General features: G+C 58.8%; 52 protein-coding genes and 2 tRNA genes (1 of these 54 running past the window's edge). 21 read left to right on the forward strand and 33 right to left on the reverse strand.

The features are described from left to right. Positions 1-228 (forward strand): hypothetical protein (locus tag EJ576_RS29885; protein ID WP_218570337.1); only part of this gene is annotated, 228 nt, incomplete at its 5' end. Between the two features lie 28 nt (positions 229-256). Here the strand turns inward: EJ576_RS29885 and msrQ are convergent. The 9 genes from msrQ to mrcB all read right to left on the reverse strand — a co-directional run bounded on the left by msrQ (position 257) and on the right by mrcB (position 10,075). Continuing rightward, complete coding sequence (msrQ, locus tag EJ576_RS16730) at positions 257-877, reverse strand: protein-methionine-sulfoxide reductase heme-binding subunit MsrQ (protein ID WP_126570728.1); 621 nt, start codon at positions 875-877, stop codon at positions 257-259. Beyond that, entirely contained in the window at positions 877-1,890 is a 1,014-nt protein-coding gene (gene msrP / locus EJ576_RS16735) for a protein-methionine-sulfoxide reductase catalytic subunit MsrP (protein ID WP_126570729.1), read from the reverse strand. The genes msrQ and msrP overlap by 1 nt, the downstream gene beginning before the upstream one ends. Positions 1,891-1,953: 63 nt before the next feature. Beyond that, positions 1,954-2,811 carry a CDP-diacylglycerol--serine O-phosphatidyltransferase gene (pssA, locus tag EJ576_RS16740; protein ID WP_016976855.1) on the reverse strand — a complete coding sequence of 286 codons (858 nt, stop codon included), beginning with the start codon at positions 2,809-2,811 and terminating at the stop codon, positions 1,954-1,956. A 145-nt stretch (positions 2,812-2,956) separates the two neighbouring features. Continuing rightward, entirely contained in the window at positions 2,957-3,973 is a 1,017-nt protein-coding gene (gene ilvC / locus EJ576_RS16745; protein WP_003194132.1) for a ketol-acid reductoisomerase, read from the reverse strand. Positions 3,974-4,020: 47 nt separating this feature from the next. Further along, complete coding sequence (ilvN, locus tag EJ576_RS16750) at positions 4,021-4,512, reverse strand: acetolactate synthase small subunit (protein WP_003176102.1); 492 nt, start codon at positions 4,510-4,512, stop codon at positions 4,021-4,023. A gap of 2 nt (positions 4,513-4,514) precedes the next feature. Beyond that, entirely contained in the window at positions 4,515-6,239 is a 1,725-nt protein-coding gene (locus EJ576_RS16755) for an acetolactate synthase 3 large subunit (RefSeq protein WP_126570730.1), read from the reverse strand. A 431-nt stretch (positions 6,240-6,670) separates the two neighbouring features. Beyond that, entirely contained in the window at positions 6,671-7,000 is a 330-nt protein-coding gene (locus EJ576_RS16760) for a YqcC family protein (RefSeq protein ID WP_028617947.1), read from the reverse strand. After that, positions 7,000-7,734: a M48 family metallopeptidase gene (locus EJ576_RS16765; protein WP_028617948.1), complete on the reverse strand. Its 735-nt coding sequence runs from the start codon at positions 7,732-7,734 to the stop codon at positions 7,000-7,002. Before EJ576_RS16765 ends, EJ576_RS16760 begins: the two co-directional genes overlap by 1 nt. 16 nt (positions 7,735-7,750) lie before the next feature. Next, the gene (gene mrcB, locus EJ576_RS16770; protein ID WP_122728125.1) at positions 7,751-10,075 is read right to left on the reverse strand and encodes a penicillin-binding protein 1B; all 2,325 of its coding nucleotides are present in this window, start codon (positions 10,073-10,075) and stop codon (positions 7,751-7,753) included. A gap of 118 nt (positions 10,076-10,193) precedes the next feature. On the opposite strand from mrcB, the gene EJ576_RS16775 reads away from it, so the two are divergent. From EJ576_RS16775 to EJ576_RS16785, 3 genes are all read left to right on the forward strand, one after another. Then, positions 10,194-11,750, forward strand: a complete 1,557-nt coding sequence (locus tag EJ576_RS16775) for a bifunctional aminoglycoside phosphotransferase/ATP-binding protein (protein ID WP_122728123.1) — start codon at positions 10,194-10,196, stop codon at positions 11,748-11,750. 93 nt (positions 11,751-11,843) lie between these two features. Further along, positions 11,844-12,188, forward strand: coding sequence for a pentapeptide repeat-containing protein (locus tag EJ576_RS16780; RefSeq protein WP_016976848.1), 345 nt, complete (start codon positions 11,844-11,846; stop codon positions 12,186-12,188). 191 nt (positions 12,189-12,379) lie between these two features. Next, positions 12,380-12,652 carry a TfoX/Sxy family protein gene (locus EJ576_RS16785; RefSeq protein WP_010206563.1) on the forward strand — a complete coding sequence of 91 codons (273 nt, stop codon included), beginning with the start codon at positions 12,380-12,382 and terminating at the stop codon, positions 12,650-12,652. A gap of 244 nt (positions 12,653-12,896) precedes the next feature. On the opposite strand, the gene EJ576_RS16790 is transcribed toward EJ576_RS16785, so the two are convergent. The 3 genes from EJ576_RS16790 to EJ576_RS16800 are packed head-to-tail and all read right to left on the reverse strand — an operon-like array spanning position 12,897 to position 15,576. Beyond that, complete coding sequence (locus EJ576_RS16790; protein WP_122728119.1) at positions 12,897-13,664, reverse strand: heme ABC transporter ATP-binding protein; 768 nt, start codon at positions 13,662-13,664, stop codon at positions 12,897-12,899. Then, entirely contained in the window at positions 13,664-14,701 is a 1,038-nt protein-coding gene (locus EJ576_RS16795; protein WP_126570731.1) for an iron ABC transporter permease, read from the reverse strand. The genes EJ576_RS16790 and EJ576_RS16795 overlap by 1 nt, the downstream gene beginning before the upstream one ends. Beyond that, a complete protein-coding gene (locus tag EJ576_RS16800) occupies positions 14,698-15,576 on the reverse strand; it encodes a hemin ABC transporter substrate-binding protein (protein ID WP_068933680.1) in 879 nt (292 codons plus the stop codon). Before EJ576_RS16800 ends, EJ576_RS16795 begins: the two co-directional genes overlap by 4 nt. 156 nt (positions 15,577-15,732) lie before the next feature. On the opposite strand from EJ576_RS16800, the gene EJ576_RS16805 reads away from it, so the two are divergent. Continuing rightward, positions 15,733-16,050 carry a Rieske 2Fe-2S domain-containing protein gene (locus tag EJ576_RS16805; RefSeq protein ID WP_126570732.1) on the forward strand — a complete coding sequence of 106 codons (318 nt, stop codon included), beginning with the start codon at positions 15,733-15,735 and terminating at the stop codon, positions 16,048-16,050. Here EJ576_RS16805 and sfsA read toward each other — a convergent pair. Both sfsA and EJ576_RS16815 read right to left on the reverse strand, forming a co-directional pair. Continuing rightward, positions 16,047-16,757, reverse strand: coding sequence for a DNA/RNA nuclease SfsA (gene sfsA / locus EJ576_RS16810; RefSeq protein ID WP_126570733.1), 711 nt, complete (start codon positions 16,755-16,757; stop codon positions 16,047-16,049). The two genes, EJ576_RS16805 and sfsA, sit on opposite strands and share 4 nt — an antisense overlap. After that, the gene (locus tag EJ576_RS16815) at positions 16,757-17,929 is read right to left on the reverse strand and encodes a pyridoxal phosphate-dependent aminotransferase (protein ID WP_028617956.1); all 1,173 of its coding nucleotides are present in this window, start codon (positions 17,927-17,929) and stop codon (positions 16,757-16,759) included. The genes sfsA and EJ576_RS16815 overlap by 1 nt, the downstream gene beginning before the upstream one ends. A gap of 319 nt (positions 17,930-18,248) precedes the next feature. Here EJ576_RS16815 and dksA point away from each other — a divergent pair, with 319 nt between their 5' ends. From dksA to EJ576_RS16890, 15 genes are all read left to right on the forward strand, one after another. Next, positions 18,249-18,689 (forward strand): RNA polymerase-binding protein DksA, encoded by a 441-nt coding sequence (gene dksA / locus EJ576_RS16820; RefSeq protein WP_122728109.1) that lies wholly within the window; start codon positions 18,249-18,251, stop codon positions 18,687-18,689. A gap of 83 nt (positions 18,690-18,772) precedes the next feature. Then, on the forward strand, positions 18,773-19,660 hold the full coding sequence (gene gluQRS, locus EJ576_RS16825; protein ID WP_122728107.1) for a tRNA glutamyl-Q(34) synthetase GluQRS: 888 nt from the start codon (positions 18,773-18,775) through the stop codon (positions 19,658-19,660). 62 nt (positions 19,661-19,722) lie between these two features. Beyond that, on the forward strand, positions 19,723-19,899 hold the full coding sequence (locus EJ576_RS16830; protein WP_003176118.1) for a hypothetical protein: 177 nt from the start codon (positions 19,723-19,725) through the stop codon (positions 19,897-19,899). Continuing rightward, entirely contained in the window at positions 19,883-22,837 is a 2,955-nt protein-coding gene (locus tag EJ576_RS16835; protein WP_164393777.1) for a sensor histidine kinase, read from the forward strand. Before EJ576_RS16830 ends, EJ576_RS16835 begins: the two co-directional genes overlap by 17 nt. A gap of 22 nt (positions 22,838-22,859) precedes the next feature. Then, entirely contained in the window at positions 22,860-24,290 is a 1,431-nt protein-coding gene (locus EJ576_RS16840; RefSeq protein ID WP_122728105.1) for a sigma-54 dependent transcriptional regulator, read from the forward strand. A 459-nt stretch (positions 24,291-24,749) separates the two neighbouring features. Further along, on the forward strand, positions 24,750-24,923 hold the full coding sequence (locus EJ576_RS29685; RefSeq protein ID WP_154670147.1) for a hypothetical protein: 174 nt from the start codon (positions 24,750-24,752) through the stop codon (positions 24,921-24,923). Between the two features lie 75 nt (positions 24,924-24,998). After that, positions 24,999-26,387, forward strand: a complete 1,389-nt coding sequence (locus EJ576_RS16845; RefSeq protein ID WP_028617960.1) for a polynucleotide adenylyltransferase PcnB — start codon at positions 24,999-25,001, stop codon at positions 26,385-26,387. 2 nt (positions 26,388-26,389) lie between these two features. Further along, positions 26,390-26,875 carry a 2-amino-4-hydroxy-6-hydroxymethyldihydropteridine diphosphokinase gene (gene folK / locus EJ576_RS16850; protein ID WP_122728103.1) on the forward strand — a complete coding sequence of 162 codons (486 nt, stop codon included), beginning with the start codon at positions 26,390-26,392 and terminating at the stop codon, positions 26,873-26,875. Positions 26,876-27,241: 366 nt separating this feature from the next. Then, positions 27,242-28,042 carry a 3-methyl-2-oxobutanoate hydroxymethyltransferase gene (panB, locus tag EJ576_RS16860; protein ID WP_126570734.1) on the forward strand — a complete coding sequence of 267 codons (801 nt, stop codon included), beginning with the start codon at positions 27,242-27,244 and terminating at the stop codon, positions 28,040-28,042. Then, positions 28,039-28,890 (forward strand): pantoate--beta-alanine ligase, encoded by an 852-nt coding sequence (panC, locus tag EJ576_RS16865; protein ID WP_122728101.1) that lies wholly within the window; start codon positions 28,039-28,041, stop codon positions 28,888-28,890. Before panB ends, panC begins: the two co-directional genes overlap by 4 nt. 225 nt (positions 28,891-29,115) lie before the next feature. Next, entirely contained in the window at positions 29,116-30,780 is a 1,665-nt protein-coding gene (pgi, locus tag EJ576_RS16870) for a glucose-6-phosphate isomerase (RefSeq protein ID WP_122728099.1), read from the forward strand. Positions 30,781-30,885: 105 nt separating this feature from the next. Then, a complete protein-coding gene (gene acs, locus EJ576_RS16875; protein ID WP_123475634.1) occupies positions 30,886-32,823 on the forward strand; it encodes an acetate--CoA ligase in 1,938 nt (645 codons plus the stop codon). A gap of 16 nt (positions 32,824-32,839) precedes the next feature. Next, on the forward strand, positions 32,840-33,709 hold the full coding sequence (locus tag EJ576_RS16880) for an oxygenase MpaB family protein (RefSeq protein WP_126570735.1): 870 nt from the start codon (positions 32,840-32,842) through the stop codon (positions 33,707-33,709). Between the two features lie 57 nt (positions 33,710-33,766). Then, complete coding sequence (locus tag EJ576_RS16885) at positions 33,767-34,783, forward strand: class I SAM-dependent rRNA methyltransferase (protein ID WP_122728096.1); 1,017 nt, start codon at positions 33,767-33,769, stop codon at positions 34,781-34,783. An 87-nt stretch (positions 34,784-34,870) separates the two neighbouring features. Then, positions 34,871-37,789 (forward strand): DUF748 domain-containing protein, encoded by a 2,919-nt coding sequence (locus tag EJ576_RS16890; protein ID WP_126570736.1) that lies wholly within the window; start codon positions 34,871-34,873, stop codon positions 37,787-37,789. Positions 37,790-38,081: 292 nt separating this feature from the next. On the opposite strand, the gene EJ576_RS16895 is transcribed toward EJ576_RS16890, so the two are convergent. The 16 genes from EJ576_RS16895 to rlmE form a co-directional block, all read right to left on the reverse strand. After that, complete coding sequence (locus tag EJ576_RS16895) at positions 38,082-38,702, reverse strand: BON domain-containing protein (protein ID WP_028617968.1); 621 nt, start codon at positions 38,700-38,702, stop codon at positions 38,082-38,084. A 294-nt stretch (positions 38,703-38,996) separates the two neighbouring features. Beyond that, entirely contained in the window at positions 38,997-41,102 is a 2,106-nt protein-coding gene (gene pnp / locus EJ576_RS16900) for a polyribonucleotide nucleotidyltransferase (protein ID WP_016976826.1), read from the reverse strand. A 195-nt stretch (positions 41,103-41,297) separates the two neighbouring features. Continuing rightward, a complete protein-coding gene (gene rpsO, locus EJ576_RS16905; protein ID WP_003177875.1) occupies positions 41,298-41,567 on the reverse strand; it encodes a 30S ribosomal protein S15 in 270 nt (89 codons plus the stop codon). A 115-nt stretch (positions 41,568-41,682) separates the two neighbouring features. Next, positions 41,683-42,600 carry a tRNA pseudouridine(55) synthase TruB gene (truB, locus tag EJ576_RS16910; protein ID WP_016976825.1) on the reverse strand — a complete coding sequence of 306 codons (918 nt, stop codon included), beginning with the start codon at positions 42,598-42,600 and terminating at the stop codon, positions 41,683-41,685. Positions 42,601-42,603: 3 nt separating this feature from the next. Continuing rightward, positions 42,604-42,999, reverse strand: coding sequence for a 30S ribosome-binding factor RbfA (rbfA, locus tag EJ576_RS16915; protein ID WP_016973761.1), 396 nt, complete (start codon positions 42,997-42,999; stop codon positions 42,604-42,606). Positions 43,000-43,158: 159 nt separating this feature from the next. Further along, the gene (infB, locus tag EJ576_RS16920) at positions 43,159-45,690 is read right to left on the reverse strand and encodes a translation initiation factor IF-2 (RefSeq protein WP_122728090.1); all 2,532 of its coding nucleotides are present in this window, start codon (positions 45,688-45,690) and stop codon (positions 43,159-43,161) included. 27 nt (positions 45,691-45,717) lie between these two features. Continuing rightward, on the reverse strand, positions 45,718-47,199 hold the full coding sequence (gene nusA / locus EJ576_RS16925) for a transcription termination factor NusA (protein WP_025857112.1): 1,482 nt from the start codon (positions 47,197-47,199) through the stop codon (positions 45,718-45,720). 47 nt (positions 47,200-47,246) lie between these two features. Then, positions 47,247-47,705: a ribosome maturation factor RimP gene (rimP, locus tag EJ576_RS16930; RefSeq protein WP_038843818.1), complete on the reverse strand. Its 459-nt coding sequence runs from the start codon at positions 47,703-47,705 to the stop codon at positions 47,247-47,249. A 140-nt stretch (positions 47,706-47,845) separates the two neighbouring features. Continuing rightward, a tRNA-Met gene (locus EJ576_RS16935) sits at positions 47,846-47,922 on the reverse strand. A 96-nt stretch (positions 47,923-48,018) separates the two neighbouring features. Next, positions 48,019-48,104: transfer RNA gene (locus EJ576_RS16940), tRNA-Leu, on the reverse strand. 22 nt (positions 48,105-48,126) lie between these two features. Next, complete coding sequence (gene secG, locus EJ576_RS16945; protein ID WP_003194191.1) at positions 48,127-48,510, reverse strand: preprotein translocase subunit SecG; 384 nt, start codon at positions 48,508-48,510, stop codon at positions 48,127-48,129. A gap of 4 nt (positions 48,511-48,514) precedes the next feature. Then, on the reverse strand, positions 48,515-49,270 hold the full coding sequence (tpiA, locus tag EJ576_RS16950; RefSeq protein WP_003194193.1) for a triose-phosphate isomerase: 756 nt from the start codon (positions 49,268-49,270) through the stop codon (positions 48,515-48,517). A gap of 66 nt (positions 49,271-49,336) precedes the next feature. Then, positions 49,337-50,674, reverse strand: coding sequence for a phosphoglucosamine mutase (gene glmM / locus EJ576_RS16955; protein WP_028617970.1), 1,338 nt, complete (start codon positions 50,672-50,674; stop codon positions 49,337-49,339). A gap of 16 nt (positions 50,675-50,690) precedes the next feature. Further along, a complete protein-coding gene (folP, locus tag EJ576_RS16960) occupies positions 50,691-51,542 on the reverse strand; it encodes a dihydropteroate synthase (RefSeq protein ID WP_126570737.1) in 852 nt (283 codons plus the stop codon). Between the two features lie 8 nt (positions 51,543-51,550). Beyond that, positions 51,551-53,461, reverse strand: coding sequence for an ATP-dependent zinc metalloprotease FtsH (gene ftsH, locus EJ576_RS16965; RefSeq protein WP_033898262.1), 1,911 nt, complete (start codon positions 53,459-53,461; stop codon positions 51,551-51,553). 200 nt (positions 53,462-53,661) lie between these two features. Beyond that, the gene (rlmE, locus tag EJ576_RS16970; RefSeq protein ID WP_016976819.1) at positions 53,662-54,312 is read right to left on the reverse strand and encodes a 23S rRNA (uridine(2552)-2'-O)-methyltransferase RlmE; all 651 of its coding nucleotides are present in this window, start codon (positions 54,310-54,312) and stop codon (positions 53,662-53,664) included. A gap of 106 nt (positions 54,313-54,418) precedes the next feature. Between rlmE and yhbY the strand changes: the two genes are divergently transcribed. Further along, the gene (gene yhbY, locus EJ576_RS16975) at positions 54,419-54,727 is read left to right on the forward strand and encodes a ribosome assembly RNA-binding protein YhbY (protein ID WP_028617972.1); all 309 of its coding nucleotides are present in this window, start codon (positions 54,419-54,421) and stop codon (positions 54,725-54,727) included. Positions 54,728-54,750: 23 nt separating this feature from the next. On the opposite strand, the gene EJ576_RS16980 is transcribed toward yhbY, so the two are convergent. The 3 genes in view from EJ576_RS16980 to carB are tightly spaced (at most 28 nt apart) and all read right to left on the reverse strand, a layout consistent with a single transcriptional unit that may run on beyond the window. Beyond that, a complete protein-coding gene (locus EJ576_RS16980; protein WP_025999772.1) occupies positions 54,751-55,155 on the reverse strand; it encodes a hypothetical protein in 405 nt (134 codons plus the stop codon). 28 nt (positions 55,156-55,183) lie between these two features. Then, entirely contained in the window at positions 55,184-55,660 is a 477-nt protein-coding gene (gene greA / locus EJ576_RS16985; RefSeq protein WP_015885926.1) for a transcription elongation factor GreA, read from the reverse strand. Next, a protein-coding gene (carB, locus tag EJ576_RS16990) for a carbamoyl-phosphate synthase large subunit (RefSeq protein ID WP_126570738.1) crosses the window boundary here: on the reverse strand, positions 55,657-57,671 show its 3' portion. It continues 1,207 nt past the right edge of the window; 2,015 of the gene's 3,222 nt are visible here — the last part of the coding sequence; the start codon falls outside the window, past its right edge; it ends in the stop codon at positions 55,657-55,659. The genes greA and carB overlap by 4 nt, the downstream gene beginning before the upstream one ends.

Genomic DNA, 57,671 nt, shown 5'->3' on the forward strand with positions numbered 1-57,671 from the left:
TTTTCAGAAGCTTTCGAAGATTTCTTCAACAACTTCAACCACTTGCGCTTCCGATCTCTCGTCAGCGGGAGGCGAATTCTACAGCGTTACACGCTGCTGTCAACACCTCTTTTTCAACTTCCTTTTGGCTTCGATGAACTGAAGCAACCTGCCGCCGAAACTTACATAACTCATTGTTTACCAAGGAGTTTTCCGTTTCGACTGCGCCGGAAGTGGGGCGAATTATAGACATCTGGAATCTACCGTCAACCGTTAATTACGCTTTCGTTGAAGAAAGTGATTTTTTCGCAATAAGGCGCGGGATTCGACGCATTACAGACGGGATCCGTAGCACCAGGAGCAGCGCACCTATAGAAGCATAGATAGCCCATTCCTTGAGGTCCGCCCGCACGATCCACAACATGTGAAGCAAGCCAAGTCCCAGAATCACGTACACCAGACGGTGCAGCTTCTTCCAACGACTGCCCAACCGACGCTGACTGTAACGATTCGACGTCACCGCCAATACCAACAGCGACAGGAAACCCAACGCGCCCACAATAATGTAAGGCCGCTTGCGCAACTCAACGCCGAGCTGCGACCAATCCAACCCAAGCACAAACACACAATAAGCAGCCAGATGCAGCACGACATAAGCAAAGCACCACAACCCGAGCTGCCGACGCACCGCTATCCACCCTGCCCAACCACTGAGCTTCTGCAGCGGGGTCATTGCCAGGGTGATCAACAGCAGTATCAGCGTGCCGAGGCCCAGCCTATCAACCAGCACTTTGCCCGGATCCGGCCCCAGGACAGCACTCCAAGCTTCATATAGCCAGAACAACGGCCATACCGCCGCCACTATAAAGACGCCAATACGCCAGATCGGGTAACGCATCAGTAGTTCTTCCGCAGGTCGAGATCGGTATATAGAGACGCCACCTCATCCGAGTAACCATTGAACATCTGCGTCTCGCGCACATTGGGGCTGAAGAGGCCACTCGGTAGACGACGCTCCCGCGCTTGGGTCCAACGCGGGTGATCGACCGTAGGGTTCACATTTGCATAAAAACCATATTCGTCCGCTGCAATGCTCTGCCAGGTGGTTTTCGGCTGCTCGCTGACAAGGCTGATGCGAACAATAGACTTCACACTCTTGAAGCCATATTTCCATGGCACGACCAAACGCAGCGGCGCGCCATTCTGGTTTGGCAGTTCGCGCCCGTACATTCCCACAGCCAGGATCGCCAAAGGGTTCATCGCCTCATCCAGACGCAAGCCCTCTATATAGGGCCAATCGATCAAGCCAAAACTCGACCGCTGGCCCGGCATGCTCTTGGGATCTTGAAGCGTTTCAAAACGAATGTATTTAGCCTTGGAAGTCGGCTCAACCTGCTTGAGCAACGCCGAGATCGGAAAACCGATCCATGGAATAACCATTGACCACGCCTCGACACAGCGCAGACGGTAGATACGCTCTTCCAACTGATACGGATTCATGAAGTCTTCCAGGGCATATCGACCTGGTTTCGCGACTTCGCCATCAATCACCACGCTCCAGGGCTCGGTCTTGAGTGAGCCCGCATTGGTTGCTGGGTCGCCCTTACCTGTACCGAACTCGTAGAAGTTGTTGTAGTGGGTCGCATCCTTGAACGGGGTGATCGCCTCGTCCTTTACCGTGACAGCCTGCCATTTCGTGACCGGCAGTTTCTCGGCAAACCAGCCCGGTGCCCTGCCCGCTTCGACATCGGCATAACGCGAGGCTTCGTCCGCACTCGCCCAACGCGGCAAGCTGCTGGCAGCAACGCCGGCAAGCGCACCACCGAGCAAGCTACGGCGAGAGAGATAGAAGGATTCAGGTGTGACATCCGATTCGTGGCAATCGGACGCTTTGGGCAATTTGATTAACATGGCAACTCCGCAGCATTGGAGGACTGATGCACCAATAGACTGCGGAGTATGGGGGAAATTACATTAAGGCAATGTTTTGTCGCGACGCAGATGCAGCAAGTACTGAACCGGCCCCGAAGCGGCGTAAACCAGGAACGCCAGCAACAGAATACGCGGCGGGTCGCTGAACACCACGGCGAACACCAGCACCACTGCCAGAATCGCCACGAAAGGTACGCGCCCCTTCAGGTCCAGCTCCTTGAAGCTGTTGTACTTGATGTTGCTGACCATCAGCATGCCGGCCGCAGCCACCATCAAGGCCACCAGGAACGACATCTTAGAACCCTGGATGCCGTAATCGCTGAACGCCCAGACGATACCCGCCACCACACCCGCCGCAGCCGGGCTGGCCAGACCGATGAAGTAACGCTTGTCGGCAGTTCCCACCTGGGTATTGAAGCGCGCCAGACGCAAAGCAGCACCCGCGACATAAATGAAGGCAACCATCCAGCCGACCTTGCCCATGTCACCCAGCGCCCAGGCAAATGCCAGCAACGCAGGCGCAACACCAAACGCGACCATGTCCGACAACGAGTCGTACTCGGCACCGAAGGCACTTTGCGTATTGGTCATGCGCGCAACACGACCATCCAGGCCGTCGAGCACCATGGCAACAAAGATGGCGATGGCAGCAAAGCCGAAATACTTGCTGGCACTCGCCGCATCACCTGCCGCCAGCGCGCTTTGGGCGCTCATGGAGTTGATGATGGAGTAGAACCCGGCAAACAGGTTCGCCGTAGTGAACAGGTTGGGCAAAAGATAGATGCCACGATGCCGGACCTTGCGGCCTTCAGCGTCATGCCCTTCTTCGACATGTTCATCGATCGGCAGCAGGCTTTCGGCGTCAGGAGCCTGGTTTGGCTCTTCGGGACGTTCGCTCATGGACTTTACCTTGCAACGGTGTGAAAAAAATTCGACAGATACTTGCGGCGCGTGTTCGCCCGCAAACGATGCAGCTTTATACCAGAACCCGCCCCCCAAACGAAAAAACGCGGCCTAAGCCGCGTTTCCCCTTGATACGTACGACTTAGTTCTTGGCTTTGTCGACGATCTTGTTGGCACCGATCCACGGCATCATGGAGCGCAGTTGCTCGCCGATGACTTCGATACCGTGAGCGGCGTTGTTACGACGCTTGGCGGTCATCGAAGGGTAGCCGGTAGCGCCTTCGCTGATGAACATTTTGGCGTATTCACCGTCCTGAATACGTTTCAGGGCGTTGCGCATGGCCTGACGTGACTCGGCGTTGATCACTTCCGGGCCAGTCACGTACTCGCCGTACTCGGCGTTGTTGGAGATCGAGTAGTTCATGTTGGCGATACCGCCTTCGTACATGAGGTCAACGATCAGTTTCAGTTCGTGCAGGCATTCGAAGTAGGCCATTTCCGGCGCGTAGCCCGCTTCAACCAGGGTTTCGAAACCGGCTTTTACCAGTTCAACGGTACCGCCGCACAGAACGGCTTGTTCGCCGAACAGGTCGGTTTCAGTCTCGTCCTTGAAGGTGGTTTCGATGATGCCGGTACGACCGCCACCGACGCCAGCAGCGTAGGACAGTGCCACGTTCTTGGCGTTGCCCGATGCGTCCTGGTAGATCGCGATCAGGTCAGGGATACCGCCACCTTTGACGAACTCGGAACGCACGGTGTGACCTGGCGCTTTCGGCGCGATCATGATCACGTCGAGGTCAGCGCGTGGCACTACCTGGTTGTAGTGAATCGCGAAACCGTGGGAGAAGGCCAGGGTAGCGCCCTTCTTGATGTTCGGCTCGATTTCGTTCTTGTACAGCGAAGACTGGAACTCGTCCGGGGTCAGGATCATGACCAGGTCAGCAGCAGCAACGGCAGAAGCAACGTCAGTCACTTTCAGGCCGTGGGCCTCAGCCTTGGCAACAGTGGCCGAGCCTTTGCGCAGGCCTACAGTCACGTCAACGCCGGAGTCTTTGAGGTTGCAAGCTTGCGCGTGACCCTGGGAGCCGTAGCCGATGATGGCGACTTTCTTGCCCTGGATGATCGACAGGTCACAATCTTTATCGTAATAAACTTTCATGAGGTTCCTCTATATATCCAGGCCGTAAGGCCATTCGCTAATTTGGGTTAGATGCTGAGTACTTTGTCGCCACGGGCAATCCCGGTGACACCACTGCGTACTGTTTCCAGAATCGAGGCCGTCCCGATCGACTGGATGAAGCTGTCCAGCTTGTCGCTTGTACCGGTCAGTTGAACGGTATAAACGCTGGCGCTCACATCGACGATCTGCCCACGATAAATGTCGGTGGTGCGTTTGATCTCGGCACGTTGGGCACCTGTGGCCTTCACTTTAACCAGCATCAGCTCGCGCTCAATGTGGGCACTTTCCGACAGGTCGACCAGCTTGACCACTTCGATCAGCTTGTTTAGGTTCTTGGTGATCTGTTCGATCACCTCATCGTGGCCCACAGTGGTCAACGTCAGGCGCGACAGGGTCGGGTCTTCGGTCGGGGCCACGGTCAGGCTTTCGATGTTGTAGTTACGTTGCGAAAACAGGCCGACAACACGAGACAGAGCGCCGGGTTCGTTCTCCAGAAGCAGGGAGATAATGTGCCGCATGATTAAGTACGCTCCGTCTTGTTCAGCCACATGTCGCGCATCGAGCCGTCTTTGATCTGCATCGGGTAGACGTGCTCACTGGTATCCACCTTGATATCGATGAACACCAGGCGGTCCTTCATGGCGAACGCCTCTTCCATTCTCGGCTTCAGATCTTTCAAATCGGTGATGCGAATGCCGACGTGGCCATAGGCTTCAACCAACTTGACGAAATCCGGCAGCGATTCCATGTAGGAATGGGAGTGACGGCTGTTGTAGCTCATGTCCTGCCATTGACGAACCATGCCCAGCACGCCGTTGTTCAAGCAGACGATCTTCACCGGAAGGCCGTACTGCAGGCACGTCGACAGTTCCTGGATGTTCATCTGGATGCTGCCCTCACCGGTGACGCACGCGACGTCGGTGTCCGGGAAGCTCAGTTTCACGCCCATGGCCGCAGGGAAACCAAAGCCCATCGTGCCCAGACCACCGGAGTTGATCCAGCGGTTAGGCTTGTCGAACTTGTAGTACTGCGCGGCGAACATCTGGTGCTGGCCCACGTCGGAGGTCACAAAGGCGTCGCCCTTGGTCACTTCGCACAGGGTCTCGATCACGGTTTGTGGCTTGATGATGCTGCCGTCGCCCTTGTCGTAAGGGAAAAGGCCACGGTCACCGCGCCACTCGTCGATCTGCTTCCACCAACTGGCAACGGATTCCTTGTTCGGTGCCTCGCCAATGTCCTTCAGCGCAGCGACCATTTCGGTCAATACGCTTTCCACTGGACCTACGATAGGCACGTCGGCCTTGATGGTCTTGGAGATGGACGCCGGGTCGATGTCGATGTGGATGATCTTGGCATTCGGGCAGAATTTGCTCGCGCCGTTGATCACTCGGTCATCAAAACGTGCGCCCACCGCCAGGATCACATCAGCGTGGTGCATGGCCAGGTTGGCGGTGTAGCTGCCGTGCATGCCGAGCATGCCGACGAACTGACGGTCTGTGCCCGGGAATGCGCCGAGCCCCATCAAGGTGTTGGTCACCGGCAGGTTGAGCAGCTTGGCCAGTTCGGTCAACGGTGCAGAACCGCCGCCCAAAATGACGCCACCACCCGAGTACAACACAGGACGCTTGGCCGCCAGGAGCATTTCTGCCGCCTTGCGGATTTGTCCCGAGTGCCCACGGACGGCCGGGCTGTAGGAACGCAGCTTGGCTTTCTTCGGGAAGATGTATTCGAACTTTTCGGCCGGGTTGGTCATGTCTTTCGGGATATCGACCACAACAGGGCCCGGACGACCGGACTGCGCGAGGTAGAACGCCTTTTTCATGACTTCCGGGATTTCCGACGGATGCTTGATCATGAAGCTGTGTTTCACGATCGGCCGGGAAATACCGATCATGTCGGTTTCCTGGAATGCATCGGTGCCTACCATGGTGCTGGGCACCTGGCCGGAAATGATCACCATCGGGATGGAGTCCATATACGCAGTCGCGATGCCGGTAATGGCATTGGTGGCGCCTGGGCCGGACGTTACCAGTACCACGCCGGCTTTACCGGTGGCACGGGCGTAACCGTCAGCCATATGGGTCGCGGCTTGTTCATGGCGAACCAGGATGTGGGTAACAGCCGGTTCCTTGAACAGTGCGTCGTAGACATGCAGCAGAGCACCACCTGGGTACCCGTAGATATAGTCGACGCCTTCGTCACGCAAAAAGCGGACGAGCATCTCACCACCAGATAAAAGCTCCACGTTGTTCACCTCTAAAACGCCAGAATACCGTCCGTTGAAAACCGACGGGTCTTAATAGGTTTACTTCTCAACAGAGCATGAGCGACGGTGGTCGCCGACTACGTCAGCACTGACTGAGCAAGTATTGGGATCGTCCCAAGTGTTGCGGGCTTTTCCCACCCAGCGCGAGGTAACGCGTTGCGGGTGTAACAGGTCGGCGCGGATGTGCGCCTCATGATCTGCTGAGCGGGCCTGCTTCTGGCAGTCCCGATACAGCGGACTTTGGATTCTTCTGTTTCAGGCCCTTCAAGTCAAGCAATAATTGCGCTTTTTTCCAACTAAGCGCATGAGAACGCAGGAGAAAGGGCTTTGAGGAGGGATAAAACTCGCCTGAATGTCGTCAAGCGGTAGAAATGTGCGCAACACTGCCGGAAAAACCGGCAGTCAGGCAATTAACGAGCGTCGACGATCAATTGGTCGAACTTTTTCAGCGCGTTACGCAAACCAAGGCTCTCTAGCGGGCGATCGGCGTAGACCATTTCGGCCATCTCCAGAATGCCCGAGGCGTTGGGCAAAGGCAGATCCTGTTCAAGAATCTGCTTCATGCGCACCAGGAAGATCCATTGCAGCCACTGGTGAAAGTCCAGGGTGTCCACGGAAAAGGGCTCGACACTGCTGAGCGCCTCGGCACTGGGGGACACATCGTCCCACCAGCCCTGCACGCGCAACTCTCGCTCTATGAGCAACAACTGTTCGGCGATAGCGGGAAACCGTGCATCCATCAGAGGCTGACCTTGGCTTTTTGACGCGCTTGGGCTGCGCCAGCGGCATCGCCTTGTGCGGCACGCGCGTCGCCAATCAACGCCCACAGGCTGGCTTGCAGGTCCGGACGCCCGTTGGCGAGCGACAAGCCGCGACGGGCGAACTGCTCCGCCTGCGGCGCATCACCCTGGGCCATGCGCACCTGGGCCAAGCGATACAGCACTTGCGGCTCACGCGGCGCAACGCGTTGGGCACGCTCAAGACTCGACGACGCGCCATTCAAATCACCGCCCGCCTGCTGTTGCTGGGCAGTGGTCAACAAAGCCAGCACCGGGCCATCCAGTTGCTCGTCAGCCGACAGGCCACCGCTGCTGGACGATGATGGAATACCACTCGGCGTCGACGGCATGTTGTAGGTGCCCTGGTTGATCGGGGCAGTCTGGATCGGCGTGGTATCGATCGGGCCGGAGTTGCTCGGCCCAGGGGTCCATGGCTCGGCGCTGATCGGGGCCGACGTCGCAGCACCACCGCCAGGCACCATCACCACCACGCCCGAATCCTGCGGCATGGCTTGCGGCTTGGCCTGGGCAGGACGATTGGTGACGGTCTGGCGGAACCCGCCATTGGCCGAGATCCGGTCGTTATTGGAGACGGCCGTGCTCGAGTCCACCACGGGAATGGAGCCGCGCTGCACGCTGGAGCAACCGCCGAGCAAAGCCAGAGCTGTAATAGCTGGAAACAACCACTTGTTCACTTGAAACCCTCTTTGCTTAATTCATCCAGCCCTTGACCCAATCCATCACCGATTCCGCATCAGCAGGGGCACTGCCACCACATGCGGCGCCGGGTGGCGGTTCGCTGCCGCGAATATACGGCATCTGTACCGCGCCCGGACAGTTGGCATCGGAGCCCTGTCCCGTGTGCGGATCAATCCAGGCCTGCACGATGTTATCCGGCTGCGGCATATTCAACGGCAGCGGGTCGGCCTTGCGCATGAAACTGGTCCAGACCTGCAGCGCACCGGTAGCACCGGTGAATGGCGTCTTGCCGTTATCGTCACGCCCCAGCCACACCACCGCCAGCACGTCCTGACCAAAACCGGCAAACCAGCTGTCACGCGAATCGTTACTGGTGCCCGTTTTGCCCGCCAAGGTCAGGTTCGCCGGCAGCACGCTGTACACCGAGCGCCCCGTACCTTCACGCATCACACGCTGCATGGCGTTCTGGATCAGGTAGATGGAGCCTGCGTCGAAACGCTGCTGGATTTGGAACGGGTAGCGCTTGAGCGGCTCGCCCTCGGCGGTCAGAACACTGCGGATTCCGCGCATCGGGGTATTGAAACCACCGTTGGCGAGGGTCTGGTACATGGTCGCGACTTCCATCGGGGTCATCGCACCCGCGCCCAGCAGGATCGACGGGAAGGCCGGGAACTCACGGGTGACGCCCAGCCGCGCAATGGTCTTCAGGACGTTCGGTACGCCGACTTCAAGGCCGAGTCGCGAAGTGGATATGTTGTAGGAGTGCGCAATCCCCTGATACAGGAATACGGTACCGTGGGAGCGGCGGTCGAAATTCTGCGGCGTCCACACCTGGCCATCGCCACCTTTGACCGACAGCGGATCATCAGACAACCAACTGGTCAGGGTGTACTTGCTCGGCTTTTCCAAAGCCGTCAGATAGACCGCTGGCTTGACCAGCGAACCGATCGGCCGCACCGCATCCAGCGCACGGTTGAAGCCGGCAAAGCTAGCCTGGCGACTGCCGATCATGGCCTGGACTTCACCGGTTTCCGGGTTGGTCACGACCATGGCCGCTTCGACTTCATCGGAACCTTTACGGCCCGTCAGGCGCTTGAAGGTGTCGTTGACCGACGCTTCGGCCTTCATCTGCAGGATCGGATCGAAACTGGTAAAGATCCGCAGGCCTTCTTCGGTCAAGTCTTCGTCGCGATAGTCTTCACGCAGTTGGCGTTTGACCAGATCGATAAAGCCTGGGAAGGAGCTGTCTGCCAGTTTGCCGCGGGTGGTTACACCCAGTGGCATTTTCTTGGCCGCGGCGACTTGTTCAGCCGTGGCGACACCCTGTTGCTCAAGCACGTCGAGCACCAGGTTGCGTCGCTCCAGCGCACGTTCAGGATTGCGGCGCGGGTTGTAGTAGGAAGGCCCCTTGACCATGCCCACCAGTAACGCGACCTGGTGCAACTTCAATTCGGACAGCGGCTGACCAAAGAAGAACTGGCTGGCCAAACCGAAACCGTGCACGGCGCGCTGGCCATCCTGCCCGACGAAAACCTCGTTGAGGTACGCCTCAAGGATTTCCTGCTTGCTGTAGTGCAGCTCCAGCAGCATCGCCATCATCGCTTCGGTAAGTTTGCGGGTCAGGCTGCGCTCGTTGGTCAGGTAGAAGTTCTTGACCAATTGTTGCGTCAGCGTACTGCCGCCCTGAGTCATCTTGCCGCCGGAGGTGTTCACCCAGACTGCGCGGGCAATCGACTTCGGCGATACACCCCAGTGACTGTAGAAATCGCGATCTTCAACGGCAACCAAGGTTTCCAGCAGATACGGTGGCACCTGATCAAGTTTGATCAGGATGCGATCTTCAAGGTTTTTCGGGTAAATGCCGCCGATCATCAACGGTTCGAGACGAACCACCGGCAACTTTGAACCGTTCAGCGACGACAGTTCTGCTACATAATCGCCAGAGAAGCGCACGCGCACCGGCTGGGCTTTCTCCAGACCTTCGTAGAACTGGAAGCCACGGGTATTCAGGTCGACAGTGTTACCACTGACGGCTGCGGCACCCGGACCGTTGCTCACGGGTTCGCGGCGGTAGCCCAAGGCGTCGAGTTCGGTAAGGAAGTCATCCTTGCTCAACTTCTGGCCGGTGAACAACTCCAACGGGCGCGCGTACACCTTGGCCGGAATGGTCCAGCGCTTGCCAGAGAACTTCTCCTGAACCACGGCGTCGAGGTACACCGCAAAGCCGGCGAGCACGACGAGGCCTACAAGGCCGAGCTTGAGCGCCCAGCCCAGCCAAGGGCGCAGGCCGCGGGAAGGAGGTTTTTTACGGGAACGGGGAGATCGGGTTCGAGTCATGGCGGCGGATTATACGCACTTTATCGATGATCAACATGAGCCGGACAGCGGTTTGCATGACCGCTTGTAGCGGCCATAATGCCCGCCATGTTTTCCCCCAGACTCTGAAGGATCGCCCGTGAGCCAGTCCCTGATCGCTGCCCTGCAAAATCCGGCTTTATACCCTCACCCGGTTGAAGCGTTCCAAGTCATCGAAACCCATATTTCCTGGGTCGTCCTGACCGGCCCGTATGCCTATAAGCTGAAGAAGCCGATGAACTTCGGCTTTCTCGACTTCACCGATCTGGAAAAGCGCGGCCACTTCTGCCGGGAAGAATTGCGCCTCAACCAGCGCCTGACCGAAGATTTGTATCTTGAAGTGTTGCCGATCACCGGAAGTGCCGAAGCGCCGCAGTTGGGCGGCGACGGCCCGGTCGTCGAATACGCGCTGAAAATGCGCCAGTTCCCGCAGAGCCAACTGCTCAGCACCTTGCAAGCCAACGGCGAACTGACCAGCGCGCACATCGATGAGATGGCCAAGCAAATCGCGCACTTCCACCTCACGGCGCCAAAAGTCCCGCAGGAACACCCGGCCGGCACCCCGGATGAGGTCATGGCACCGGTTCGCCAGAACTTCGACCAAATCCGTCCGTTCCTCAGCGACAAGGCTGACCTGGCTCAGTTGGACGCTCTGCAGGCCTGGGCCGAAAGCAGCTTCGAGCGCCTCAAGCCGTTGTTCTCCCAGCGCAAAAAGGACGGTTTCACCCGCGAATGCCACGGTGATATTCACCTGGGCAACGCCACTTTGATCGACGGCCACGTGGTGATCTTCGACTGCATCGAGTTCAACGAGCCGTTCCGCTTCACCGATGTGTATGCCGATACCGGTTTCCTGGCGATGGACCTTGAAGACCGGGGCCTTAAGTCCCTGGCTCGCCGTTTTATCAGCCAGTACCTGGAACTGACCGGCGACTATCAAGGCCTGGAAGTACTGAACTTCTATAAAGCCTATCGCGCTCTGGTCCGCGCCAAGATCGCGCTGTTCAGCATGCCGAGCGAAGCCAGCCCAGTGCAACGCGCCACGACCCTGCGCCAATACCGCAACTACGCCAACCTGGCGGAAAGCTACAGCACCATTCCGTCGCGCTTCCTGGCCATTACCCACGGTGTGTCGGCCGTAGGCAAAAGCCACGTATCCATGCGATTGGTTGAAGCCCTGGGCGCCGTGCGCCTGCGTTCAGACGTGGAGCGCAAGCGCCTGTTCGGCGAGCAACAGGTGGAAAACACGCCACACGCTGGCATCTATGCGGCCGACGCCAGTGTGGCAACTTACGCACGCTTGAATGAAATTGCCGATACCGTGCTGCGCGCCGGTTACCCGGTGGTGCTGGATGCGACCTTCCTTAAACACGAACAACGCAATGCAGCGGCTAAAGTAGCTGAGGCCACAGGAGCGCCCTTCCTGATCCTGGATTGCAATGCGCCGCAAGCCGTTATCGCCAGTTGGTTGGCGCAACGTCAGGCGGACAAAAATGATCCTTCCGACGCGACACTGACGGTTATCGAAGAACAGCAAGCCACTCGCGACCCGCTGACTGCCGAGGAGTTGCTCCTCAGCAAGCGTGTTGAGACCAATGAAAGTGGCACCCTCGATGCGCTGGTGGCGCATATTCGTCAGCGCCTGCCTGGCCTGTAAGAAAAATTTCTTGGTCGTGTCGTCTACTTAGGGGGCACGACCAAGCAATAGTGGCACTATAATGGCGTCATAAATCCAACAGGAGTCGCCGTCATGAGTCACCCCAAGCTTCTTGATACGCCGCTTTACTCGCTCCTGCATAAAGACGATATCCGTGGCTTCAACCAGGAACGCCCTAAAGACGGGGTCATCGACATGCGCGGCGGCGACTTCCGCGGGCTGGATTTGCGTGAGCTGAACACCGCTGGCGTGGACTTCACCGATGCCTATTTTCGCTCCGCCGACCTGCGTGGCCTGGACCTGCGCGATTGCCCACTGGAAGGCGCCAGCCTGGCCCATGCACAGATATCCGGCACCTACTTCCCGCCAGAGCTGACCGCCGATGAGATCCTCATGTCGGTTAATTTCGGCACTCGCCTACGCTACCGCACCCGCTGAAACCCTCTGCTTAAGCCCCGGTTCGCTCAGCCTAGCCGGGGACTTCCTGCCTGCCTGACCTCGCCATTCTTATAAGCTTTAGGCCGTTTCCGACTAAAGAACTACGCTTTTCCTACTGAGCGCTACACTCCTTTGCAGGCTTGCCTGGTCTCGATACCCACCGCACCATTCGGCCGTCGCAAGGAGGCTTGATGAACGATGAGCTGCAACACCTGAAAAACCTCGGCAAGACGTCCGCACAGTGGCTGCATGCGGTGGGCATCCACAGTGCGTCGGACTTGCGCCGCCTGGGAGCGGTCGATGCGTACCGGGCCGTCCGGACGCGTGGCTTTCGCGCCTCCAAAGTCCTGTTGTATGCCATCGAAGGGGCGTTGATGGATGTGCACTGGAATGACATTCCTGCCGAGCGCAAGGAAGCGTTGAACCGTCAATTGGACGCACTATCGGCACGCCAGAAGAATTAGCTCGTCGACTAACCCCAACATTTACAGGCATTGCGAACAAGCGTTTGAGAAAACGCAGAGAACATGCAAAAACAATGGTTGACTCTCAAATGAGAATCGTTATGATTATCACAACTGATCGCGAGATCAGCCGATAACTGAAAGACCATTGGTTCGGACTCTCAGATTATCTCCTCATCAGGCTAATCACGGTTATTTGACCCGGCTCTTGCCGGGTCTTTTTTTGCCTATAAAAAAGCCGATTTCAGCGCGCAATGATCAGTGGATGCCCACGCTCCGGATGGGGCTGCACCAGCACATCCAAACCAAACACAGCCTTCAACGGTTCAGGCTGCATCACCTGCACCGGCGTATCCAATGCGTGTGGCCGTCCCGCCTCCAGCAGCAGAATGCGATCGCAGTAACGCGCCGCCAGGTTCAAATCGTGAAGGATCACCAACACCGCCGCGCCCCGATCAGCAAAGGCGCGAATAGCCTGTAAGGTGGTGTGTTGATGCAAAGGATCCAGCATCGACGTCGGCTCATCCAACAGCAACGTCTGCCCGGCCTCGCCCGGCCATAACTGCGCCAGCACCCGTGCCAGATGCACCCGCTGGCGCTCGCCACCGGACAGCGCCAGGTAGCTGCGGCCGCTCAAGTGGCCGACATCTGCTGCCTGCAACGCCGCCTCAATGATCTCATCATCGCGGGCTCGCCCGGTCTGATGCGGCAGGCGGCCCATGCCGACCACCTCTTCGACACGGAAAGCAAAGTCCAGCGTCGAGCTTTGCGGCAGTACCGCTAGGCGCTGTGCGCGCTGCGCGCCACTCCACTCACTCAACGGGCGCTGATCCAGCCACACGTTGCCTTGGTCGGGGTGCAGCTCACCGCACAATCCACCGAGCAGCGTACTTTTGCCCGCACCGTTGGGGCCCAACACGCCGAGCACTTCGCCCGGTAACAGGTCGAGGGTGACATCCGCCAATACAGTTTTGCGACCGCGACGGATCTGCAGGTCTTCCACACGCAGCATCAGGCACGCCCCCGCAACAACAGGTAAAGAAAAAACGGCGCGCCGATAAATGCAGTGACGATACCGATCGGCAACTCAGCCGGTGCCAGCGCGAGCCGTGCGACCAGATCGGCAAACAACAACAGGCTCGCACCTGCCAGAACCGATGCCGGCAACAACACCCGATGGTCCGGCCCCGCCAGCAAACGCACCAGATGCGGCACCACCAACCCGACAAAACCGATCATGCCCGCGGCGGCCACCGCAGCCCCGACGCCCAGCGCCGTGCAGAAAACCAACTCGCGCTTGAACCCTTCTACATCGATACCGAGATGATTGGCCTCCGACTCACCCAGCAGCAAAGCATTCAACGCTTTGGCCCGGCGCGGCAGCCATAGCGCCACGCCCGCGCTCACCAGCAAAAGCGGCCATAACCGTGAATAGCTGGCACCGTTGAGGCTGCCCAGGTTCCAAAACGTCAGGGTGCGCAAAGTGGCGTCGTCCGCCAGGTAGGTAAACAGGCCCACCGCCGAACTGGCGAGGGCCGTGAGGGCAATGCCGGCGAGCAGCATGGTTGCGACGTTGGTCTGGCCATTACGCCGCCCCAGTCGATAGACCAGTGCAGTTACACCCAACCCACCCAGGAATGCACACAGCGACAGAAGATAGGGGCCGAATGCATCCGGCAAACCGCCGAAAAACGAACCACCGACAATCGCCACCGCTGCCCCCAGCGCAGCTCCGCTTGAAACCCCCACCAAGCCTGGATCAGCCAGAGGATTGCGAAACAACCCCTGCATCGCCACACCCGACAAGGCCAACACACCACCGACAGCCAAGCCCAGCAGCGTGCGCGGCAAACGGATCTGCCCCAGGATCAGCTCAGCCTGCTCCAGCCCTTGGGCCTCAATCGGCACCCCCATCAAGCGCAACGCGGCTTTGAGCGTATCCAGCAACGGTAAGCTGACCGGCCCCAGCGCCAACGAAAGCCAGATCGCCAAGACACACAACAACGCCAGCCCAACAAACAGCGTCTTGGGTTTTACCAGAGTGGTCATGGGGCTGGCTTGGCCTGGGAGGGGTAAAACCCGGCAGATAGGTCTGCGAGGCTTTGCGGTATACGCGGCCCCAGCCCGCCGACCAGCAAGGTCGGATCCACTTCAAACACTCGTCCGCTTTTGGCCGCCGGCGTGGACGCCAGGATCGGATTCTCCTTGAACAGCGCCGCACGCGCCGCATCTCCGGTCAGGGCACGATCCGCAAACACCAGCACATCCGGGCTCAACCCCGCCAACGACTCCACCGAAAACGGTTTGTAGCCAGTATGCGTCGCCAAATTGCGCCCTCCCGCCTGCTGCAACATCCAGTCAGCCGCCGTGTCTTTGCCCGCGATCAGCGGCTTGCCGCCTGCATGACCCAGCAACAGCAATACGCCGGGGGCCTTTTGGGTGGACTGAGCCTTGGCGACCCAGCGCTTCTGCTGATCCAGCGCCTGCTCATATCCGGTAAACAATGCGTTGGCCCTGGCCTCAGCGCCCAGCAACTTGCCCAAGTGCTGGAGGTTACCCTTCAACGTCGGCAAATCAGGCTGCGCCGAGAACATCTCCACCTGCACACCCGCGCTGCGGATCTGCGCCAGTATGGGCGGCGGGCCCATTTCTTCAGTACCCACCAGCACCTGCGGGCGCAAACTCAAGATGCCCTCAGCCGACAACTGCCGCTGGTAACCAATGCTCGGCAACGCCTTGAGGGACTCAGGGTGCTGGCTGGTGGTATCCACGCCCACTAACTTCGACTCACCGCCCAAGGCCGTCACCCATTCCGACAGCGCCCCACCGGCACTCACCCAACGTTGGGGCAGTTCAGAGGCTTGAGCCCCAGGGTTGACCAGCAGTCCGACAACAAGCGCAATAGCGCTGGCACTCAGGCGCATAACAGGGTTTCCTTCCAAGGGCAGGGCCGCTCAAACGCTCATCAATGTGACAGATAACCGCTGCCCCGCATCGTATTGAGCGCCCGGTCGGCCAACGGGCGAAGCCGGCATTTGATAATTATTTGCATTTGAACGTCAAGGCACTTAAGGATTGAAATGAAGTTTCTCTGCTCCTCCGATACCCTCGCGCCAGACAGCAGCCTCGGTTTTGAAATCGATGGTTGCAAATTGTTGGCCGTGCGCCGGGACGGCATTGCCTACTTCTATATCAACCGCTGCCCCCATCGTGGGGTTCCACTGGAATGGCAGCCCGACCGGTTCCTCGACGACAGCGCCAGCCTGATCCAGTGCGCCACCCACGGCGCGCTGTTCCTGATTGAGAACGGCGAGTGCATCGCAGGCCCTTGCGCCGGGCAAAGCCTGACCGCCCTGCCCGGACGCGAAGACGCCCAGGGGTTGTGGGTGGAACTCTAGTCGAGCAGCACGTCCAGACGCCGGTCCACGCAGATCTCCTCGGATGTCACGCGCACGCCATACGCCAGCACTTCCACCCCGACCGCCTTGGCTTCGCGCAGGGCAGCAGCGTAGGCCGCGTCGATCTCCACGGCCGGGCGCACAGCATCAATCCCCGAGAGGTTGACGCAATACAACTGCACCGCTCGCACACCGTCACGCGCCAGATGGGCCAGTTCGCGCAAATGCTTGGCGCCACGCTGGGTCACTGCATCCGGGAAAGCGGCAACCGAAGTGCCGTCAAAACCCAGGGTTACGCTTTTGACTTCGATGTAAGCCGCGCCGTCGGGATATTCCAGGCGGAAGTCGATGCGGCTTTTCTCCTGACCGTAAGGCACTTCACGCTTCAAGGCGGTAAAGCCGTTCAACTCGGTAATGACACCCGCACGTAACGCTTCCTCGACCAACTGATTGGCACGCGCCGTGTTTACACACGCCAAGCGACCCTGGGGCGTCTCGGCGATTTCCCAGGTGCCCGGCAACTTGCGCTTGGGGTCATTGGAGCGACTGAACCAAACCTGCCCACCTTCGACCATGCAATTGAGCATCGAGCCGGTGTTGGGGCAATGAATGGTCAACAACTCGCCGGTAACCGTTTCGATATCGGTGAGAAAACGCTTGTAGCGACGAATCAGCCGCGCTTCTTCTAGGGGAGGATGAAAGCGCATCAGCCTTGCCAGCTCCGCAAGCCACGAGCGATCCGTTCCACCGCCTCCTGTAGCCGATCGAGGTTTTGCGTGTAGGCAAAACGCACATGGTGGCCGGCTTGGTAGCGGCCAAAATCCAGGCCTGGCGTAAACGCCACATGTTCGGTGTCGAGGAAGTGGCGGCAGAATGCGAAGGCATCACCGCCGAACGCGCTGATATCGGCATATAAATAGAACGCGCCCTCCGGCTCGACCGCGATGCCAAACCCAAGCTCGCGCAAGGCGGGCAGCAGGAAGTCGCGACGACGGCCGAACTCAGCGCGGCGCTCTTCCAGAATGCTAAGGGTTTGCGGGGTGAAACAGGCCAATGCCGCATGCTGGGCCATGCTCGGCGCACTGATGTAGAGATTTTGCGCGAGCTTCTCCAATTCACCCACCGCCGCCGGTGGTGCTACCAGCCAACCCAGGCGCCAACCGGTCATGCCGAAATACTTCGAAAAACTATTCAGGACGAACGCGTCGTCGTCGACTTCCAGCACGCTGGCCGCATCGGTGCCATAGGTGAGGCCATGGTAAATCTCGTCCACCACCAAATGACCGTTGCGCGCCTTGATCGCGCCGGAAAGCTCGGCCAATTCGTCGCGTGTGAGGATCGTGCCGGTCGGGTTGGCCGGGGATGCCACCAATGCGCCCACACTGTCCTGATCCCAGTGTTTGGCCACGAGGTCAGCGGTCAACTGATAGCGCACTTCAGGACCGACCGGCACCAGCTGCGCCGCGCCCTCCACCAATCGCAGGAAGTGGCGATTGCAGGGGTAGCCAGGGTCGGCGAGCAGCCAATGCTTGCCCGGGTCCACCAGCAAACTGCTGGCGAGCAACAATGCGCCTGAGCCACCGGGCGTGATTAGGATGCGCTCGGGGTCCACGTTCAGCCCATAGCGCTGCTGGTAGAAACCGCTAATGGCCTCGCGCAACTCGGGCAAGCCACGGGCGGCGGTATAGCGCGTCTTGCCGTTGGCCAACGCTGCCTGGCCGGCCTGGATGATCGGCTCGGCGGTGGTGAAGTCCGGCTCGCCGATTTCCAAGTGGATCACGTCATGGCCGGCGGCTTGCAGCTCATTGGCCCGCGCCAGCAATGCCATGACATGAAAAGGTTCGATGGCGCGACTGCGCGCACTGTAGGGCTGAGCCATTAGCCTTCCTTAACGGTGAGGACAAATTCTGGATTCTACCGAACCCGCGCGGGAAAACATGTTCTATTGCCTGCCCGGCGGCATGTGCCGGCCGGGCAAGTGCCTGCAAAACGACTAAAATAAACATTCGAGGCAATGCATACCCAGCAATGGCGGGCTGTCGCAGTTTGCAAGCGATTTGCCATGGGCCTCGACAACCGGGAGTGGCGCACCCCGAATCTATCTGGTAAGTTCGCCCGCTTGCAGCCGCAGGGCCGGCAGGCGTCGGTGACGTTGCAATCCTGCGCAATGGATTAGAAGAGTGAGAGGCGGTCTATTCATGTCCACCCCAGCAAAGCAACAGCAGCAGAGCCTCAGTGGCTTCACACCTTACGTCGAAGCGAAGGGTGAGGAGTACATGGGCAAGCCCATGCGCCAGCACTTCACCAATATCCTGCAAAAGTGGAAGCAGGACTTGATGAAAGAGGTCGACCGCACCGTTGACCACATGAAGGACGAAGCCGCCAACTTCCCGGACCCGGCCGACCGTGCCAGCCAGGAAGAAGAGTTCGCCCTTGAACTGCGCGCCCGTGATCGCGAACGCAAGCTGATCAAGAAGATCGACAAGACGCTGCAACTGATCGAAGACGAAGAATACGGCTGGTGCGAATCCTGCGGCGTCGAGATTGGTATTCGTCGCCTGGAAGCCCGCCCAACCGCGGACCTCTGCGTAGACTGCAAGACCTTGGCTGAAATCAAGGAAAAACAGGTCGGCAAGTAATCCAGCCGAGCTGAACGAATGGGGCGTGCGAACGCCCCATTTTTGTTGCTGGCGTTTACCGAATTTCCAGTAGTATCCGGCCCATGACAGCCTCTACCTATATCGGGCGCTTTGCCCCCACACCCAGCGGCCATTTGCATTTCGGCTCCCTGGTCGCCGCCCTCGCCTCCTACCTTGACGCCCGCGCCAACCATGGCCGCTGGCTGATGCGCATGGAAGACCTCGACCCACCCCGTGAAGAGCCAGGCGCCCAAGCGGCGATCCTGCATGCCCTGGAAAGCTATGGCTTCGAGTGGGACGGTGAATTGGTCCGACAAAGCGAGCGGCATGAAGCCTACGCCAAAGTGCTTAATGACCTGTTCAACCACGGCCTGGCCTACGCCTGCACCTGCTCGCGCAAACAGCTGGAGCCCTACAACGGCATCTACCCTGGCCTGTGCCGCAATGCCGGCCACGCCCAGCAAGACGCCGCCATCCGTTTGCGCGTTCCAGAGCTTGAGTACCACTTTACCGACCGCGTCCAGGGCGAATTCCGACAGCACCTGGGCCGCGATGTAGGCGATTTCGTCATCCGTCGCCGCGACGGCCTCTACGCCTACCAACTGGCCGTGGTGCTCGACGATGCGTGGCAAGGTGTGACCGATATCGTGCGCGGTGCCGACCTGCTGGACTCGACGCCACGCCAGCTCTACCTGCAAGAACTGCTCGGCCTGCGCCAACCTCGCTACCTGCACGTGCCGCTGATCATCCAGCCGGACGGCAATAAACTGGGCAAATCCTACCGTTCCCCGCCGTTGACACCCGACCAGGCCACGCCTTTGCTACTGAGAGCCCTGCGCGCCCTCGGCCAGCAACCCGATGACGAACTGTTGCACGCCAGCCCGCGGGAACTGCTGGATTGGGGCATTACGCACTGGGATGCCACGCAGATCCCGCGCACACTCACGCTGGCCGAAGCGCAATTGAGCTGAAGGCGCTTGCAGCTTGCCAAGCATCCGTTACCATCGCCGCACGTTTTTAGACAGAGGCCAACATGTACATCTATCGATTGGTCCTGCTGCTGGTCGTCGGGATCTACCTGTTTTCCCCCGCCATCATGGATTGGTGGATCGACGCCACGGGCGCCTGGTATCGCCCTTATCTGCTGTGGCTGATCCTGATCGTCGTGACTTTCATCCTGCAGAGCCAAAAAGATGCCGATGAGCTTTAGCCTCACCCAGATGCTGCTGATCAGCGCCGCCTACCTGGCCGCGTTGTTCGGAGTCGCCTGGATCAGTGAGCGCGGAATGATTCCGCGGGCGATCATTCGCCATCCGTTGACCTACACCTTGTCCCTCGGCGTATACGCCAGTGCCTGGGCGTTCTATGGCACCGTGGGCCTGGCCTATCAGTACGGTTATGGCTTTTTGTCCAGCTACCTCGGGGTGTCCGGCGCATTTCTGCTGGCGCCGGTGCTGCTGTACCCGATCCTGAAGATCACCCGCACCTACCAATTGTCTTCCCTGGCCGACCTGTTTGCCTTCCGCTTTCGCAGCACCTGGGCCGGCGCGCTGACCACTATTTTCATGCTGATCGGCGTGTTGCCGTTGCTGGCCCTGCAAATTCAGGCCGTGGCCGACTCCATCAGCATCCTGACCCGCGAGCCAGTGCAACATCGCGTAGCGCTGGCCTTCTGTGCGCTGATCACGCTGTTCACGATTTTCTTCGGTTCACGCCATATCGCCACCCGCGAAAAACATGAAGGGCTGGTGTTTGCGATTGCCTTTGAGTCGGTGATCAAGCTGATCGCCATCGGCGGCGTCGGCCTGTATGCGCTCTACGGCGTGTTCGACGGCCCGCAGCAGTTGGAACTGTGGCTGCTGCAAAACCAGACCGCCCTCGCCGCCCTGCACACGCCTTTGCAGGAAGGCCCATGGCGCACGCTGCTGCTGGTGTTTTTCGCCTCGGCGATTGTGATGCCGCACATGTACCACATGACTTTCACCGAGAACCTCAACCCGCGCTCGCTGGTCAGCGCCAGTTGGGGCTTGCCGTTGTTCCTGCTGTTGATGAGCCTGGCGGTACCGCTGATCCTGTGGGCAGGCCTGAAACTTGGGGCCACCACCAACCCTGAATACTTCACCCTCGGCATTGGCATTGCTGCCAACAGCCCGGCCTTGGCGCTGCTGGCTTACGTCGGTGGATTGTCAGCGGCCAGCGGGCTGATCATCGTCACGACCCTGGCACTGTCCGGCATGGCACTCAACCACCTGGTGCTGCCGCTGTACCAGCCGCCAGCCGAAGGCAATATCTATCGCTGGCTGAAATGGACACGCCGCGCGCTGATCGTCGCGATCATCATGGCCGGCTACGGGTTCTACCTGTTGCTGGGCGCGGGGCAGGACCTGGCCAACCTCGGCATCGTTGCGTTTGTCGCCACCTTGCAGTTCCTCCCAGGCGTGCTCTCGGTACTGTACTGGCCGACCGCCAATCGCCGTGGTTTCATCGCCGGTTTGCTGGCCGGAATCCTGGTGTGGATCGTGACTATGCTGTTGCCGCTGGTCGGCAATCTGCAGGGTTTCTACATCCCGTTGTTGAACATGATCTACGTGCTGGACGACACCAGTTGGCACATGGCTGCGATTGCCTCCCTGGCCGCCAACGTCCTGATGTTCACCCTGATCTCCCTGTTCACCAACGCCAGCCCGGAAGAAACCAGCGCCGCCGAAGCGTGCGCGGTGGATAACGTACGCCGCCCGCAACGCCGCGAACTGCATGCAGCCTCGCCCCAGGAGTTCGCCACGCAACTGGCCAAGCCCCTGGGCGCCAAGGCGGCGCAGAAGGAAGTTGAACAGGCGCTGCGTGATCTCTATCTGCCGTTCGACGAGCGGCGCCCGTACGCGTTGCGGCGCCTGCGTGACCGTATCGAGGCCAACCTGTCCGGCTTGATGGGGCCGAGCGTGTCCCAGGACATGGTGGAAACCTTCCTGCCCTATAAGGCCGGCGGCGAAAACTATGTGACCGAAGACATCCATTTCATCGAAAGCAGGCTGGAGGATTACCACTCACGCCTTACCGGTCTCGCCGCCGAACTCGATGCCTTGCGCCGCTACCACCGCCAGACCTTGCAGGAATTGCCCATGGGCGTGTGCTCCCTGGCCAAGGACCAGGAGATCCTGATGTGGAACAAGGCCATGGAAGAACTCACCGGTATCGCAGCGCAGCGGGTGGTCGGTTCACGCCTCAATACCCTGGGCGACCCGTGGAAAGAATTGCTGCAAGGCTTCATCAACCTGCCCGACGAACATTTGCACAAGCAGCACCTGGCCCTCGACGGCCAGACCCGTTGGCTCAACCTGCACAAAGCCGCCATCGACGAACCCCTGGCGCCCGGTAACAGCGGCCTGGTGTTGCTGGTAGAAGACCTGACCGAAACCCAGATGCTCGAAGACAAGCTGGTGCACTCCGAGCGTCTGGCCAGCATCGGCCGACTGGCGGCGGGCGTGGCCCATGAAATCGGCAACCCGATCACCGGTATCGCTTGCCTCGCGCAGAACCTGCGGGAAGAGCGCGAGGAAGACGGCGAAATCACCGAGATCAGCGGGCAGATCCTCGAACAGACCAAGCGCGTTTCTCGCATCGTGCAGTCGCTGATGAGCTTCGCCCACGCCGGCGCCCATCAGAATCAGGACGAAGCGGTATGCCTGGCCGAAGTGGCGCAGGATGCCATTGGGCTGCTGGCCTTGAACCGGCGCAATTTCGAAGTACAGTTCTTCAATTTGTGCGATCCCGACCACTGGGTAGATGGCGACTCACAACGCCTGGCCCAAGTGCTGATCAACCTGTTGTCCAACGCCCGTGACGCCACCCCGGCCGGCGGTGCGGTACGCGTCAAGACCGAGGCTTTCGAACATACGGTCGATCTGATCGTCGAAGATGAAGGTAGCGGTATTCCACAGAACATCATGGACCGATTGTTCGAACCCTTCTTCACCACCAAGGACCCAGGTGAAGGTACCGGTCTGGGCCTTGCACTGGTCTATTCCATCGTTGAAGAGCATTATGGACAAATCACCATCGACAGCCCGGCTGACACCGAAAGCCAACGCGGCACCCGTATTCGGGTGACCTTGCCGCGTCATGTCGAAGCGACGTCCGCTGTGAACTGAGACCGTCGAGAGAATTGAATCAATGCCGCACATTTTGATCGTCGAAGACGAAACCATTATCCGCTCTGCCTTGCGTCGCCTGCTTGAACGTAATCAGTACCAGGTCAGCGAAGCCGGCTCGGTGCAGGAAGCCCAGGAGCGGTTCAGCATTCCCACGTTCGACCTGATTGTCAGTGACCTGCGCCTGCCTGGCGCGCCTGGCACCGAGTTGATCAAGCTTGGCCAGGGCACCCCGGTGCTGATCATGACCAGCTACGCCAGCCTGCGCTCGGCGGTCGACTCGATGAAGATGGGCGCGGTGGACTACATCGCCAAGCCTTTCGACCATGATGAGATGCTTCAGGCCGTGGCCCGTATCCTGCGTGACCGTCAATCGGCCAGCAGTGCGCCGGTCGAGCAACGTCCAGCGGGCAAAGCCGCCGACAAGCCGGGGGTTGATAACAGCAACGGCGAGATCGGCATCATCGGCTCTTGCCCACCGATGCAGGACCTGTACGGCAAGATCCGTAAAGTCGCGCCGACTGACTCAAATGTTTTGATCCAGGGCGAGTCCGGCACCGGTAAAGAACTGGTGGCCCGTGCCCTGCACAACCTGTCCAAGCGTGCCAAGGCGCCGATGATCTCGGTGAACTGCGCTGCGATCCCCGAATCCCTGATCGAGTCCGAGCTGTTCGGTCACGAGAAAGGTGCGTTTACCGGCGCCAGCGCCGGGCGTGCGGGCTTGGTGGAAGCGGCGGACGGCGGCACGCTGTTCCTCGATGAAATCGGTGAATTGCCACTGGAAGCACAAGCGCGGTTACTGCGTGTGCTACAGGAAGGTGAAATTCGCCGCGTAGGCTCGGTGCAGTCGCAAAAGGTCGATGTGCGCCTGATCGCGGCGACTCACCGCGACCTCAAGAGCCTGGCCAAGATCGGCCAGTTCCGTGAAGACTTGTATTACCGTCTGCACGTGATCGCCCTCAAGCTGCCGGCCCTGCGTGAGCGTGGCGCCGACGTCAACGAGATCGCCAATGCCTTCCTGCTGCGCCAGAGCGCGCGTATCAACCGTACCGACCTGAAGTTCGCGCCGGACGCCGAGCAGGCGATTCGGCATTACTCATGGCCGGGTAACGTGCGGGAGCTGGAGAATGCGGTGGAGCGCGCGGTGATCCTGTCGGAGAGCCCGGAGATTTCCGCCGAACTGCTGGGCATCGATATCGAGCTCAGTGACTTGGAGGATGACGACTTCATCGGCCTGGCGCCTCAACAGGGCGGCGGCAGCAATACCAGCCATGAGCCGACCGAAGACCTGTCGCTGGAAGACTACTTCCAGCATTTCGTCCTTGAGCATCAGGACCACATGACCGAGACCGAACTGGCGCGCAAGCTGGGCGTAAGCCGCAAATGCCTGTGGGAACGCCGCCAGCGCCTGGGCATTCCACGGCGCAAGACCGGTGTGGCCAGCGAGAGTTAAGGGTGCGCGCCCACAGGTAACACCCACCAATGTGAAAAAACTGTTACCGCGGATATTTCGCGTAACAAAAGCCGGGGCTTACGGTAACGAAGCCCCGGCTTTTTTTGGCCCGTCAAAAACCCGAAACCACCTCAACCCCCCGGTTTTGCTGGGCGAGGCAAAAGTTGGCACGCACCCTGCTATATGCTTAGTACAAAAACAATAACAAGCTTTGTACAAGACAATAAAAATAAGACGAATCGACTCACGCATAACAAAAACAACACGGCGGAGGCGCAGCTAACTGATTCTTTTGGAGAGGCGTTGCATTTGGGGCTTGCCCCGCAACCAGGCCGAGAACAACAAAAACTGCCCTAAGGCAGAGCCTGAACTGGTTGGATCGTAGATGAGCAACACAGCGACCAAAGCAATCCGTTTGCTCTTGACTCCCGATTGGGAGTGTCATGAAGGTGAAGCTTCATGGCGAGGGCGATCAACAAAAACAAGAAGCCCGAAATCAATAATAAAAATAGAGCACGCAACTACTTCTGGGGGAGCTTCGGCTCCCCTTGTAGTTTCCGCGATTTGACCGTCCAGCAATCTCTTGAAGCTTTTGGCTTGGGGCTTGCAGCTTGTTCCTACACCATCCCCTGACTAAATGCTAGAATCCCCGCCCATCATGCGGTCATTCTTCGTTATGGCCGAACATTCCTTCAAACAGTGCATCCCATGCTGAAGAAGTTGTTCCAGTCATTCCGTTCTCCCTTGCGTCGTACGCAACACAAACGCAGCACGCCTGAAGTGCTCAACAGCAGCCAGCATTCGCTGCAACGCGCTCAATTCAGCCGTTATGCAGTGAACATCGTCGAACGTTTGCAGAACGCCGGCTACCAGGCTTATCTGGTGGGCGGGTGCGTACGCGACATGCTGCTCAACATCACGCCCAAGGACTTCGACGTCGCCACCAGCGCCACGCCTGAGCAAGTGCGTGCCGAATTCCGTAATGCGCGGATCATCGGCCGACGCTTCAAGCTGGTGCATATTCACTTCGGTCGCGAAATCATTGAAGTCGCGACGTTCCGTGCCGGCCATCCGCAAAACGATGAAGAGGAAGACACCAATCAGTCCTCCCGCAACGAAAGCGGGCGTATCCTGCGCGACAACGTCTACGGCACCCTGGAAGAAGACGCGCAACGCCGCGACTTCACCATCAACGCCCTGTATTACGACCCGGTCAGCGAGCGCATCCTCGATTACGCCAATGGCGTACACGACATTCGCAACAACCTGATCCGCCTGATCGGCGACCCGGTCCAGCGCTACCAGGAAGACCCGGTCCGCATGCTGCGGGCCGTGCGTTTTGCTGCCAAGCTGAACTTCGGCATCGAGCGCCACACCGCCGCACCGATTCGTGAACTGGCACCGATGCTGCGGGAAATCCCCTCGGCGCGCCTGTTCGAAGAAGTGCTCAAACTGTTCCTCTCGGGTTATGCCGCCGACACCTTTGAAATGCTGGTGGACCTGCAGTTGTTCGACCCACTGTTCCCGGCCAGCGCCGAGGCTTTGGAATACAACCCGACGTACACCCACACCCTGATCAGCGAAGCGCTGATCAACACCGACCTGCGCATCAAGCAGAACAAGCCGGTCACCCCGGCATTCCTGTTTGCCGCGCTGTTGTGGCCCGCCTTGCCGAAACGCGTACTGCGCTTGCAGGAGCGTGGCATGCCGCCGATCCCGGCCATGCAGGAAGCCGCGCATGAGCTGATCGCCGAACAGTGCCAGCGCATCGCTATTCCGAAACGCTTCACTATGCCGATCCGCGAGATCTGGGACATGCAGGAGCGTCTGCCACGCCGCAGCGGCAAACGCGCCGACCTGTTGCTGGACAACCCGCGCTTCCGCGCCGGCTACGACTTCCTGCTGCTGCGCGAAAGTGCCGGCGAGCAGACCGACGGCCTGGGCGAATGGTGGACCGATTACCAGGACGCCAATGACAGCGAGCGCCGCGACATGATTCGTGACCTCGGCAGCAAAGGCGACGGCGAAGGCCCGAAGAAACGTCGTCGCAGTGGCAGCAAGCGCAAGCGCAGTTCGGCTGACGCCTCGGGCGAATAAACGTGGAACGCATCTACATCGGCATGGGCAGCAACCTGGCTGCCCCGGACCAGCAATTGCGCAGCGCTATCGAAGCACTGGCGCAATTGCCGGGCACCACGGTCGCTGGAGTGTCCGCCTTTTATCAAAGTGACTCCCTGCTCCCAGGCCAACCGCGCTACACCAATGCGGTTGCCGCCCTGGACAGTCGCCTTGCGCCCCTGGAGTTGCTGGATGCGCTGCAAGCCATCGAAAACGACCAGGGCCGCGAACGCCTTGAACGCTGGGGCCCGCGCACGCTCGACCTCGATATCCTGCTGTTTGGCGATCACCTGATCGATGAACCGCGTCTCAAGGTCCCGCACTACCAGATGCACCTGCGCGCATTTGTGCTGTATCCACTGGCCGAGCTAGCGCCCGCATCGCTGCAACTGCCCAACGGTCAAACGCTCAACGACTTGCTGACCGCCTGCCCGTTTGTCGGCCTGGAACGCTTGCCCCAAAACTGACTCGATCAATGTGGGAGCTGGCTTGCCTGCGATAGCATCACCTCGGTTTCACTGAAAGACCGAGGCGCCTGCATCGCAGGCAAGCCAGCTCCCACATTTTGATCACCTACGCCCTCAAAATCGCTTTCCCACTTGCTGAATCGCGTCAGTAACAGCGGTAACACCGTCATCGTAACAATGCGGTAACACATCCAATTGACTTCCCGTGCCCTCCTCACGACTATAGGCGTCCCGCTGCCGCCAACCCGGCGCTAAAGGGCGCAATCCAGGCCATATAAGCACTGCTCTCAAGACAGTGCGCCTGTATAAACGAAGACTCACGCGCGTTACTCGCTGTTTCCAAGCGCCTGAATGAGGACCCTTTTCATGCCAGACATTACCCTGACCACCTTGCAGAGCCTCAAGCTCAAAGGTGAAAAAATCGCCATGCTGACCTGCTATGACGCCACCTTCGCCCACGCCAGTTGCCAGGCTGGGGTTGAAGTGCTGCTAGTGGGCGACTCCCTCGGCATGGTTCTTCAAGGGAATGACAGCACCCTGCCCGTCACCACTGATGAACTTGCGTACCACACCGCCAGCGTCAAGCGCGGTAACGATGGCGCCTTCATCATCGCCGACCTGCCATTCATGGCATACGCGACGCTTGAACAGACCTTCCAGAATGCCGGCAAGCTGATGCAAGCCGGCGCGCACATGATCAAAGTCGAAGGCGCAGTGTGGCTGGCCGAGTCGATCCGCCTGCTGGCGGAACGCGGCGTGCCGGTGTGCGCACACATGGGCCTGACGCCACAGTCGGTGAACATCCTCGGCGGCTACAAGGTACAAGGCCGCAATGAGGCCCAGGCGCGGCAGATGCGCGCGGATGCCATCGCTCTGGAGCAGGCCGGCGCGGCAATGATCCTGCTCGAATGCGTGCCGAGCGAACTGGCGGCAGAAATCACCCAGGCCGTGAAAGTGCCGGTGATCGGGATTGGCGCAGGCTCGGCCACCGATGGCCAGGTGCTGGTGCTGCACGACATGCTCGGCCTGTCGATCAGCGGCCGTGTGCCGAAGTTCGTCAAGAACTTCATGGCCGGCCAGGACAGCATTCACGCCGCATTGAGTGCCTACGTTGCCGAGGTCAAAGGCGTGACCTTCCCTGGCGCCGAACACGGATTCTCTGCATGAACACCGTAAAAACCGTACGTGAATTGCGGGCTGCGGTTACTCACGCCCGCAACGCCGGCAAGCGCATTGGCTTTGTGCCGACCATGGGCAACCTGCACAGCGGCCATGCCACTTTGGTGACCAAGGCCGCCCAGCAGGCGGATTTCGTGGTGGCCAGCATCTTCGTCAACCCGCTGCAGTTTGGCGCTGGCGAAGATTTGGACAAGTATCCGCGCACCCTGGCCGCCGACCAGGAAATGCTGCTGCAAGCGGGCTGCAACCTGCTGTTCGCGCCCACCGTCGACGAAATGTACCCCGGCGGCATGACCGGCCAGACGCGCGTCAGCGTGCCACAATTGTCTGAAGGCCTGTGCGGCGCCAGCCGTCCCGGGCATTTCGAAGGCGTGGCGACCGTGGTCAGCAAGCTGTTCAACATGGTCCAGCCGGACATGGCGGTGTTTGGCCAGAAGGATTACCAGCAACTGGCCGTGATCCGCGCCATGGTCCACGACCTGAACATGCCGATCCAGATCATCGGCGAGCCCACCGTGCGCGCCGACGACGGCCTCGCGCTGTCGTCGCGTAACGGCTACCTCACCGACGAGCAACGCGCCATTGCGCCGGTGCTGTACCGCAGCCTCAGCCAGATTGGCGCCGCGATCAAAGCCGGTGACCACGACTTCGCCAAGCTGCGCGCCGAACAGGTCCAGCAGATCGAAGCCGCCGGGTTGCGCCTGGACTACCTCGAAGTGCGCCAGGGCGTGAATTTGCGCCCGGCCACGGCCGAAGATCGGGATATCGTGATCCTGGTAGCCGCCTATCTCGGCGCTACCCGGCTCATCGACAACCTGCACCTGACCCTCGACTGACCCCTTCCAATCGCCCTCCTCGCTGCGTCAATAAAAAGGGCCGGTATAAAAAAGTACCGGCCTTAGCGCAGACAAAGCCAAGACATATCGACACGCTAGGTTTAATGTAATCGCCCTGCGCTATGGTTAGCGCTGTCCGGAACCCAATGCTTGATCAAAGACTGGACGTTCCGGGCTTAGAAGTGTCCTAAAGGCAGTCCCCGTAATAAAAGGAAACCCGCAGCGATGGCGTACTACCGCACTCCTCATGACGTTACCGCTCTGCCCGCCTGGCAAGCGCTCAATCAACATCGCCAAGCCATGCAGGATTTCAGCATGCGCGAAGCGTTCAATGCCGATCCTCAGCGTTTTTCCCAGTTCACCCTGAGCAGCTGCGGACTTTTCCTCGATTACTCGAAAAACCTGATCACCAGCGAAACCCGTGACCTGCTCGTGGGCCTCGCCAAAGAAGTCGGCCTGAAAGACGCGATCGACTCGCTGTACGCCGGCGAGCCGGTCAACTCGTCCGAAGGTCGCCCGGCCCTGCACACCGCCTTGCGTCGCCCGGTGGGCGACAAGCTGTCGGTGAATGGCGTGAACATCATGCCGGACGTGCACAAGGTGCTGAACCAGATCACCGACTTGGTCGGGCGCATTCACGATGGCCTGTGGCGTGGCTACACCGAGAAGCCGATCACCGACGTGGTGAACATCGGTATCGGTGGCTCGTTCCTCGGCCCGGAGCTGGTCTCCGAAGCGCTGTTGTCCTACGCCCACAAAGGCGTGCGTTGCCACTACCTGGCGAACATCGACGGCAGCGAGTTCCACGAGCTGACCCTGAAGCTACGCGCCGAGACCACGCTGTTTATCGTCTCGTCGAAATCCTTCAATACCCTGGAAACCCTGAAAAACGCCCAGGCCGCACGCGCCTGGTACCTGGCCCAGGGTGGCTCGGAAGCCGAGCTGTACCGCCACTTCATCGCCGTATCGAGCAACAACGCGGCGGCTGTGGCCTTTGGCATCCGCGAAGAAAACATCTTCCCGATGTGGGACTGGGTCGGCGGTCGTTACTCGCTGTGGTCGGCCATCGGCTTGCCAATCGCCCTGGCGATCGGCATGTCCAACTTCAAGGAACTGCTGTCCGGTGCCTACACCATGGACCAGCATTTCCAGAACGCCCCATTCGAACAGAACATGCCGGTGCTGCTGGGTCTGCTGGGCGTGTGGTACGGCAACTTCTGGGGTGCGCAGAGCCATGCGATCCTGCCGTACGACCACTACCTGCGTAACATCACCAAACACTTGCAACAGTTGGACATGGAATCCAATGGCAAGAGCGTGCGCCAGGACGGTACCCCCGTCGCCACTGATACCGGCCCAGTGATCTGGGGTGGCGTAGGTTGCAACGGCCAACACGCTTACCACCAGTTGCTGCACCAAGGGACCCAACTCATCCCGGCCGACTTCATCGTGCCGATCGTCAGCTTCAACCCGGTGTCTGACCACCATCAGTGGCTGTACGCCAACTGCCTGTCCCAGAGCCAGGCGCTGATGCTCGGCAAGACCCGCGCCGAAGCCGAAGCCGAGCTGCGTGAAAAAGGCATCCCGGAAGACGAGGTGCAGAAGCTGGCACCGCACAAGGTGATCCCGGGCAACCGTCCGAGCAACACCATCGTGGTCGAGCGCATCAGCCCGCGTCGCTTGGGCGCTTTGGTTGCGATGTATGAGCACAAAGTGTTCGTACAGAGCGTGATCTGGGGTATCAACGCCTTTGACCAATGGGGTGTGGAACTGGGCAAAGAGCTGGGCAAGGGCGTCTACAACCGCCTGACCGGCGCCGAAGAAACCTCGGCCGAAGATGCTTCGACCCAGGGCCTGATCAACTACTTCCGCGGTCGTCACCGCGGCTGATCCAGGTATCGCAGGGCCAACGTCCGTTTGGACGTTGGCCTTGAACCCTCCCCTTGCAGGGTGCATCTTTATCACTTGTCGCAAAAACAAGAATAAGGATCGCTCATGTTCGATATCAGCACGTTTCCCACCGCCGATGCCGTCCGCCGGGCTGCGCAACTCAGTCAGGAGGACTACCAGCGCCTCTATCGCCAATCCATCGAACAGCCGGATACGTTCTGGGCTGAACAGGCCAAAGGCTTTCTCGACTGGATAACCCCCTGGCACACCGTCCAACGCTCAGACATCAAGACCGGCGCTGCGCAATGGTTTGCCGGCGGCCAACTGAATGTCAGCCACAACTGCATCGACCGTCACCTCGCCCTGCGCGCCGATCAGCCGGCCTTCATCTGGGAAGGCGATGATCCGACAAAATCTTCCAAAATCACCTACCGCCAACTGCACCAGAACGTCAGCCGCCTGGCCAATGTGCTGAAAAGCCGTGGCGTAAAGAAAGGCGACCGGGTGTGCATCTACATGCCGATGATCCCGGAAGCCGCCTACGCCATGCTCGCTTGCACGCGGATCGGCGCGGTACATTCCGTGGTGTTTGGCGGCTTCTCGCCGGATGCCTTGCGTGACCGTATTCTCGACGCCGACTGCCGCACCGTAATCACTGCGGACGAAGGCGTGCGCGGTGGTAAACCGGTAGCACTGAAACAGAATGTCGACAAAGCCCTGGCCAGTTGCCCGAATGTGAGCACGGTGCTGGTGGTAGAACGCACCGGAGCGACCGTTAACTGGAGCGAAGGCCGCGATCTCAAGTATCAACAAGCCCTGGATGCGGCCAGCAGCGACTGCCCGCCCGAGCCAATGGACGCCGAAGACCCGCTGTTCATCCTCTACACCTCCGGCAGCACCGGCAAACCCAAAGGTGTCCTGCACACCACCGGCGGCTACCTGCTGCAAGCCGCAATGACCTTCAAATACGTGCTCGACTACCGCGAGGGCGAAGTGTTCTGGTGCACCGCCGATGTGGGCTGGGTCACCGGCCACAGTTACATCGTGTACGGCCCGCTGGCCAACGGCGCGACTTCGCTGATGTTCGAAGGCGTGCCGAGCTACCCGGACAGCTCGCGCTTCTGGCAGGTGATCGACAAGCACAAGGTCAATATTTTCTACACCGCCCCTACCGCGTTGCGTGCCTTGATGCGCGAGGGCCATGGCCCGCTGGAGAGCACCTCTCGCGCCAGCCTGCGCCTGCTGGGCAGCGTCGGCGAACCGATCAACCCGGAAGCCTGGGACTGGTACTTCAATGCCGTCGGCGAGCAGCGCTGTCCAATCGTGGATACCTGGTGGCAGACCGAAACCGGCGGCATCATGCTCAGTCCCTTGGTCAGCGCACAGCGCATCAAGCCCGGCTGCGCGACCCAGCCGATGTTTGGCGTACAGCCCGTGCTGCTCGACGAACAGGGCAAAGAATTCAGCGGGGCCGGCAGCGGCGTACTGGCGATCAAAGCGAGCTGGCCGGGGCAGATCCGTAGCGTGTACGGCGATCCGCAGCGCATGATCGACACCTATTTCAAACCTTACCCCGGCTACTACTTCACCGGTGACGGTGCGCGGCGCGATGAAGACGGCGACTACTGGATCACCGGGCGCATCGACGATGTGATCAACGTGTCCGGCCACCGTATCGGCACCGCCGAGGTGGAAAGCGCGCTGGTCCTGCATGATCTGGTGGCCGAGGCCGCCGTAGTGGGCTACCCCCATGACATCAAAGGCCAAGGCATCTATGCGTTTGTCACGCCCATGAATGGGGTGGAACCCGACGATGCGCTGAAAAAACACCTGCTGGAGCTGGTCGGCAAGGAAATCGGCAGCTTTGCCAAGCCGGAACTGATCCAATGGGCTCCGGCCTTGCCGAAAACCCGCTCCGGCAAGATCATGCGCAGGATTTTGCGCAAGATCGCCTGCAACGAACTCGACAGCCTCGGTGATACCTCGACCCTGGCCGACCCGAGCGTGGTGGATGGCCTGATCGACAAACGCTTGAACCGATAGGAACCCCTGAGTCGCCATGGAATTTATCCGCAGCCGTATCGAAAGCCAGTTGATGAGCCTGACTGGCCTGTCGCTGGGCCAACTGGACCTGGAAAACCCCAAGGGCGACCCCGGCCTGTTCGGGCCCGATTCGGTGAGTTGGCAGGTGCATGGCGACTTCAGCAGCATGCTCATCGGCGGCATCAGCGCGTTGATGCTGCAAGCCCTGCACCCATTGGCCCTGGCGGGCGTGTGGGACCATTCGAACTTTCGTCAGGACATGCTCGGGCGGTTGCGGCGCACCTCGCAGTTCATCTCGGGCACGACGTTTGGTTCGCGCAAAGACGCCGAATGGCTGATCGAAAAAGTCCGCACCATTCACCTGCAGGTCGTCGGCCACGCTCCGGACGGGCGACCTTATGCGGCCAGTGACCCAGAGTTGCTGACCTGGGTGCATGTGGCGGAGGTCAGTAACTTCCTCGCCGCTCACCTGCGCTATCGCAACCCGCAGCTTTCAGGTCGAGACCAGGACCGTTACTACAGCGAAATTGCCTTGGTCGCCGAACAGTTAGGTGCGCGGCATGTTCCGCGCTCTCGGCAGGAAATTTCAGATTATCTGGCACGTATCCGCCCACAATTGCTGTGCGACGATCGCAGCCGCGAAGTACTGCGTTTACTGCTTGACGCGCCCTCCCCCAGCCTACTGGCCAAGCCCTTTGGCAGTTTGATGATGCAAGCCGGAATCGACCTGCTGCCGGATTGGGCCAGCGCCATGCTCGACCAACACCAAAGCCCGATGCAACGCCAGATGATCCGTGCCGGGGTCAAGCGCAGTGCGCCGATGCTGCGTTGGGCGATGCGCAATGGTTCGGTGCAACGCGCCCATCGGCGGATGGGGTTGATGTAGGCCACGGCGCATAGCTGTTAAACTTCGCGCCCTTATTTCCCCAGCAAGGCGCGCTCCATGTCTTCTCTGAATCAGGCGCTGCGCGCCGCCCTCGATCATCGCCAAGACCTGATCAATGAGCTGCACGCCCAAGGCACTGACTGCTATCGCCTGTTCCATGGCAGCCAGGAAGGCGCCGGCGGCCTGACCATCGACCGCTACGGCCCGCAATTGCTGGTGCAGAGCTTCCACCAATGCCTGGAAACCGCAGAGCTGCTGGACCTGCATCAACAGGTCAACCAGTACATGGGCCTGGAATTGTTACTGGTGTACAACGACCGTTCCCGTGGCAACTCGCGCATCGACCGCGAAGACACGGTTTATCGTGCCGAGCCCGCTGCGCTGGAAGACCTGATCGGCCACGAGTGGGGCCTCAATTACCGCGTGCGCGGGCGCCATGCCGGGCAGGACCCGCTGCTGTTCCTGGATTTGCGTAACACCCGTGGCTGGGTCAAGGCGCACAGCGCCGGCAAAAGCGTGCTGAATCTGTTCGCGTATACCTGCGGCGTTGGCCTGAGCGCGGCCGCCGGCGGTGCGCGCGAGGTGTGCAACCTGGACTTCGCCGAGGGCAACCTGGCGGTCGGTCGCGAAAATGGTCTGCTGAACCCGCAACTGCCGACTATGGAATTTGTGCAGTCGGATTACTTCCCGGCGATCCGCCAATTGGCGGGGCTGCCGATCACCCAACGGCGCGGGCAGAAGCTGCCGAGTTATCCACGCCTGGAGCAGCGTCAATACGATCTGGTACTGCTCGACCCGCCAGCCTGGGCCAAAAGCGCGTTTGGCACAGTCGACTTGCTGCGCGATTACCAGAGCCTGCTCAAGCCCGCGCTGCTAGCCACCGCCGACAATGGCGTGCTGATCTGCTGCAACAACCTGGCGAAAGTCAGCATGGAGGACTGGCGTGAACAAGTCCTGCGATGCGCGGAAAAGGCCGGCCGCCCCGTACGCGACTGGAAAATCATGACGCCAGGCGCGGACTTCCCCTCACAGGATCAGCAGCCGCCCCTGAAAACCCTGATACTCCAGTTGTAAGACGTTTCCCAAAGGACCCGTTCTTCGGAACCGAAATCCCGTGCCATACTCCAAGGCACTCTTGTTTGACATAGATGGCGCCGCCCCATGCCCAAAGGATTGATTCGCGCCGCTGGCGCCTTGTTGACTGCCCTTGCCCTGTACAGCTTGCTGGGTTTCCTGATTCTCCCTGGTGTCGCGCTGCGCATTGCCAACCAGCAACTGGCCAATTACGCCACGGTGCCGGCTCGGATCGAGCGGATCGAGCTCAACCCGTTCAGCCTGGAAGTAACGGCATGGGGGCTGAAAATCGGTGAGCCAGGCAAGGAACAAGTGGGTTTCGAGCGCCTCTACGCCAACCTGCAGATCGACAGCCTTTGGACCCGCGCCCTGCATCTCGCGGATGTACAACTGGACAAACCCAAGACCGAGCTGTTGTTCGACAAGTCCGGCCAATTGAACCTCGCGCAGTTGTTCAAGCTGCCACCCAGCGAGCCAACCCCGACCGATCCGAATGCCAAGCCGTTTCCGCTGCGCATCGACAGCATCAAGCTGGCGGGCGGCTATGTGCATTTCGAAGATTTGCGTCCCAGCGAACCCATCGAATTCCTCTACGACAAGCTCGACTTCGAGCTGAAAAATCTCAGCACCCTGCCTGAAGACAACGCCGACATGACGTTGGTGGCAGCCGGGCCTGCAGGCGGACAGATCGACTGGAAAGGTAATTTCAGCCTGGTGCCGATCACCTCCGAAGGCACATTGAAAGTCACCGATGGCAAGATGAAAGCCTGGTGGCCCTACGTCCGCGACGCGCTGCCATTGGTGCTGGAAGACGGTGTGCTCAACTTCAGCACCGAGTACAAATTCAGTCTGGCCAAAGAGACCGAACTGAGCCTGACCAACACGGCCGCGAGCATTGCGCCATTTGCCATCAAGGCGCCGGACGGCCGCCCCTTGGTGCGCCTGGAGCGCCTGGACGTCAGCGAAACCACCGTGGACCTGGCCAAGCAGCAGGTCGTCGTCGGCAAGATCCGCAGCAACAAACTGGAAACCTGGGCGGCACTGGAAGCCGATGGGCAACTGGACTGGCAGAAACTGTTCGCCAGCCAGCCGAGCAAACCGGCCAAGACACCGGAGCCCAAAAATGCACCCGCCACCGCAGACTCGCCAAAAGCCGAGCCTGCGGCGCCAAGCAAACCCTGGCAGGTGCTGCTCAAGGACGTGCAACTGCGCAACTATCAGGTGCACCTGGCTGACCGCCAGGCCAAACCGGCAGTCGCGTTGGAGGTGGGCCCGCTGAACGTCGATGTGCAGAACTTCGATAGCCTCAACCAGAACCCCTTCACATTGAAAGTCGACACGGGCCTGGGCAAGCAAGGCAAGGTCCAGGCGACCGGCGAGGTCAACCTCAACCCGGTCAGCGCCAAGCTGAAAGTGAATACCCAGGACATCGACCTGCGTGTCGCGCAGTCCTATATCAGCCCGTTCATCCGCTTGGAACTGCGTAGCGGCATGCTCGGCAGCAATCTGGATGTGAACCTGAAAAGCACCGATCCTTTGAAGCTCCAGGTCACAGGCCGAGCGCAGGTCGACCAGTTGCACACCCTGGATACCCTCAAGACCCGCGACTTCCTCAAATGGCAGCGCTTGGTGCTCGAAGGCGTCAACTATCAGCATGGCGACAGTCTGTCGATCGATAAGGTCAACCTGCTGCAGCCGTATGCACGTTTCATGATCAACGATGACCGCACCACCAACGTGGATGACCTGTTGATCCCACAACCCGCTGACAAATCACCCAAGCCCGCCAGCAAGGAAAAGCCGCTGGGCATTCGTATCGGCCAGATTGCGATCAACGACGGTTCGGCCAACTTTGCCGACTTCAGCCTGACGCCCAACTTCGCCACGGCGATTCAACAGCTCAACGGGCAAATAGGTACCATCGACAGTCGCCAGGCCAAACCGGCCAGCGTCGATATCAAGGGCAAGGTTGACCGTTATGCGCCGGTGACCATCAAGGGCAGCGTGAACCCGTTCGATCCGATGGCGGCGTTGGATATCGCAACCAGCTTCAAACGCGTTGAGCTGACCACCTTGACGCCTTACTCCGGCAAGTTCGCCGGTTTCCGTATCCGCAAGGGGCGACTGAACCTCGACCTGCACTATGTGATCACCAAGGGTCAGCTGAAGGCCGAGAACAAAGTGGTGGTCGAGCAATTGCAACTGGGCGATAAAGTCGACAGCGCCGATGCCGTGGACTTGCCGATTCGCCTGGCAATCGCGTTGCTCAAGGACTCCGACGGCAAGATCTCCATCGAACTGCCGGTGACAGGCGATCTGAATAACCCGCAGTTCAGCGTGATGCCGATTGTTTGGCAGACCCTGCGAAACCTGGTAGTGCGTGCAGCAACGGCGCCCTTCAAGTTTATCGGTGGGTTGGTGACGGGCGGCGGCTCGGAAGACCTCGGCAATGTATCGTTCGCCGCCGGTTCCAGCGAACTGAACAAGGATGCTGAGGGCGCCCTGAACACCTTGGCCAAAGCACTGAAAGAACGCCCTACCCTGCGCCTGGAGATCGAAGGCACAGCGGCAGCCAGCAGCGATGGACCTTTCCTCGCCGCTCAGCGACTGGAACGTGAATACCAGTACAACTACTACAAGATTCTTCAACGTCGTGGCGACAAGGTTCCAGCCCAAGCGTCGTTACTGGTTGTACCCGAAAAGGAGAAAGCGCCACTGCTGGAAGGCATCTACCGCACCCGACTGAAACAACAACCGCCGGCCGAATGGAAAGACCTGAGCAGTGATGACCGTAGCGCGAAACTGCGTGACGGCGTGATCAAGTTCTGGAGTGGCAGTGATGTGCTACTGCGCCAACTGGGCCAAGACCGCGCCAGCACCATCAAGGACTACCTGGTGGACAAAGGCCAGCTGGAAGATGACCGGGTGTACTTCATTGATGCCAACTTGGGCCAGGCCGAGAAGGATGGCCGGGTCGTTACACCTATGCATCTGGACGCCGAATAACTCAAAGCAACACAACTCCAAATGTGGGAGCGGGCTTGCCCGCGAAGGCGGTGGGTCAGTCGACGAATCTGTCAACTGACACTGCCCCTTCGCGGGCAAGCCCGCTCCCACATTTGAATCTCATACCTGTAACGTTTGTATTCCAGCCCAGAATAGAACAGGCCCCGACACAAGTGCCGGGGCCTGTAATGACCACATCCGTGTGGTCGGTCGCATGAACTCCAGAGGTGCATCAGGTGGATATCTAACTCACCCTAAGCCGCCGCCATTCGGTTCAGACGAAACGGGTGCGTTACTCTGCTTTCAGGCCGTCGGCCGATACAGCTTTAACGCCTTTGATTTTCTTGGTGATGTTCACCGCGGTAGTTTTCTGAGCTTCAGTGACCGCTGCGGTCGAAGACAAGGACACTACGCCTTTGTTGGTTTCGACTTTGATGTCGGTACCAGGAATGCCTTTCTCGGTTACCAGATCAGCTTTGACTTTGGTGGTGATCCAAGTATCCGAAGTGGACTCTTTAGCGCTAGCAGCTGCGCCCTTGGTTTTATCGATACCATCAGCTTTGGTTGCGCCGCCAGCCAGTAGGCCATCAGCAGAAACAGCAGTGACACCTTTGATTTTCTTGGTGATGGCTACAGCGGTCGCTTTTTGCGAGTCCGAAATAGCGACTTCGGAGGACAGGGAAACCACGCCTTTGTTGGTTTCAACCTTGATGTCCGAACCAGGAATACCTTTCTCGGTCAGCAGGTCAGCTTTCACTTTGGTGGTGATCCAGGTATCCGAGGTGGACTCTTTAGCCTTGGTCACTTCACCGGCCGCCAGCGTCATAGGGGCTTGGGAAGTCTGAGCAAAGGCTACGTTAGCACCCATGGCCAGGGTCAGAGCGGTAGCAGTAGCGAGAGCGAACTTCTTCATACGAGTAACTCCTGTTTTATTAAAAGTCTGCAGTACGTAAACCTTGATGCTGCAGCGTTAACAGGAATATTGCAGGCAGTGTGCCAAGTTCGATGAGCCCATAAAACTCATATAAAACAACAAGTTATAAAAGCGCGTAATTTTCGGAATCGTGCAAGTTGCATGAATACCATCGTGGCTGCATGCAAGTTGCGGCTTTTGGATTCAGCTAAACGGCTGATTTCCCGCTACTTTCCAGCGCCCATAAAAAAAGGACTCCGAAGAGTCCCTTTTTCAGCTGAAAGCTCGGGGGGTTTAAACGCCCGAAGCCTTGGCTGCTGCTACGTCCTTGATGGACAGCTTGATACGGCCGCGGTTGTCCACGTCCAGTACCAGCACTTCCACTTCCTGGCCTTCCTTCAGGATGTCGGTCACTTTCTCAACGCGAGCGTCGCTCAGCATGGAGATGTGAACCAGACCGTCCTTGCCCGGCAGGATGTTGACGAATGCGCCGAAGTCGACGATGCGCTCAACCTTACCGACGTAGATCTTGCCGATCTCGGCCTCAGCAGTGATGCCCAGAACGCGCTGACGTGCTGCTTCAGCCGCTTCCTTGGTTTCGCCGAAGATCTTGATCGAGCCATCGTCTTCGATGTCGATCGAAGCCTTGGTTTCTTCACAGATCGCACGGATAGTCGCGCCGCCTTTACCGATGACATCACGGATTTTGTCGGTGTCGATTTTCATCGCGATCATGGTCGGAGCATTTTCCGACAGTTCGGTGCGGGACTGACCAATGATCTGGTTCATCTGACCGAGGATGTTCAGGCGCGCTTCCAGGGCTTGGCCCAGGGCGATTTCCATGATTTCTTCGGTGATGCCTTTGATCTTGATGTCCATCTGCAGCGCGGTCACACCTTTGGCGGTACCGGCTACTTTGAAGTCCATGTCGCCCAGGTGGTCTTCGTCGCCCAGGATGTCGGTCAGGATGGCGAACTTCTCGCCTTCTTTAACCAGGCCCATGGCGATACCGGCAACCGGCGCCTTCATCGGCACACCCGCGTCCATCAGTGCCAGGGAAGCACCGCAAACGGAAGCCATGGAGCTGGAACCGTTGGACTCGGTGATTTCCGACACAACACGAATGGTGTACGGGAACACGTCAGCTGCAGGCAGCATGGCGGCGATCGAACGACGGGCCAGACGGCCGTGACCGATTTCGCGACGACCAGCGCCACCCATGCGACCACACTCGCCCACCGAAAACGGAGGGAAGTTGTAGTGCAGCATGAACGGGTCTTTTTTCTCGCCTTCCAGGGTGTCCAGCAGTTGTGCGTCACGGGCGGTGCCCAGGGTCGCGACTACCAGAGCCTGGGTTTCACCACGGGTGAACAGCGCCGAACCGTGAGTCTTCGGCAGAACGCCGACTTCGATGTTCAGCGGACGTACGGTACGGGTGTCGCGACCGTCGATACGTGGCTTGCCGTTAACGATGTTTTCGCGAACGGTGCGGTATTCGATTTCACCGAAAGCCGCTTTGACGTCGCTGGAGGAAGGCTGGCCTTCTTCACCGGACAGCTTGGCCACAACCTGATCCTTCAGCTCGCCCAGGCGAGCGTAACGGTCGGCCTTGACGGTGATGGTGTAGGCGTCGGAGATGGCAGCGCCGAACTCGGAGCGGATAGCGCCCAGCAGTTCGGTCGCTTCAGCTTGTGGAGCCCAGGTCCAGGTTGGCTTGGCAGCTTCGGCAGCCAGCTCGGTGACGGCCTTGATGACAGCCTGGAACTCGTCGTGGGCGAACAGTACGGCACCCAGCATCTGGTCTTCGGTCAGCTCTTTGGCTTCCGATTCAACCATCAACACGGCTTCCGAGGTACCGGCTACAACCATGTCCAGGCTCGAAGCTTTCTGTTGCTCGTAAGTCGGGTTCAGCAGGTAGCCGGTGCTTTCGTGGAACGCAACGCGGGCAGCGCCGATCGGGCCATCGAAAGGAATGCCGGAGATGGCCAGGGCAGCCGAAGTACCGATCATCGCAGCGATGTCCGGATCGGTCTTTTTGCTGGTGGAAACGACGGTGCAGACAACCTGCACTTCGTTCATGAAGCCTTCTGGGAACAGCGGACGGATCGGACGGTCGATCAGTCGGGAAGTCAGGGTTTCTTTCTCGGAAGGACGGCCTTCACGCTTGAAGAAACCGCCAGGGATCTTACCGGCAGCGTAAGTCTTTTCCTGGTAGTGAACGGACAGAGGGAAGAAGCCTTTGCTCGGGTCAGCGGTCTTGGCGCCAACTACAGTCACCAGAACGGTAACGTCGTCGTCAACGGTAACCAGCACTGCGCCGGAGGCTTGACGGGCGATACGGCCTGTCTCGAGGGTAACGGTCGACTGACCGAACTGGAATTTTTTGATAACCGGGTTCACGGTGTCCTACCTTCTTTGTGGCTCTTGGGGGAACTTGTCTTCTTGCGAAATTCTTGGGCAATGTCGGGAATCGGCCCGAACCTGGTCCAGGGTAAAACGTGTATCCAGATAAAACTTGAGGCTGGGAGCCTACCATGGGCCAGCGGGAATCCCACTGGCACACGGCAGACAACCAACCTCTAGCGCAATCGCTTATTAGCGACGCAGACCCAGGCGACCGATCAGAGTCTGATAACGACCCAGATCCTTGCCTTTCAGGTAGTCCAGCAGCTTACGGCGCTGGTTTACCATGCGGATCAGACCACGACGGGAGTGGTGATCTTTACCGTTGGCCTTGAAGTGACCTTGCAGCTTGTTGATGTTGTGGGTCAGCAGTGCAACTTGCACTTCTGGCGAACCAGTGTCACCAACAGCTTGCTGATAGTCAGCAACGATTTGTGCTTTTTCTTGAACGTCGAGAGCCATGAGGCAATCCTTTTTTCAGGAAACCACCCAAAGGGCAGCTTCAACAGGCCAGGGACAAATCCCTGTATCTAAAAATGAGTAGTGACCGTGCCTGTTAACAGCCACCCTCGTCCGGTCATTCTGACCGAATCAGTCGACGCGGCGCGATGCGCCCGTCTTCGCTCACTTCACCGATACCGATGAAGCGACCATTATGATCCTGTACCCGCACCATGCCGAACTTCGGGGCATCCGGGGCACGTACCGGCTGGCCGTTGAGCCAGTAGAACGCGCTGTGCTCCGAGAAGTGCAGCAATGGCCAATCCAGCAAACCGCTGTCCGATGGCATCAGGAAGCGATCAACCGCTTCGTTGCCGCCTTCGGCGTGTACGGCTTCCAACTCTTCCAGCGTGACCGTCTGGGCCAGGCTGAAAGGGCCGGCCTGGGTGCGTCGCAGCTCTGCAACGTACGCACCGCAACCGAGCTTTTCACCGATATCTTCCACGAGGGTACGGATATAGGTGCCTTTGCTGCAGTCCACAGCCAGGCGGGCAGTGTCGCCTTCACAGGCGAGCAATTCCAAGCGCGCAATAGTAACAGAACGCGGTTCGCGCTCCACTACTTCGCCCGCACGTGCCAGCTTGTAAAGAGGCTGGCCATCACGCTTGAGCGCCGAGTACATCGGCGGTATCTGACTGATTTGCCCACGAAAACCCGGTAAAGCGGCTTCAATATCTGCACGACCAACGGTCACATCGCGAACCTGCAGAACATCACCTTCGGCGTCGGCCGTGGTGGTGGTCTTGCCCAATTGCATCAGGGTTTCGTAACCCTTGTCGGAATCGAGCAGGTATTGCGAAAACTTGGTGGCCTCGCCAAAGCACAAAGGCAGTACACCGGTGGCCAAAGGATCGAGGCTGCCGGTGTGCCCGGCCTTTTCGGCGTTGAGCAGCCAGCGGACCTTCTGCAACGCGGCATTGGAGGTAAAGCCAATGGGCTTGTCGAGCAGGATTATGCCGCTGACGTTGCGACGGATACGTTTGACCTGAGCCACCGCTTACTCCTTGGCGTCTTCAGGTGTGGACGGATGCTGGCTGTCTTCAGCCACGGCGCGCTCGATCAGTGCCGACAGGTGCGCACCCCGCACGACGCTTTCGTCGTAGTGGAAGTGCAACTGAGGAACACTGCGCAGCTTCATTTCACGGGCCAACTGCATGCGCAGGAAACCTGCGGCCGAGTTGAGCACCTTGATGCTTTGTGCGATTTCTTCGCTGCTGTCCTGCCCCATCACGGTGATGAAGATCTTGGCGTGACCCACGTCACGGCTCACTTCTACGGCGGTGATGGTGACCAGGCCAACGCGAGGGTCTTTGACTTCGCGACGGATCAGTTGGGCCAGCTCGCGCTGCATCTGATCGCCGATACGCTGGGTACGGCTGTATTCTTTTGCCATGTCTTGTTACCTGTTACTGCCACACGGTGAAACCCGTGAGGTCTGAAAGCGGCAAACGCCCGGCCTGACAAAAGCCAGACCGGGCGTTGCGTTTAGAGTCCGTACGCTGCGCGGGGCATTTGCATGCCCACACGTGGCGTGGCTCCGGAAGTGCGCGAGTTAGAGGCTGCGAGCAACCTGAACCTTCTCGTAGACTTCGATCTTGTCGCCAGGCTTGACGTCGTTGTAGCTCTTGACGCCGATACCGCATTCCATGCCGGCACGCACTTCGGAAGCGTCATCCTTGAAGCGGCGCAGGGATTCCAGCTCGCCTTCGAAGATAACGATGTCTTCACGCAGTACACGGATCGGACGGTTACGGTGCACAGTACCTTCGATAACCATGCAACCGGCGATCGCGCCGAATTTCGGCGAGCGGAACACGTCACGCACCTCGGCCACACCCAGGATGTTCTCCCGGACATCGCTGCCAAGCATGCCGGTAAGGGCTTTCTTGACGTCTTCGATGATGTCGTAGATGACGTTGTAGTAACGCATGTCCAGGCCTTCCTGCTCGACGATCTTCCGTGCGCCAGCATCGGCACGCACGTTGAAGCCAAACAGTACAGCGTTGGAAGCCAGTGCCAGGTTGGCGTCGGATTCGGTGATACCACCTACGCCACCGCCTACAACACGCACTTGCACTTCGTCGTTACCCAGGCCATTCAAGGCGCCGTTCAACGCTTCGAGGGAACCACGGACGTCAGATTTGAGGACGATGTTGAGCGTCTTCTTCTCTGCCTGGCCCATGTTTTCGAAGATGTTTTCCAGCTTGCCGGCGTGAGCGCGAGCCAGTTTGACTTCGCGGAACTTGCCTTGACGGAACAGAGCCACTTCACGGGCTTTCTTCTCGTCGGACAGCACGCTCATCTCGTCGCCAGCGTCCGGGGTACCGTCCAGGCCGAGGATCTCGACAGGGATGGAAGGACCAGCTTCCTTGATTGGCTTGCCGTTCTCGTCGAGCATGGCACGTACACGGCCATAGTTCGAACCGACCAGCACCATGTCGCCTTGGCGCAGGGTACCGTCTTGAACCAGAACGGTTGCAACCGGGCCACGACCTTTGTCGAGACGCGATTCAACCACAACACCGCGACCTGGAGCCGATGGAGTTGCTTTCAGTTCGAGTACTTCAGCTTGCAGCAGGACCGCTTCGAGCAGTTCGTCTACACCGGTACCGACTTTCGCCGAAACCGAAACGAATGGCGTATCACCGCCCCACTCTTCGGAAGTCACGCCGTGAACCGACAGTTCGCTACGGATGCGATCGAGATCAGCGCCCGGCTTGTCGATTTTGTTCACTGCAACAACCAGTGGAACACCCGCAGCCTTGGCGTGCTGGACCGCTTCAATGGTCTGCGGCATTACGCCGTCGTCCGCTGCAACTACCAGGATCACGATGTCAGTTGCCTTGGCACCACGGGCACGCATTGCGGTAAACGCGGCGTGACCAGGGGTGTCGAGGAAAGTGACCATGCCGCGTTCGGTTTCAACGTGGTACGCACCGATGTGCTGGGTGATACCACCGGCTTCGCCAGCAGCTACCTTGGCACGACGGATATAGTCGAGCAGGGAAGTCTTACCATGGTCAACGTGGCCCATTACGGTCACAACTGGCGCACGGGAGAACGTCTCACCTTCAAACTTCAGGGACTCGGCCAGGGAATCTTCCAGGGCAGTGTCGCTGACCAGGGTCACTTTGTGGCCCAGCTCTTCGGCTACCAGTTGAGCAGTTTCCTGATCAAGCACCTGGTTGATGGTCGCTGGGGTACCCAGTTTGAACATGAACTTGATGATTTCAGCAGCCTTGACCGACATCTGATTGGCGAGATCGCCAACAGTGATGGTCTCGCCGATCTGCACATCACGCACGACAGGGCCGGTTGGGCTCTGGAAACCGTGGGCGTTGCGTTTTTTCAGCTTGGCCTTGCCGCGACCACCACGACGGAAGCTATCGCTTTCTTCGTCGGTAGTACGTGGGGCAACGCGTGGAGCAGGCGCTTTCTCTTTGACCGAGGCGCGATGCGGAGCGTTTTTGCGCTCGCCATCACCACCGCCACTGCGACGATTGTTATCGTCGGCACGTGGTTTGTCCGGACGGCGCTGTTCGTTCTGCTTGTTGCGAACGTCTGCAGACGGTGCTGGAGCGGCAGCCACAACCGGTGCGCTTTCACGCACAGGTTCGGCGGCCGCGGCAGGAGCCGCGACTGCGTCGTTGGTAGCAGATTGCGCAGCAGCAGGCTGGCGACGCGCTTCTTCTTCGGCGCGACGCTTGGCTTCTTCTTCAGCCTTCTGACGTGCAGCATTTTCTACTGCGCGACGTTCTTCCAGTTCGCGTTTGCGCTCGGCTTCGATTTCTTCCGGGCTGCGCTGTACGAAGACTTTCTTCTTGCGTACTTCAACGCTGATGCTCTTGCTACCAGCAACACGCAGGGTGCTGGTGGTTTTGCGCTGCAATGTAATCTTGCGCGGTTCTTCCACTTTCGCCTTGTGGCTGCTTTTCAAGTGAGTCAGCAAAGACTGCTTCTCACTGTCGCTCACACCTTCGTCGGCGGCGGTGTGCGGCAGACCTGCCTCACGCATCTGCTGCAACAGGCGCTCTACCGGTGTTTTGACCTCATCGGCCAGTTGTTTCACCGTGACTTGCGTCATGCACTTCTCTCCTCAGGCCGCGCCTAGTTACTCGAACCAATGGGCTCGGGCGGCCATGATCAACTTGCCGGCACGATCATCGTCAATGCCGTCGATGTCGAGCAGATCGTCAATAGACTGCTCGGCCAGGTCTTCGCGGGTAATTACGCCGCGCACCGCCAGTTCCATCGCCAAATCCTTGTCCATACCCTCAAGCGAGAGCAGGTCTTCGGCCGGATGGGCGTCTGCCAGCTTTTCCTCAGTAGCGATGGCTTTAGTCAACAAACGATCCTTGGCCCGAGCGCGAAGCTCGTTGACGGTGTCTTCGTCAAAGCCGTCGATGTTGAGCATTTCTTCCAACGGTACGTAGGCAATCTCTTCCAGGCTGGTGAAGCCTTCATCTACCAGCACCTGTGCCAGGTCTTCATCGACTTCGAGCTCTTCGATGAAGTTGCGCAGGATGTCACCGGTTTCTGCTTGCTGCTTAGCCTGGATGTCCGATTCGGTCATCACGTTCAGGGTCCAGCCGGTCAGTTGGCTGGCCAGACGCACGTTCTGACCACCACGACCAATGGCCTGAGCCAGATTGTCTGCGCCAACGGCGATGTCCATTGCATGGGCATCCTCGTCAACGATAATTGCCGCCACTTCAGCCGGCGACATGGCGTTGATTACGAACTGCGCCGGGTTATCGTCCCACAGGACGATGTCCACACGCTCACCACCCAATTCGCCCGACACTGCCTGGACGCGCGAACCGCGCATACCGATGCAAGCGCCTTGCGGGTCGATGCGTTTGTCCTTGGAGCGGACCGCGATCTTGGCACGCGAGCCCGGGTCGCGGGACGCAGCCATGACTTCGATCAGGCCTTCGGCGATTTCCGGCACTTCGATACGGAACAGCTCGATCAGCATTTCCGGCGCGGTACGCGACAGGATCAACTGAGGGCCGCGGTTCTCGGTGCGGATTTCCTTGAGCAGCGCACGCAGACGCACGCCGACACGGAAGGTTTCGCGAGAGATGATGTCTTCGCGGGCCAGCAACGCTTCGGCGTTGTTGCCCAGGTCGACGATCACGTTGTCGCGGGTGACTTTTTTCACGGTGCCGGAGATGATTTCACCCAGGCGCTCGCGATAAGCGTCAACGACTTGAGCGCGCTCGGCTTCGCGAACCTTCTGCACGATGACCTGTTTGGCGGTCTGTGCAGCAATACGGCCGAATTCGATCGATTCGATCTTTTCTTCGACGACATCACCGACCTTGGCACCAGGATGCGTTTCGGCAACCTTGCTTGGCCAGGTTTCGATGGCCGGATCATCAAGATCGGCTTCTTCGACGACCGTCCAGCGACGGAAAGTCTCATAGGCACCGGTGTGGCGGTTGATTTCCACACGCAGATCAACTTCGTCTTCAAAACGCTTTTTGGTAGCAGTGGCCAGGGCCAGCTCCAGCGCTTCAAAAATCACGTTTGCCGGTACGCCCTTTTCATTGGATACCGACTCAACAACCAGCAGTACTTCTTTGCTCATCGTACGCCTCGCCTTTCGCAAGCCATTGGATCCGCGGGATCCGCGTCTCAGTCAAAACTGGGAATAATGTTGGCCTTGTCGATCATATCGATCGGCAACAGGAACTCATGGTCTTCTACCTGCACCACGACATCCTGTTCTTCTACACCGCGCAGAAGGCCCTGAAAGTTGCGTCGCCCTTCGAAGGGAGAACGCAGCTTGATCTTCACTTGTTCACCGGCAAATTTTGCAAACTGCTCAATAGTGAACAGTGGGCGTTCCATGCCTGGCGAGGAAACTTCGAGGGTGTATTCAACGGAGATCGGATCTTCAACATCCAGCACACCGCTGATCTGACGGCTGACAATGGCACAATCGTCCACCAGCACGCCGCCCTCTTTATCGATATAAACGCGCAACATTGAGTGGCGACCTTGAGCCGAAAACTCAATACCCCAGCATTCATAGCCTAGGGCCACGACCACCGGGGCCAGCAAGGCCTGCAACTCTTCTAGCTTGCTCGACACCTGAACCCCCTCGTGCATGTATGTGCATGCTGTGCAAAATAAAAAAATGGGCGAAACGCCCATCCTTGAAACGCCGTCGAACAGCGGCGTTGAAAGTGTCCAGCTAACAAAAAGCCCCTTAAAAGGGGCTCCGCTAAAACTGGTTGCGGGGGCCGGATTTGAACCGACGACCTTCGGGTTATGAGCCCGACGAGCTACCAGACTGCTCCACCCCGCGACAAAGCTGGGGCGGAAGTATACGACCGATCCCTTACAGGGTCAATGTAACCTTCCACCTACAAGAAAGCCCGCAACAGCGGGCTCTCCTGATAATTGGTACCGAGAAGGGGACTCGAACCCCTACACCCTATGGGCACAACCACCTCAAGGTTGCGTGTCTACCAATTCCACCACCTCGGCAATACAGCGATTACAACCCTTCTTACTTCTGCTCTTGAGCTGGAGGTACGTCAGTCGCTGGAGTAGCCGACTTTTGCTCTTGAAGCACCGGGACATCATCAGAAGCCGGTTTTGCTTTTGGTACTTCCAACACTGCTGGGTTTGGGAGACCTACTTGAGTCAGCACATGAGCTTTCTCTTTAGCAAAGTAACCTAACCCCAAGCTGGTTATGAAGAAACCGGCGGCAAGTATAGCAGTAAACTTACTAAGAAAGGTAGAGGAACCTTGGCTTCCGAACACAGTATTTGAAGCACCTGCACCGAAAGACGCACCAGCATCCGCACCTTTACCCTGTTGCAGCAAAACCAGAGCGACGACGCTCAGAGCAGCTAACAGATGAAAAACGACTACGACTGTTTCCAGCATTTTTTCAGTTTCCCGCGGCGCGACAGATCGCACCGAACTCATCTGCATTCAGGGAAGCTCCACCAATGAGCCCCCCATCGATATCCGGCATGCCGAACAGTTCGACCGCATTGGCCGCCTTCACGCTGCCGCCGTATAGAAGACGCACACCTTGTGCGACTTCAGAATTCTCTGCCGCCAACTGCGCGCGGATGGCTGCGTGCACATCCTGCGCCTGTTGCGGTGTAGCAGTCAGCCCGGTGCCAATGGCCCAGACCGGCTCGTAAGCAATTACTGCCTTTGCAAACGCACCAACACCCAACTCCTCAATGATACTGCCTAGCTGACGCGAGACAACTTCAAGAGTCTTGCCCGATTCCCGCTGCTCCAGGGTCTCCCCTATGCACAACACCGGAATCAAGCCACAAGCCTGTGCCGCTGCGAACTTACGATTGAGTGTCCCATCACGCTCGCCCATCATCTGACGGCGCTCGGAGTGCCCGACAAGCACATAGGAACAACCCGCATCGACCAACTGACTCGGCGAAATCTCACCGGTCAACGCACCTTGCATTGGCTCCACTGCGGAGTTCTGCGCGCCGACCTGAATCGACTTGCCTTTCAAGCCATCAACCACTTGGTTGATATGCAAGCAAGGCGGGAACACCGCAACATCAACACCGCTCGGCAAGGCCAAGTGACGAAGGCCATTGATCAGCTCAGCGACACTGGCGCGGGTACCGTGCATCTTCCAGTTACCAGCTACCATAGTGCGACGCATGCTGTACCTCGTCGGTCAAAGTGGGCGCAGATGTTACCCAACCACATCATCACTGGCAAGCCGAATTCAGGCGCAAACTTCAGTTACCAGTTTTGCCAGGTCTTCGGCATGGCCGCGAACCTGTGTTTCATCGTCACCTTCGACCATGACACGCACCAGAGGCTCTGTGCCGGACTTGCGCAACAACACGCGACCACGCCCCGCCATAGCGAGGGTCACGCGCTCACACGCCTCTTTGACAGCCGGGTGCTCGATCGGGTTTTCGCCGCCACCAAAACGCACATTGAGCAGCACTTGCGGACATTTGCGCAGCGCCTGGCGCGCCTGGGCCAGACTCTCTTCGCGTCGACGCAAGGACAACAGAACCTGCAACGCAGCGATGATCGCGTCACCTGTGGTGGTGTGTTGGAAGCAGACTACGTGCCCTGAGTTCTCCCCCCCCACCTGCCAGTTACGCTCAAGCAGCTCGGCGATTACATAGCGGTCACCGACATTGGCGCGCACGAAGGGAATGCCCAGGTCCGCCAAGGCCAATTCAAGCCCCAGATTGCTCATCAAAGTACCGACGACGCCACCCTGCAGCTTGTTACGCTCGTGCATGTCACGCGCAATGATGAACAACAGGTCATCACCATCAACAATCGCGCCCGTGTGATCCACCATCAGCACGCGATCACCATCGCCGTCGAAGGCGATACCCAAGTCGGCATGCTCGGCCAGGACGGCCGCCTGCAGTTGCTCCATATGGGTGGAACCACAGTTTTCGTTGATGTTCAGCCCGTTGGGCTGGGCCGACAATACCGTCACGTCCGCGCCCAACTCCTTGAACACGCTCGGTGCGACCTTGTAGGTCGCGCCGTGTGCGCAGTCGACCACAATCTTCAAGCCGGCAAAATTGGTGCTGCTCGGCACACTGCTCTTACAGAATTCGATATAGCGGCCAGAGGCGTCATTGATACGCGACACCTTGCCCAGTTTGCTGGATTCAACCACCGTCATCGGCGCGTCCAGCAACTCTTCGATCATCAACTCGATCTCATCCGGCAGCTTGGTGCCCTGGCCCGAGAAGAATTTGATGCCGTTGTCATCATGAGGATTGTGCGAGGCACTGATCACGATACCGGCTTCAGCGTGAAAGGTACGCGTCAGGTAAGCGATCGCCGGCGTCGGCATGGGCCCCAACAGCATCACATCCGCGCCTGCGGCGGACAGGCCCGCCTCCAGTGCCGACTCAAACATATACCCGGATATACGGGTGTCCTTGCCCACCAGAATGCGGCACGCGCCCATACTGCGGAACGCCATGCCCGCCGCCCAACCCAGCTTGAGCATGAAATCAGGAGTAATCGGAAATTCGCCGACCCGACCACGGATACCGTCGGTGCCAAAGTATTTTTTAGTCATAAGTGCTCCATCATTCTTATTCGGCTGATTCTACAGCGGCAATCATACGCACGACATCTACGGTCTCGGCGACATCATGCACACGCAAGATACGCGCACCCTTGGTCACCGCCAGCGCAGCCAGTGCAAGGCCGCCATACAGCCGTTCACCCACTGGACGATTCAAGGCCAGCCCTATCATGCTCTTGCGCGAAACGCCGACCAATAGGGGCCGACCAAGGGCATGCAGGGCTTCCATATGCTTGAACAGACTCAGGTTGTGCTGCAGGGTCTTGGCGAAACCGAAGCCGGGATCGAGGATGATTTTTTCCTCGGCAATCCCCGCAACAGCACACTGAGCGACCCGCTCAGCGAGAAAACCGCTGACTTCGCCGACAAGGTCATCATAGTGAGGGCTGTCCTGCATGTTGCCGGGCTCACCCAGCATGTGCATCAGGCACACCGGCAAACCGGTTGCCGCCGCCGCATCAAGGGCGCCGTCGCGTTGAAGAGAGCGCACATCGTTGATCAGCCCCGCCCCAAGGCGGGCAGTTTCGCGCATCACAGCCGGCGTCGACGTATCAACCGAGATAATTACATCCAGCTCACGCGCAATACGCTCGACGATTGGCGCCACCCTCTCCAACTCCTCCAAGGGAGAAACGATGCGGGCGCCAGGCCGAGTCGACTCACCACCCACATCAATCAAGGTCGCTCCCGCCGCAACCATTGCTTCAGCATGTCGCAACGCTGCATCAAGTTGGCTGAAGCGGCCGCCATCGGAAAAGGAGTCGGGGGTTACGTTGAGAATGCCCATGACATGCGTATGGGCCAAATCAAGAACCCGGTTGCCGCAAGGCAACCGGGTGGAGGACAACACAGAAGTCATTTCAAGCCTTAGACGTCAGCTGCCGGGCCGCCGATCGGGGTTTCAGGGCGTTCATTCTGAACCACTGGCGGAGTGCCAGAGGTGCCCGAACCGCCTTCCCAATCGCGAGGCTCACGAGGTGCACGACCCGCCATGATGTCATCGATCTGATCGGCATCAATGGTCTCGTACTTCATCAGCGCATCCGCCATGGCATCCAGCTTGTCGCGGTTGTCCGTGAGGATCTGCTTGGCCGTACCGTAGCACTGGTCAATGATGCTGCGCACTTCGGAGTCGATCAGCTTGGCCGTCTCACCGGAGAAGCTGGCGCTTTGACCACCACCGCCGCGACCCAGGAACACTTCGCCTTCTTCCTCGGCATACATCAAAGGACCGAGTTTTTCCGACAAGCCCCACTTGGTCACCATGTTCCGTGCAATCTGGCTGGCACGCATGATGTCGTTGGAAGCACCGGTAGTGACACCGTCAAAGCCCAGGGTCATTTCTTCCGCAATACGACCGCCGTACAGCGAACAGATCTGACTGATCAGTGCGCGCTTGGAGAGGCTGTAGCGATCCTCTTCCGGCAGGAACATGGTCACACCCAGCGCTCGACCACGAGGAATGATCGACACTTTGTAGACCGGATCATGCTCAGGCACGACGCGACCAACGATAGCGTGACCCGCTTCGTGATAAGCGGTGTTCTGTTTCTCTTTTTCGGACATGACCATGGATTTGCGCTCGGCACCCATCATGATCTTGTCTTTTGCCAGCTCGAACTCTTTCATTTCAACGATGCGCTTGCCGGTACGGGCAGCAAACAACGAGGCCTCGTTCACCAGGTTGGCCAGGTCGGCACCGGAGAAGCCTGGAGTGCCACGGGCGATCACGGCCGGAGCCACGTCGTCGCCCATCGGCACTTTGCGCATGTGTACTTTCAAGATCTGTTCGCGACCACGGATATCCGGCAAGCCAACTACCACCTGGCGGTCGAAACGGCCTGGGCGCAGCAATGCAGGATCCAATACATCCGGGCGGTTGGTTGCAGCAATGACGATGATGCCATCGTTCATTTCGAAGCCGTCCATCTCAACCAGCAGTTGGTTAAGGGTCTGCTCACGCTCATCATGACCGCCACCCATGCCGGCGCCACGGTGGCGACCAACGGCGTCGATTTCATCGATGAAGATGATGCAAGGCGCGTGTTTCTTGGCCTGCTCGAACATATCGCGAACACGGCTGGCACCGACACCGACAAACATTTCGACGAAGTCAGAACCGGAAATGGTGAAGAAAGGCACCTTGGCTTCGCCGGCAATCGCCTTGGCCAGCAAGGTTTTACCGGTACCCGGAGGACCAACCATCAGTACACCGCGAGGAATACGGCCACCCAGGCGCTGAAACTTGCCCGGATCGCGCAGGAACTCGACCAGCTCGCCTACTTCTTCCTTGGCTTCGTCGCAACCGGCAACGTCAGCCAGGGTAGTTTTCACCTGATCTTCGGAGAGCAGGCGTGCCTTGCTCTTGCCGAAGCTCATCGGCCCGCCCTTGCCTCCCGCACCACCTTGCATCTGGCGCATGAAGAACATGAACACGGCGATGATCACCAGGATCGGGAAGCTGGCTACCAGCAATTGGGTCCAGATGCTCTGCTGCTCAGGCTGCTTGCCTTCGACCACCACGTGATTATCCACCAGGTCGCCGATCAGACCGTTGTCCTGGATTGCCGGACGAATAGTCTTGAAGCTGTCGCCATCGTTGCGTTTGCCGGTGATCACGTAGCCATCAACCGCTACGCGCTCGACCTTGCCATCCTTAACTTGCTGGATGAAGTCGGAATAGTTGAGGGTCTGCGGCTCGTTAGGGCTGGAGAAGTTGTTCATCACCGTCACCAGGACAGCCGCGATGATCAACCACAGGATCAGATTCTTTGCCATATCGTTCAATTAACTACCCTCTGAAGCAAGCTCCGCTACTGGCGCGCGCTTCGCATGATATTCACCGGCCTAACTTACTACATTACCTACAACTCTGGCAGGCGCCGTCTGTAACCCTTTGTGAAACTTTGACTACACAATATTCGTAAAGCTTCGTGACGAAAGCGATATAAAAAAACCTATCGCCCTCCTCGAATTCCTCAAAAACGCTCTTCACTCGCAGCGCCTTCAACCCCGCGGAAGCCACGGCACAGCAGGTACTGCTCCCGAGACCTGTCTCGGGATGAGTCAGGCTTACGCGTTTGCACCTTCTCGAACAACTTGCGAATGTTCTTGTGGTACTCGTCGAAACCCTCGCCCTGGAAGACTTTCACCAGAAAATCACCACCAGGACGCAAAACCCGACCCGCCAAATCCAGCGCCAGCTCACATAGGAACATTGCGCGCGGCATATCAACGGCCGGTAATCCACTCATATTGGGGGCCATGTCGGAAATCACAAGGTCTACCTGCGAATTTCCCACAGCCTCAAGGATCTGTGCGAGTACGGCATCCTGAGTGAAGTCACCGTGAACAAAGGTCACATCCGGGATACTGTCCATTTCCAGGATGTCGGAAGCGATCAAGCGGCCCTGCCCACCAATCAGACGACTGGTCACCTGGGACCAACCACCTGGGGCTGCACCCAGATCGATAACGCTCATGCCTGGACGGATCAACTTATCCTTGTCCTGGATCTCCAGCAGCTTGTAGCTGGCCCGCGAACGGTAGCCGTCCTTCTGCGCCTTTTTGACGTAAGGATCGTTGAAATGTTCTTGTAGCCACTTAAGGCTGGTTTTGGAACGGGCCACGGGCCACCTCGAAAAATAAAACGGGTCGTGATTAACTGGGCGGTCCCGGACTCGCTCGGGTAAACTGGCCGCCGCTTTTTACAAGATCAGACGCAGGGGTCAGATTATGCCGCTCACTCAAGAGCAGAAGAAACAGTACAAATCCATTGGCCACCATCTGAAACCAGTTCTGATTGTGGCAGATAACGGTTTGACTGAAGGTGTGTTAGCCGAATTCGAACGTGCGCTGAACGATCATGAACTGATCAAGATCAAGGTCAACATCCTTGACCGCGAAGCGCGCCTGGCTGCCATTGCAGAACTGTGCAAGGCAGGCAAAGCGGACCTGGTCCAGGTCATCGGCAAGATGGCGCTGCTGTATCGCAAGAACTTCAGCGTCAACAAGCAACTGTCGAACGTTCATCGCTTCAAATGATGACTTTCAAATAACAGCAAGGGTCACGGGCGTGCTTCGCGCGCCCTGCCACTCCACCCTGGCGCCGGCTGCATAACCAGCACCAGACCAGAAAACCCTAGTACAAGATAGCTGAATAGCTGCCAGCGCAACGCTTCCGGCAGCCAGACATGCACAATGCAATACATTGCACACGCATACAGCGCCATCAACAGCAGTTGCCCGCGAATATCCCGCCACAAACTCCCCAAGCCTTCAGCCTTGACCAGCACCAACGCCTGGAGCGTCACGCACGCCGCCGCAAAACCCACCAGCAACGCACTGAGTAATCCATCGATCTCATCGATCAGCAACGGTGCCAGGCCAATCAGGCCCAGCGCCGGTAACACGCCAATGTGCAACAACCACAGGCCACCCACCCAAAGCATCTGGGAGAGCTGCCAAAGCATGGCGCCCGCACGTAGCGGGCGCCGTCTTTCAGACGTGACGAACTTCAACAATCTCGTACTCGATCACGCCGCCTGGCGTTTTCACAGCAACCACATCACCCTCTTCCTTGGCAATCAAGGCACGGGCCAGCGGAGAACCGACGGAGATCTTGCCGAGCTTGAAGTCAGCTTCGTCTTCACCCACGATGTGGTAGACCACGCTTTCGTCAGTCTCGACGTTAGCAATTTCCACCGTCGTGCCGAAAATCACCTTACCGGTATGCGGGATGGTCGTGACATCAATAATCACCGCATTCTGCATGCGGCCTTCGATGTCACGGATCCGCGCCTCGACCATACCTTGCTGCTCGCGGGCAGCGTGGTATTCGGCGTTTTCCTTCAAGTCACCCAGCTCGCGGGCCGTACCGATGTCCTGGCTCAGCTTTGGACGTACGACCTTGGTCAGATGGGCGTGTTCCTCTTCCAGGGCCTTCGCGCCCTGAACGGTCATTGGGTATTTGATCATGCCTTCAATCCTGCGTGTAGATCCTGCAAGCGACGCACGGTCTTTTCCGGACCGAACTTGAGCGCTTCGCAGATGGCTTCGCCAGCAGCAATGGTCGTGGTGCAGTAGATCTTGTGCTGCAAGGCGTTACGACGAATGGAGTAGGAGTCCGCGATCGACTGGCGACCTTCGGTGGTGTTAATGATCAGGGTGACTTCGTCATTCTTGATCATGTCGACCACGTGCGGACGGCCTTCCGTCACCTTGTTCACGCGACGCACTTTCAGGCCGGCAGCTTCGATCAGCTTGGCGGTCCCGGCGGTGGCCACGACTTCGAAGCCCAAGTTGATCAGATCACGGGCCACGCCTGCAACCAGTGGCTTATCATCATCACGCACACTGATGAACGCAGTACCACCAGTCGGCAGCACTTCGCTGGCACCCATCTGTGCTTTGGCAAACGCTTCACCGAAGGTGTCGCCCACGCCCATCACTTCACCGGTGGACTTCATCTCTGGGCCCAGGATCGGGTCCACGCCAGGGAACTTGGCGAACGGGAACACCGCCTCTTTCACGCTGTAGAAGTTCGGAATGATTTCCTTGGTAAAGCCGATTTCTTTCAGGGTCTTACCTGCCATCACGCGAGCCGCGATCATGGCCAGGGACACACCGATGCACTTGGAAACAAATGGCACGGTACGCGAAGCGCGCGGGTTGACTTCGATGACGTAGATGTCTTCGCCTTGCAGCGCCAACTGTACGTTCATCAGGCCGACCACACCCAGCTCCAGGGCCATTTTCTTGACCTGTTCGCGCATCTCGTCCTGGATGTGCGTCGGCAGCGAGTACGGCGGCAGCGAGCATGCAGAGTCACCGGAGTGAACACCTGCCTGTTCAATGTGCTGCATGATCGCGCCGATCACCACGTCGGTGCCGTCGCAAACGGCGTCCACATCCATCTCGATGGCGCAGTTGAGGAAGTGGTCCAGCAGCACAGGGCTGTCGTTGGACACTTTCACCGCATCACGCAGGTAGCGCTTCAGCTCTTCTTCTTCGTAGACGATTTCCATCGCACGACCGCCCAATACGTAGGACGGACGCACCACCAGCGGGTAGCCAATCTTGCTGGCTGCACGGATAGCTTCGTCTTCGCTGCGCACGGTGGCGTTTGGCGGCTGGCGCAGGTTCAGGCGCTCAACCATTTGCTGGAAGCGCTCACGGTCTTCTGCACGGTCGATAGCGTCTGGGCTGGTGCCGATAATCGGCACGCCTGCTTCTTCCAGGGCACGCGCCAGCTTCAGTGGAGTCTGGCCGCCGTACTGGACGATCACGCCCTTTGGCTTCTCGACCCGGCAGATTTCCAGCACGTCTTCCAGGGTCACTGGCTCGAAGTACAGGCGATCCGAGGTGTCATAGTCAGTGGAAACGGTTTCCGGGTTGCAGTTGACCATGATGGTCTCGTAACCGTCTTCGCGCAGGGCCAATGCAGCGTGTACGCAGCAGTAGTCGAACTCGATACCCTGGCCGATACGGTTTGGACCACCGCCGAGGATCATGATCTTGTCGCGGCCCGACGGCGCGGCTTCGCACTCTTCCTCGTAAGTTGAGTACATGTAGGCGGTGTCGGTAGCGAACTCGGCCGCGCAGGTGTCAACGCGCTTATAGACCGGGAAGATTTCCAGCTTGTGGCGGTGGCGACGCAATGCTTTTTCGGTCACACCCAGCAACTTGGCCAGACGCATATCGGAGAAACCTTTGCGCTTGAGCTTGAACATCAAGTCGCGGTCGATACTGGCCAGACCCAGGGTCTTGACCTTCTCTTCTTCCTTGATCAGGTCTTCGATCTGCACCAGGAACCACGGGTCGATCATGTTCATGCCGAAGATGTCTTCGACCGACAGGCCGGCGCGGAAAGCATCAGCCACGTACCAGATGCGCTCGGCGCCTGGCACGGTCAGTTCGCGCTTGAGGATGCTCATGCTTTCCGGGTTGCTCAGGTCGAGCTTCTCGTCCAGGCCACAAACGCCCACTT

This window comes from Pseudomonas sp. C 49-2 (assembly GCF_003970195.1).
Taxonomy (GTDB): domain Bacteria; phylum Pseudomonadota; class Gammaproteobacteria; order Pseudomonadales; family Pseudomonadaceae; genus Aquipseudomonas; species Aquipseudomonas canadensis.

Excerpts from the sequence above, each read along its gene's own strand:
- secG (WP_003194191.1), bottom strand. The coding sequence starts at position 48,510 with ATGCTGGAAACAGTCGTAGTCGTTTTTCATCTGTTAGCTGCTCTGAGC.
- EJ576_RS16980 (WP_025999772.1), bottom strand. The coding sequence starts at position 55,155 with ATGCTTTGGCAGCTCTCCCAGATGCTTTGGGTGGGTGGCCTGTGGTTG.
- ilvN (WP_003176102.1), bottom strand. The coding sequence starts at position 4,512 with ATGCGGCACATTATCTCCCTGCTTCTGGAGAACGAACCCGGCGCTCTG.
- EJ576_RS16880 (WP_126570735.1), top strand. The coding sequence starts at position 32,840 with ATGGAATTTATCCGCAGCCGTATCGAAAGCCAGTTGATGAGCCTGACT.
- rpsO (WP_003177875.1), bottom strand. The coding sequence starts at position 41,567 with ATGGCTCTCGACGTTCAAGAAAAAGCACAAATCGTTGCTGACTATCAG.
- EJ576_RS16815 (WP_028617956.1), bottom strand. The coding sequence starts at position 17,929 with ATGGCTCAGCCCTACAGTGCGCGCAGTCGCGCCATCGAACCTTTTCAT.
- nusA (WP_025857112.1), bottom strand. The coding sequence starts at position 47,199 with ATGAGCAAAGAAGTACTGCTGGTTGTTGAGTCGGTATCCAATGAAAAG.
- EJ576_RS16760 (WP_028617947.1), bottom strand. The coding sequence starts at position 7,000 with ATGGATGCACGGTTTCCCGCTATCGCCGAACAGTTGTTGCTCATAGAG.
- EJ576_RS16785 (WP_010206563.1), top strand. The coding sequence starts at position 12,380 with ATGAACGATGAGCTGCAACACCTGAAAAACCTCGGCAAGACGTCCGCA.
- EJ576_RS29685 (WP_154670147.1), top strand. The coding sequence starts at position 24,750 with ATGGCGAGGGCGATCAACAAAAACAAGAAGCCCGAAATCAATAATAAA.
- pssA (WP_016976855.1), bottom strand. The coding sequence starts at position 2,811 with ATGAGCGAACGTCCCGAAGAGCCAAACCAGGCTCCTGACGCCGAAAGC.
- EJ576_RS16885 (WP_122728096.1), top strand. The coding sequence starts at position 33,767 with ATGTCTTCTCTGAATCAGGCGCTGCGCGCCGCCCTCGATCATCGCCAA.
- EJ576_RS16805 (WP_126570732.1), top strand. The coding sequence starts at position 15,733 with ATGAAGTTTCTCTGCTCCTCCGATACCCTCGCGCCAGACAGCAGCCTC.
- EJ576_RS16845 (WP_028617960.1), top strand. The coding sequence starts at position 24,999 with ATGCTGAAGAAGTTGTTCCAGTCATTCCGTTCTCCCTTGCGTCGTACG.
- EJ576_RS16830 (WP_003176118.1), top strand. The coding sequence starts at position 19,723 with ATGTACATCTATCGATTGGTCCTGCTGCTGGTCGTCGGGATCTACCTG.
- EJ576_RS16800 (WP_068933680.1), bottom strand. The coding sequence starts at position 15,576 with ATGCGCCTGAGTGCCAGCGCTATTGCGCTTGTTGTCGGACTGCTGGTC.
- EJ576_RS16795 (WP_126570731.1), bottom strand. The coding sequence starts at position 14,701 with ATGACCACTCTGGTAAAACCCAAGACGCTGTTTGTTGGGCTGGCGTTG.
- infB (WP_122728090.1), bottom strand. The coding sequence starts at position 45,690 with ATGACGCAAGTCACGGTGAAACAACTGGCCGATGAGGTCAAAACACCG.
- mrcB (WP_122728125.1), bottom strand. The coding sequence starts at position 10,075 with ATGACTCGAACCCGATCTCCCCGTTCCCGTAAAAAACCTCCTTCCCGC.
- dksA (WP_122728109.1), top strand. The coding sequence starts at position 18,249 with ATGTCCACCCCAGCAAAGCAACAGCAGCAGAGCCTCAGTGGCTTCACA.
- msrQ (WP_126570728.1), bottom strand. The coding sequence starts at position 877 with ATGCGTTACCCGATCTGGCGTATTGGCGTCTTTATAGTGGCGGCGGTA.
- pgi (WP_122728099.1), top strand. The coding sequence starts at position 29,116 with ATGGCGTACTACCGCACTCCTCATGACGTTACCGCTCTGCCCGCCTGG.
- rbfA (WP_016973761.1), bottom strand. The coding sequence starts at position 42,999 with ATGGCAAAAGAATACAGCCGTACCCAGCGTATCGGCGATCAGATGCAG.
- glmM (WP_028617970.1), bottom strand. The coding sequence starts at position 50,674 with ATGACTAAAAAATACTTTGGCACCGACGGTATCCGTGGTCGGGTCGGC.
- acs (WP_123475634.1), top strand. The coding sequence starts at position 30,886 with ATGTTCGATATCAGCACGTTTCCCACCGCCGATGCCGTCCGCCGGGCT.
- tpiA (WP_003194193.1), bottom strand. The coding sequence starts at position 49,270 with ATGCGTCGCACTATGGTAGCTGGTAACTGGAAGATGCACGGTACCCGC.
- msrP (WP_126570729.1), bottom strand. The coding sequence starts at position 1,890 with ATGTTAATCAAATTGCCCAAAGCGTCCGATTGCCACGAATCGGATGTC.
- ftsH (WP_033898262.1), bottom strand. The coding sequence starts at position 53,461 with ATGGCAAAGAATCTGATCCTGTGGTTGATCATCGCGGCTGTCCTGGTG.
- EJ576_RS16790 (WP_122728119.1), bottom strand. The coding sequence starts at position 13,664 with ATGCTGCGTGTGGAAGACCTGCAGATCCGTCGCGGTCGCAAAACTGTA.
- EJ576_RS16895 (WP_028617968.1), bottom strand. The coding sequence starts at position 38,702 with ATGAAGAAGTTCGCTCTCGCTACTGCTACCGCTCTGACCCTGGCCATG.
- sfsA (WP_126570733.1), bottom strand. The coding sequence starts at position 16,757 with ATGCGCTTTCATCCTCCCCTAGAAGAAGCGCGGCTGATTCGTCGCTAC.
- EJ576_RS16780 (WP_016976848.1), top strand. The coding sequence starts at position 11,844 with ATGAGTCACCCCAAGCTTCTTGATACGCCGCTTTACTCGCTCCTGCAT.
- EJ576_RS16835 (WP_164393777.1), top strand. The coding sequence starts at position 19,883 with ATGCCGATGAGCTTTAGCCTCACCCAGATGCTGCTGATCAGCGCCGCC.
- panC (WP_122728101.1), top strand. The coding sequence starts at position 28,039 with ATGAACACCGTAAAAACCGTACGTGAATTGCGGGCTGCGGTTACTCAC.
- gluQRS (WP_122728107.1), top strand. The coding sequence starts at position 18,773 with ATGACAGCCTCTACCTATATCGGGCGCTTTGCCCCCACACCCAGCGGC.
- folP (WP_126570737.1), bottom strand. The coding sequence starts at position 51,542 with ATGACTTCTGTGTTGTCCTCCACCCGGTTGCCTTGCGGCAACCGGGTT.
- yhbY (WP_028617972.1), top strand. The coding sequence starts at position 54,419 with ATGCCGCTCACTCAAGAGCAGAAGAAACAGTACAAATCCATTGGCCAC.
- ilvC (WP_003194132.1), bottom strand. The coding sequence starts at position 3,973 with ATGAAAGTTTATTACGATAAAGATTGTGACCTGTCGATCATCCAGGGC.
- panB (WP_126570734.1), top strand. The coding sequence starts at position 27,242 with ATGCCAGACATTACCCTGACCACCTTGCAGAGCCTCAAGCTCAAAGGT.
- EJ576_RS16890 (WP_126570736.1), top strand. The coding sequence starts at position 34,871 with ATGCCCAAAGGATTGATTCGCGCCGCTGGCGCCTTGTTGACTGCCCTT.
- EJ576_RS16840 (WP_122728105.1), top strand. The coding sequence starts at position 22,860 with ATGCCGCACATTTTGATCGTCGAAGACGAAACCATTATCCGCTCTGCC.
- greA (WP_015885926.1), bottom strand. The coding sequence starts at position 55,660 with ATGATCAAATACCCAATGACCGTTCAGGGCGCGAAGGCCCTGGAAGAG.